This is a genomic window from Aeromonas aquatica, assembly GCF_000764655.1.
In the GTDB taxonomy this organism is placed as follows: domain Bacteria; phylum Pseudomonadota; class Gammaproteobacteria; order Enterobacterales; family Aeromonadaceae; genus Aeromonas; species Aeromonas aquatica.
The window spans coordinates 1-45,584 of sequence record NZ_JRGL01000124.1; the positions used below are offsets into that span (position 1 = coordinate 1).

42 protein-coding genes and 1 pseudogene are annotated in these 45,584 nt (G+C 61.8%); 20 read left to right on the forward strand and 23 right to left on the reverse strand.

Annotation, left to right across the window (positions count from 1 at the left end; genetic code table 11):
• Both LG30_RS0116320 and LG30_RS0116325 read right to left on the reverse strand, forming a co-directional pair.
• On the reverse strand, positions 1-2,395 hold a 2,395-nt coding region (locus LG30_RS0116320), incomplete at its 3' end, for a beta strand repeat-containing protein (protein ID WP_193354281.1).
• A gap of 552 nt (positions 2,396-2,947) precedes the next feature.
• The gene (locus tag LG30_RS0116325) at positions 2,948-3,400 is read right to left on the reverse strand and encodes a YaiI/YqxD family protein (protein WP_033131759.1); all 453 of its coding nucleotides are present in this window, start codon (positions 3,398-3,400) and stop codon (positions 2,948-2,950) included.
• Positions 3,401-3,505: 105 nt separating this feature from the next.
• Here LG30_RS0116325 and zntB point away from each other — a divergent pair, with 105 nt between their 5' ends.
• Complete coding sequence (gene zntB, locus LG30_RS0116330; RefSeq protein ID WP_033131760.1) at positions 3,506-4,498, forward strand: zinc transporter ZntB; 993 nt, start codon at positions 3,506-3,508, stop codon at positions 4,496-4,498.
• 9 nt (positions 4,499-4,507) lie between these two features.
• Positions 4,508-5,026 carry a mechanosensitive ion channel domain-containing protein gene (locus LG30_RS0116335; RefSeq protein WP_033131761.1) on the forward strand — a complete coding sequence of 173 codons (519 nt, stop codon included), beginning with the start codon at positions 4,508-4,510 and terminating at the stop codon, positions 5,024-5,026.
• A 42-nt stretch (positions 5,027-5,068) separates the two neighbouring features.
• On the opposite strand, the gene LG30_RS0116340 is transcribed toward LG30_RS0116335, so the two are convergent.
• From LG30_RS0116340 to LG30_RS0116375, 8 genes are all read right to left on the reverse strand, one after another.
• Positions 5,069-5,317, reverse strand: coding sequence for a hypothetical protein (locus tag LG30_RS0116340; RefSeq protein ID WP_033131762.1), 249 nt, complete (start codon positions 5,315-5,317; stop codon positions 5,069-5,071).
• A gap of 116 nt (positions 5,318-5,433) precedes the next feature.
• Entirely contained in the window at positions 5,434-7,221 is a 1,788-nt protein-coding gene (locus tag LG30_RS0116345; protein WP_033131763.1) for a cation:proton antiporter, read from the reverse strand.
• A 126-nt stretch (positions 7,222-7,347) separates the two neighbouring features.
• Positions 7,348-7,869: an MltR family transcriptional regulator gene (locus LG30_RS0116350; protein WP_033131764.1), complete on the reverse strand. Its 522-nt coding sequence runs from the start codon at positions 7,867-7,869 to the stop codon at positions 7,348-7,350.
• A 102-nt stretch (positions 7,870-7,971) separates the two neighbouring features.
• Entirely contained in the window at positions 7,972-9,114 is a 1,143-nt protein-coding gene (locus LG30_RS0116355; protein WP_033131765.1) for a mannitol-1-phosphate 5-dehydrogenase, read from the reverse strand.
• Positions 9,115-9,148: 34 nt separating this feature from the next.
• The gene (locus LG30_RS0116360) at positions 9,149-11,077 is read right to left on the reverse strand and encodes a PTS mannitol transporter subunit IICBA (protein WP_033131766.1); all 1,929 of its coding nucleotides are present in this window, start codon (positions 11,075-11,077) and stop codon (positions 9,149-9,151) included.
• A 642-nt stretch (positions 11,078-11,719) separates the two neighbouring features.
• Positions 11,720-13,753, reverse strand: a complete 2,034-nt coding sequence (locus LG30_RS0116365; RefSeq protein WP_033131767.1) for an exoribonuclease II — start codon at positions 13,751-13,753, stop codon at positions 11,720-11,722.
• Positions 13,754-13,839: 86 nt separating this feature from the next.
• On the reverse strand, positions 13,840-14,739 hold the full coding sequence (locus LG30_RS0116370; protein ID WP_033131768.1) for a LysR family transcriptional regulator ArgP: 900 nt from the start codon (positions 14,737-14,739) through the stop codon (positions 13,840-13,842).
• 432 nt (positions 14,740-15,171) lie between these two features.
• Positions 15,172-15,798 carry an acyl-homoserine-lactone synthase gene (locus tag LG30_RS0116375; RefSeq protein WP_033131769.1) on the reverse strand — a complete coding sequence of 209 codons (627 nt, stop codon included), beginning with the start codon at positions 15,796-15,798 and terminating at the stop codon, positions 15,172-15,174.
• A 63-nt stretch (positions 15,799-15,861) separates the two neighbouring features.
• Here LG30_RS0116375 and LG30_RS0116380 point away from each other — a divergent pair, with 63 nt between their 5' ends.
• From LG30_RS0116380 to LG30_RS0116390, 3 genes are all read left to right on the forward strand, one after another.
• Entirely contained in the window at positions 15,862-16,644 is a 783-nt protein-coding gene (locus LG30_RS0116380) for a LuxR family transcriptional regulator (protein ID WP_033131770.1), read from the forward strand.
• 337 nt (positions 16,645-16,981) lie between these two features.
• Complete coding sequence (lysE, locus tag LG30_RS0116385) at positions 16,982-17,602, forward strand: L-lysine exporter (RefSeq protein ID WP_033131771.1); 621 nt, start codon at positions 16,982-16,984, stop codon at positions 17,600-17,602.
• Positions 17,603-17,729: 127 nt separating this feature from the next.
• Positions 17,730-19,709, forward strand: a complete 1,980-nt coding sequence (locus tag LG30_RS0116390) for a bifunctional 2',3'-cyclic-nucleotide 2'-phosphodiesterase/3'-nucleotidase (protein ID WP_033131772.1) — start codon at positions 17,730-17,732, stop codon at positions 19,707-19,709.
• Between the two features lie 64 nt (positions 19,710-19,773).
• On the opposite strand, the gene lpxL is transcribed toward LG30_RS0116390, so the two are convergent.
• A complete protein-coding gene (gene lpxL, locus LG30_RS0116395) occupies positions 19,774-20,697 on the reverse strand; it encodes an LpxL/LpxP family Kdo(2)-lipid IV(A) lauroyl/palmitoleoyl acyltransferase (protein WP_033131773.1) in 924 nt (307 codons plus the stop codon).
• 300 nt (positions 20,698-20,997) lie between these two features.
• On the opposite strand from lpxL, the gene hldE reads away from it, so the two are divergent.
• Positions 20,998-22,425 carry a bifunctional D-glycero-beta-D-manno-heptose-7-phosphate kinase/D-glycero-beta-D-manno-heptose 1-phosphate adenylyltransferase HldE gene (gene hldE / locus LG30_RS0116400; protein ID WP_033131774.1) on the forward strand — a complete coding sequence of 476 codons (1,428 nt, stop codon included), beginning with the start codon at positions 20,998-21,000 and terminating at the stop codon, positions 22,423-22,425.
• A 115-nt stretch (positions 22,426-22,540) separates the two neighbouring features.
• On the opposite strand, the gene tolC is transcribed toward hldE, so the two are convergent.
• Positions 22,541-23,866, reverse strand: coding sequence for an outer membrane channel protein TolC (gene tolC / locus LG30_RS0116405; RefSeq protein WP_033131775.1), 1,326 nt, complete (start codon positions 23,864-23,866; stop codon positions 22,541-22,543).
• Positions 23,867-24,174: 308 nt separating this feature from the next.
• Here tolC and nudF point away from each other — a divergent pair, with 308 nt between their 5' ends.
• The 11 genes from nudF to parC all read left to right on the forward strand — a co-directional run bounded on the left by nudF (position 24,175) and on the right by parC (position 35,467).
• Positions 24,175-24,816 carry an ADP-ribose diphosphatase gene (gene nudF, locus LG30_RS0116410; protein ID WP_033131776.1) on the forward strand — a complete coding sequence of 214 codons (642 nt, stop codon included), beginning with the start codon at positions 24,175-24,177 and terminating at the stop codon, positions 24,814-24,816.
• Positions 24,817-24,917: 101 nt separating this feature from the next.
• Complete coding sequence (locus tag LG30_RS0116415; RefSeq protein ID WP_033131777.1) at positions 24,918-25,358, forward strand: DUF1249 domain-containing protein; 441 nt, start codon at positions 24,918-24,920, stop codon at positions 25,356-25,358.
• Positions 25,359-25,384: 26 nt separating this feature from the next.
• Positions 25,385-26,203: a 3',5'-cyclic-AMP phosphodiesterase gene (cpdA, locus tag LG30_RS0116420; RefSeq protein ID WP_033131778.1), complete on the forward strand. Its 819-nt coding sequence runs from the start codon at positions 25,385-25,387 to the stop codon at positions 26,201-26,203.
• Positions 26,204-26,216: 13 nt separating this feature from the next.
• On the forward strand, positions 26,217-26,804 hold the full coding sequence (locus tag LG30_RS0116425) for a YqiA/YcfP family alpha/beta fold hydrolase (RefSeq protein WP_033131779.1): 588 nt from the start codon (positions 26,217-26,219) through the stop codon (positions 26,802-26,804).
• Positions 26,805-26,806: 2 nt separating this feature from the next.
• Positions 26,807-27,430, forward strand: a complete 624-nt coding sequence (locus LG30_RS0116430; protein WP_033131780.1) for an NUDIX hydrolase — start codon at positions 26,807-26,809, stop codon at positions 27,428-27,430.
• Positions 27,431-27,462: 32 nt separating this feature from the next.
• Complete coding sequence (locus LG30_RS0116435; protein ID WP_033131781.1) at positions 27,463-27,864, forward strand: GFA family protein; 402 nt, start codon at positions 27,463-27,465, stop codon at positions 27,862-27,864.
• 118 nt (positions 27,865-27,982) lie between these two features.
• The gene (locus tag LG30_RS0116440; protein ID WP_081966224.1) at positions 27,983-28,204 is read left to right on the forward strand and encodes a DUF1656 domain-containing protein; all 222 of its coding nucleotides are present in this window, start codon (positions 27,983-27,985) and stop codon (positions 28,202-28,204) included.
• Positions 28,197-29,063: an efflux RND transporter periplasmic adaptor subunit gene (locus LG30_RS0116445; RefSeq protein WP_033131782.1), complete on the forward strand. Its 867-nt coding sequence runs from the start codon at positions 28,197-28,199 to the stop codon at positions 29,061-29,063. The genes LG30_RS0116440 and LG30_RS0116445 overlap by 8 nt, the downstream gene beginning before the upstream one ends.
• A 1-nt stretch (position 29,064) precedes the next feature.
• Entirely contained in the window at positions 29,065-31,080 is a 2,016-nt protein-coding gene (locus tag LG30_RS0116450) for an FUSC family protein (RefSeq protein WP_033131783.1), read from the forward strand.
• Between the two features lie 113 nt (positions 31,081-31,193).
• Entirely contained in the window at positions 31,194-33,089 is a 1,896-nt protein-coding gene (parE, locus tag LG30_RS0116455) for a DNA topoisomerase IV subunit B (protein ID WP_033131784.1), read from the forward strand.
• A gap of 83 nt (positions 33,090-33,172) precedes the next feature.
• The gene (parC, locus tag LG30_RS0116460) at positions 33,173-35,467 is read left to right on the forward strand and encodes a DNA topoisomerase IV subunit A (protein WP_033131785.1); all 2,295 of its coding nucleotides are present in this window, start codon (positions 33,173-33,175) and stop codon (positions 35,465-35,467) included.
• Between the two features lie 66 nt (positions 35,468-35,533).
• Here the strand turns inward: parC and LG30_RS22190 are convergent, their stop codons facing one another.
• Positions 35,534-36,163 carry a hypothetical protein gene (locus tag LG30_RS22190; RefSeq protein WP_152599348.1) on the reverse strand — a complete coding sequence of 210 codons (630 nt, stop codon included), beginning with the start codon at positions 36,161-36,163 and terminating at the stop codon, positions 35,534-35,536.
• A 282-nt stretch (positions 36,164-36,445) separates the two neighbouring features.
• Here LG30_RS22190 and LG30_RS0116470 point away from each other — a divergent pair, with 282 nt between their 5' ends.
• Positions 36,446-36,658 carry a hypothetical protein gene (locus LG30_RS0116470; RefSeq protein WP_033131787.1) on the forward strand — a complete coding sequence of 71 codons (213 nt, stop codon included), beginning with the start codon at positions 36,446-36,448 and terminating at the stop codon, positions 36,656-36,658.
• Positions 36,659-36,769: 111 nt separating this feature from the next.
• Here LG30_RS0116470 and LG30_RS0116475 read toward each other — a convergent pair whose 3' ends face one another.
• The 10 genes from LG30_RS0116475 to atcJ form a co-directional block, all read right to left on the reverse strand.
• Complete coding sequence (locus LG30_RS0116475; protein WP_081966225.1) at positions 36,770-37,567, reverse strand: CPBP family intramembrane glutamic endopeptidase; 798 nt, start codon at positions 37,565-37,567, stop codon at positions 36,770-36,772.
• A gap of 230 nt (positions 37,568-37,797) precedes the next feature.
• Entirely contained in the window at positions 37,798-38,172 is a 375-nt protein-coding gene (locus LG30_RS0116480; RefSeq protein WP_033131789.1) for a hypothetical protein, read from the reverse strand.
• A 184-nt stretch (positions 38,173-38,356) separates the two neighbouring features.
• Entirely contained in the window at positions 38,357-38,608 is a 252-nt protein-coding gene (locus LG30_RS0116485; protein WP_033131790.1) for a hypothetical protein, read from the reverse strand.
• Between the two features lie 229 nt (positions 38,609-38,837).
• Positions 38,838-39,218, reverse strand: coding sequence for a VOC family protein (locus tag LG30_RS0116490; protein WP_033131791.1), 381 nt, complete (start codon positions 39,216-39,218; stop codon positions 38,838-38,840).
• Positions 39,219-39,471: 253 nt separating this feature from the next.
• Positions 39,472-40,962 (reverse strand): peptide MFS transporter, encoded by a 1,491-nt coding sequence (locus LG30_RS0116495; RefSeq protein WP_033131792.1) that lies wholly within the window; start codon positions 40,960-40,962, stop codon positions 39,472-39,474.
• 484 nt (positions 40,963-41,446) lie between these two features.
• Positions 41,447-41,662: a glycine zipper 2TM domain-containing protein gene (locus tag LG30_RS0116500; RefSeq protein ID WP_033131793.1), complete on the reverse strand. Its 216-nt coding sequence runs from the start codon at positions 41,660-41,662 to the stop codon at positions 41,447-41,449.
• 470 nt (positions 41,663-42,132) lie between these two features.
• Positions 42,133-43,035 (reverse strand): cold adaptation protein AtcC, encoded by a 903-nt coding sequence (gene atcC, locus LG30_RS0116505; protein WP_033131794.1) that lies wholly within the window; start codon positions 43,033-43,035, stop codon positions 42,133-42,135.
• Positions 43,036-43,046: 11 nt separating this feature from the next.
• Positions 43,047-43,814, reverse strand: a complete 768-nt coding sequence (gene atcB / locus LG30_RS0116510) for a cold adaptation protein AtcB (protein ID WP_033131795.1) — start codon at positions 43,812-43,814, stop codon at positions 43,047-43,049.
• Between the two features lie 12 nt (positions 43,815-43,826).
• Positions 43,827-44,357 carry a cold adaptation protein AtcA gene (gene atcA / locus LG30_RS0116515; RefSeq protein WP_033131796.1) on the reverse strand — a complete coding sequence of 177 codons (531 nt, stop codon included), beginning with the start codon at positions 44,355-44,357 and terminating at the stop codon, positions 43,827-43,829.
• Positions 44,358-44,364: 7 nt separating this feature from the next.
• On the reverse strand, positions 44,365-44,649 hold the full coding sequence (gene atcJ / locus LG30_RS0116520) for a cold adaptation protein ActJcold adaptation protein ActJ (RefSeq protein WP_033131797.1): 285 nt from the start codon (positions 44,647-44,649) through the stop codon (positions 44,365-44,367).
• A gap of 300 nt (positions 44,650-44,949) precedes the next feature.
• Between atcJ and LG30_RS0116525 the strand changes: the two genes are divergently transcribed.
• A complete protein-coding gene (locus tag LG30_RS0116525) occupies positions 44,950-45,360 on the forward strand; it encodes an EF-hand domain-containing protein (RefSeq protein WP_033131798.1) in 411 nt (136 codons plus the stop codon).
• A 103-nt stretch (positions 45,361-45,463) separates the two neighbouring features.
• Positions 45,464-45,584: pseudogene (locus tag LG30_RS22195) on the forward strand (IS1595 family transposase); the annotation flags it as partial.

The window sequence follows — 45,584 nt, forward strand, 5'->3', positions numbered from 1 at the left end:
TGTGAAGGCCAACGGTAGCAACGGCCGGGTTGCTGCTGGTCCAACTCACTGCGGAGGTAATATTCACGCTGCTGCCATCGCTGTAACTACCGGTGGCGGCAAGTTGACCGGTCAGGCCGGCAGCCAGCGTCAACGGTGGTGTGGTGATGGTCAATCCACCCACATTGAGAACGGCATTGCTGACCGTGACTGACAGGGTCGCCGTCTGGCCATCCAGGGTACCGGTGATGGTCGCTATGCCGGGGTTAACGGCGGTGATCAGACCGGCCTGACTGACAGTGGCTACCGCAGGGTTATCGCTGCTCCACTGAACATTGGCGGTGACATTGATGGTCGTACCATCGCTATAGGTACCATTGGCCGCAAGCTGACTGCTTTGGCCGGCAGCCAGGCTCAGTGGAGGCGTGCTGATGGCAAGCCCACCGGCATTGAGGGTCGCGTTGGTGACTGTGACGGACAGGGTCGCGGTCTGACCATCCAGAGTGCCAGTAATGGTGGCGGTACCTGGTGCTACGGCGGTGACCAGACCGGTCAGGCTGACTGTCGCGATGGCTGGATCACTGCTGCTCCACTGGACGCTGGCGGTGACATCCGTACTGGTGCCATCGCTGTAGGTTCCGCTCGCGGTCAGCTGGCTGCTCAGACCGGCGGCCAGTGTCAGTGGGGGCACAGTGATGGTGAGGCCACCGGCATTGAGGGTTGCATTGGTGACGGTGACAGGGATGGTTGCACTCTGCCCATCCAGAGTACCTATGATGGTGGCGCTGCCGGGAGCCACAGCGGTGACCTGGCCCGCAAGGCTGACGGTCGCGATGGCTGGGTTGCTGCTGCTCCAGTGAACATCGGCAGTGACATCCTTGGTGGTGCCATCGCTATAGGTTCCAATGGCAGCCAGCTGGCTGCTCTGGCCTGCTGCCAGTGTCAGCGGTGGCACCGTGATAATCAGCCCCCCTGCAGTAATGGCCGCACTTGTGACTTCCAGCGTGACCGGATTGCTGCTGACATTCTGGAATTGGGCTGAAATGATGCTATTCCCTTCAGTCACGGCGGTGACTTCACCGTTCAGGTCTATGGTGGCGACGTTGATGTTCGAGCTATCCCAATAAACCTGGCTGCTGACATCTTGCGATGAGCTGTCGCTGAAGGTTGCGATGGCCTGGAATTGTTGTGTGGTCCCCTTGGGCAACGAACTGGTTGCTGGGGTGATCTGGATGGAGGTGGCCACGGCATTGGTGACGGTGACAGTCGCGCTGCGGCTGACGGATCCCAGCGTGGCGGTGACGGTCGCCTGACCAATTCCTTGGCCCGTGACCAATCCCGCACTGTTGATATCCACCAGGGTGGTGTCACTGCTGCTCCACTGCACCTGATCCGACACATCCTGAACGGAGCCATTTTGGAAAGTGGCGAGAGCCTGCAGCTGGGTCTTGGTTCCCAGGGCAATGGTGCTTGCCGCGGGAATGACTTGCAAGGCACTGACGCTGGTGTTGTTGACCGTCACGCTGGTACTGGCAGTCACGCCGAGCAGATTGGCGGAGAGTGTGGTCGAGCCTGCGGCCACGCCGGTGATGAGCCCTGTGCTGTCTACGGTGGCGACTGCGCTATTGCTGCTCAACCAAGCCACCTGGGAGGAGACATCCTGCACCGTCTTGTCGGCAAAGGTGGCAATGGCGGTCAGCTTGGTCTTGGTGCCGATGGCCAGTTGCACTGTCGCCGGGGTGATCTGTATCTGGCTGATGGCCAGATTGACCGCAGAGACACTCGTCTGACCGGTGATGCCCTGCAGAGTCGCACTGACGGTGGCATTGCCGAGGTTGACGGCGGTCATTTTACCCTGTGCATTGACGCTCAGTACCGCCGGATTGCTACTCAACCAGCTTGCCTGAGTGGATACATCCCTAGTGCTGTCATCGGAGAAGGTGGCGATGGCCTGCAACTGCAGTGACAAGCCTTTGGCTAATTTCGTGGTGGGCGGGATGACGGTGATCTTGGTGGCAATGGCATCGGTGACGGTCAGCTCGGATTTATTGCTGGTGATCCCTTGATAGCTTGCCGTGATCGCCGTTTGGCTGGTCTTGAGCGTCTTGACCAGTCCCTTGTTATCCACGGTAGCAACATTGCTATTCGAGCTGCTCCAGGTGGCCAGGTCCGTGATGTCGGCCGTACTGCTGTCGCTGTAGGTCGCGATGGCCGAGTACTGGGTGCTGATGCCGAGGGGGGTGCTGGGGTTGGCTTCGGCTCGCGCCTTGGTGCCTGCCGTATCGGCCGATATATCGATCCTGGTCAGCGTCTTGGCCGCAGGATCTGTGGGGGTGGTCGGTTTGCTCCCGCCTCCTCCGCCGCCTCCGCAGCCGAATAAGAAGAGAGTCAGAAACAGTGAGAGAAATATATTCATTGTTCTATTCATGGGTATTCCCCTTAGATATCCGTGCTCATTGAGGATGACTTTCATATGTATTTTGCTGAGGGGCAGGCTGCACAAGAACAACATCTCTCTGCGAAGCCAGATATGGGTTCATCCATAGGGTATTGAATAATTACCGCTTAAATTGCCTTTGATTCTTGTCTGAAAAACCACAGAGCATATGTGTCCTTTTAAAGCGCTGGTCGGTAGGAAAACATCAGGTGATATTTCTATCACTTGCGTTTGTTAATATGTCTAGGCGAGGTTATGAGGTATTTCAATTGCTACTGATATAATTAAAATTATGTTTTTTTGACATTTCAGCCACAAGACGGCCTCCATGAGGTCGGCGAAGGGATGAGAGATGGCATCGCCGGACCGGCAGTTGGTGCCTGGGTGGCGGTGGGGAGGCGAATGAGAAGGCTGGCGATGTCAGGGCGACGGTGCCGAGAAGCAAGCCGGGGATCCTTGGCTTGCCCTGTGGTGGTGTGCTGAAAAAAGTATCTCAATGCGTCAGATTTTTGCTGGGCAGGGTACGTTATGTCAGCTCAGTTTTCCCTTCTGTAACCACTTGTCCAATGCGTTGGCGAAGCGCTGCTTGTCGGCGGCGTTGAAGGGGGCCGGCCCGCCGGTCTGGACCCCGGCCGAACGCAGCTCTTCCATGAAATTACGCATGCCGAGCCGCGCCTGTATGGTCTCGCGGGTGTAGATCTCGCCGCGGGGATTGAGCGCCTCGCCACCGGCGTCGATCACCCAGGAGGCGAGCGGAATGTCCCCCGTTATCACCAGATCCCCCGGTGTGACCTGCTGGGCGATGACATGATCCGCCACATCGAATCCTTTCTCTACCTGCTGGGTCTTGATGAAGGGAGAGGGCGGCACCCGCAGCCCCTGATTGGCCACCAGGGTAGTGACTACCTGGGCACGGTGGGCGGCGCGGTAGAGGATCTCCTTGACCGGGAGCGGGCAGGCATCGGCATCAACCCAGATGGGCATGGCATGGCTTCCTGTGTCTGAAACGAGGGCCGTATCTTAGCACGGCTGACGCAGGGGCGCGGCCATGAGGCTGAGTCGGGCCCGGCTTTCGTGTAAGCTGGCTCGATGAACCGAAGCGAGAAGGATGAATGGATGGATCGGGTGCCCAGTGACGTGATTTATGGCCTGACCCTGGATGGCAAGGGGGGCATGCAGCCGCTGGCGGCGGGGAGCGAGATCCCGGGGCCGCAACCCAGCTGGTTGCACCTGGACTACGGCAATCCGGAGGCGGCTCGCTGGCTGCTGCAGACACCGCTGATCAACGAGGCGGTACGCGAGTCCCTGCTCGGCAAGAGCAACAGGCCCAAGCTGGTGCGGATGGGGGAAACCGTGCTGCTGATCCTGCGCGGCATCAATCATAACAAGGATCACAAACCCGAAGAGATGGTGGCGCTGCGCATCTATATCACGCCGGACCTCATCATCAGCAGCCGCCGCCGTCCGCTGTTGTCAGAGACGGACGTCTTCGAGCAGCTGAAATTGGGTGGGGGTGCCGACTCTCCCGCCGACTGGCTGGTGGAGATCTGTGACGCCCTGACCGACAGGGCGGGGGAATTTGTCGAGGTGCTGCACGACCAGATCCTGGAGCTGGAGGAGATGGTGTTGCTGCGGGATCTGCCCGCCAATGGCCGGCTGGCGCTGATCCGCAAGCAACTCATCATGATCCGCCGCTACCTCTCTCCCCAGCGGGATCTGGTCGCTCGCCTCGCCAACGAGAAGATCAGCTGGCTGGATGAGGATGACAGGCGCCGCCTGCTGGACATCGCCGATCGCTTGCGGCGCTGGCTGGACGATCTGGATGCCGGGGTCGCCCGCACCGCCGTGCTGGCCGACGAGATCAACAACCTGATGGCGGAGGCGACCAATAGACGCGCCTACCAGATGTCGGTGATGGCGCTGCTGTTCCTGCCTGCCAGCTTCCTGACCGGGCTCTTTGGCATCAACCTGGGAGGCATACCGGGGGCCGAGAGCCCGACCGCCTTCTGGGTCTTCTGCGGCTCCCTGCTGACATTGGCGACCGGGCTGGCCATCTGGCTAAAATATCGGCGCTGGTGGTAAGGAACACGCATGACAACATGGGAATCTTTTGGCTGGACCCTGCTGCTGTTGCTGGGCCACACCCTGATCCGCAGTCTCATTCACAAGAGTCTGTTGGCACTGGCCCAGTCCAGGCAGGTGAGCGAGAACCGGGTGCTCTACGTGGAGCACGTGTTCCACTTCCTGCTCGGCTGCGCGACCCTGCTTATCCTGGCCGGGGTCTGGGGGCTCGACTTCTCCCGGCTGGTGGTGCTCGCCTCCTCCTTCTTCGCCGTGCTCGGCGTCGCCATGGTGGCGCAGTGGTCGATCCTCTCCAACATCACCGCCAGCATCACCATCTTCTTCGCCTTCCCCTACAAGATTGGCGACAGGATCCGGATCCTCGACAAGGATGATTCGGTCACCGGTGTCATCACCGAGATAGGCCTGTTCTATGTTCGGGTGCGAGATGACAACGGCGATCTGGTCACTTATCCGGCCAACCTGATCCTGCAAAAACCGGTCAGACGGCTGGAAGGCAAGGGAGTGGAGCCGACGCAACCTGAATAAAAAAGGCTCCTAACGGAGCCTTTTTTATGACTTGATAGCATCTCAGCGCTCGTAGAAGCGGTAGAGATGCTCGACCTGAATAGGGCAGTCGGCCACCCGGTGGATATGCTCGCGTGCATCCTCTTCCGAGGCGAATCTCACCGGACAACCCAGGGTGTCCGTCATCTCGTACAGGCGACCATCCTGGCCACGAAACTCCACGAGCCAGCCCGGGAAGGCGATGTCGTGCAGGATCTCGGCCTCCTTGAAGCGGCCTTGCTGATTTAGAGTGCGCAATTCGCTGACCGTCATGACATCCTCCTATGACCCATGGCGCACCCTCAAGTCTAGTCGTCGCCAGCTAGGACGGCACGCCCCCGAGGAGCTGAGTGCCGAGCCTCTCGTCGCTCAGGCGGCGGCAGAGAGTATCAGGGCGCCGGCGGCTCCCGTGGTGGCTGCAGGGCGATCAGCAACTCGCCCGCTTGCGGCTGGATGGGGCCGGTGACGACATGAGGTTTCGCCCTGGCATCCAGCACGAACAAGGGGATAGCTCCCGGATTTGCCTCCTGGTACTGGGCCCAGTCAAAGGCCTCCCGCAGTCGGGTTGCCTTGATCTGGCCGCCCCGGCTCAGCAGGCCGCTCAGACGGGCAAAGTTCATATCGGGCCCGAACAGGTTCTGGCGGGCGCGGAAGGTGGCGCTCTCCCGGTTCGCCTTGCCGTGCTGTTCACTGGAGCGCAGGGAGTGGACCCTCTCCTCCCCATAGAGGTGGGCGAAGTGCAGCACGCCGAGGGCGTTGTTGTGCCGGTTGGGGGAGAGGGCCAGCACAGTGCTGATGCTGGTGAGAGGCAGATGGCGCTCGGCGTGTTCCGACTGCGGGTTGCCGAAGTAACAGGGCAGGTTGCTCATGCGCGCCAGCTTGCAGTGTTCCCAGGCCGGGTCGGACAGATAGACGGGGACGCCCTGATCCGACAGCGCCTTGCCGATGGCGAGTGCCACCGAGTTGGCGCCGATCAGCAGCCAGGTATTGGGACTGGGCTGGCGCATGCCGAGCAGGCGGGCCAGCGGGACCGAGGTCAGGCTCTGCAGCACCACGGTGGAGATGATGACGGCAAACACCAGGGGCACCAGCTTGTCGGCATCCGGGATGCCCGCCTTGTGCAGGCTGATGGCAAAGGAGGCACTCACCGCCGCGGCGACTATGCCACGCGGCGCTATCCAGCTGAGCAGGGCGCGGGCCCGCCAGGGGAGACCCGAGCCCAGGGTCGAGACCAGGATGCAGAGCGGACGTGCCACGAATTGCACCACCCCCAGCAGCACCAGCACCATGGGGCCGAGCTGCCAGAGCTGGGCCAGATCGAGGCGCGCTGCCAGCAGGATGAACAGGGAGGAGATGAGAATGACGGCGAGATCCTCCTTGAACTCCAGCACCTCCTCCAGATCCAGCCCCTCCTGATTGGCGAGCCAGATGCCGAACACCGTCACCGCCAACAGGCCGGACTCGTGGCTGAGCCAGTCCGACAGGGTGAAGCTGACCAGCACCAGGGCCAGCACTCCGAACTTGTGCAGGCTGACCGGCAGCCAATCCTTGCGGATCAGCAGGGTGGTGAGCCAGCCCGCCGCGACGCCGATCAGGGTGCCGACCCCCACCGTCTTGGCCAGCGCCAGCAGAGTATGGTCGATCAGGTCCCCCTGGCTGCCGAGCCGCACCGCCTCGAACACCAGCACCGCAAACAGGGCGCCGATGGGATCGATGACTATCCCCTCCCAGCGCAGGATCTTGTCCACCTCCCGCACCGGTCGGATCACGTTGAGCATGGGGGCGACCACGGTCGGCCCTGTCACCACCAGCACGGCACCGAGCACCATGGCGACGCGCCAGTCCAGCCCCAGCAGCCAATAGCTGGCGGCGCCGATGATCGCGAAGCTGGTCAGCATGCCCACGGAGCAGAGGTTGCGCACCACCTTGCCGATCCCCTTGAGCTCGGCCAGGTGCAGGGTCAGTGCCCCTTCGAACAAGATGATGGCGACCGACAGGGATACCAGCGGGAACAGCAGCTCACCCAGCAACTGATCCGGATCGAGCAGACCCGTCATCGGGCCGAGCAGCAGGCCGCTCAGCAGCAGAAACAGGATGGCGGGCACCCGCAGGAACCAGGCCAGCCATTGTGCCAACAGGGAGATCAGGGCGATCCCCGCCAGGGAGAGTGCGATCATGCCAACCTCGGGCAGGTGAGGGGGTTGGGAGTAGTGTAGCGGGGAAGGGGGGGAAATTGACACCCGCTCGCGGTGGCGGGGCGGCGCCCCCTGATATGCCGGAGGGGCCTTGCCGGGTGAGCTCGCCTAGATGGGGCTCTCTTTGTGAAGCTCGGCGACGCAGTCGGCCACCGCCAGCACCAGGGCCGAGCGCACCACCTGATCGAGCCGGTTGAGCTGCATCTGGTAGAAGGGCCAGTCCTCCTCGTTGGCGGGAGGATCTTGCGGCATCATGCCGCCCTGGTTGAGGCCGTGCAGGCGAGCCAGCAGATCGCGGATCGGCTTGTCGCTGAAGCGGTAATCCTTGGGGTCGCGCACCAGAAAATCGCGGATCTTCAGGTAGGCTTCCAGATCCTGATAACGCTCGAGGGAGATGAGGCCGAGGGCGAAGATGAGCTTGAGGCGCACCTCCAGCTGGCCGAGGGGGCCGCTCTGGTTGAGCAGGGGTTCGATGGCGTATTTGACGGCATACTCCTCCTGGCGAAAGGCTCGCCGCATCAGGGAGTCGACCGCTTCTTCCAGGATGGTCACGACCTCGAGGAAGAAGCCACGGGGGCCATCCTGCTCGTTCAGTCGTTCCAGTACTTCATCTTCCTGGTGTGTGGTCATAGGTGTTTTGGGTCCGGCTGACAGGGAGAGAGCCAGGCTCTCTCCCGGTTTTTAACTAAGGGGCACACCGGCCTTGCGGGTCGATGTGCCACCTGCAGGTCATTACAGAGTCTGGTAGCGGGCGACGATGGCGGCAACGATATCGCTGTCTGCCGCCAGGCTGGTCACCCGGGCCAGCGCGGCGGCCGGGCCCAGTTCGGCCAGCAGGGCCTGCAGCTCCACCGCCTGGGGATCGTCGGCATTGTGGTAGTGCAGCGCCGCCGCTATGCCTTCCTGCAGATGGTCGCTGGGCAGGCCGTACTCCAGGGTCCCGAGCAGGGGTTTCACCAACCTGTCTCCCGCCGCCAGCTTGCGCAGCGGTTGGCGGCCGACCCGATCTATCTCGTCCACCAGATAGGGATTGGCGAAGCGAGACAGGATCTTCTCGATGTAGGCGGCGTGCAGCCGCGGATCGAAGCCGTAGCGCTGCACCAGCACGGCACCGCTCTCCTCCATGGCGCGGCGCACCTTGCTGCGGATCAGCGGATCCTCGATCGCCTCGCGCACCGTCTGGTAGCCCCGCAACTTGCCGAGGTAGGCGGTGACTATGTGGCCGGTGTTGAGGGTGAACAGCTTGCGCTCGACGAAGGCCATCAGGTTGTCGGTGGTCTCCATACCCGCCACCCGGGGCAGCTCCCCCTTGAACTGGGTCTGGTCGACGATCCACTCGCTGAAGCTCTCCACCGTCACCTCCAGCGGATCGTCGTTGGCCGCGGCGGGTGGCACTATGCGATCCACCGCGGAATCGACGAAGCCGACGCAGGATTCGAGCGTGACATGATACGCGACCGGTAGGTACTTGAGTACCTCCTGCTTGAGGTGGCTGGTGCCGCGCACCATGTTCTCGCAGGCGATGACGTTGAGCGGGCTCAGGTTGCCGGCATCGAAGCGGGCCTGCAGCCCCTTGGCCAGGGTGCTGGCGATCTTGTCCAGTATGTTGGGACCCACCGCCGTGGTCACCAGATCGGCGGTAATGATGCGGGCGATCACCTCGTGGCCGGCGGAGCTGACCGCCGCCACGTTGCGCACCACGTCCAGCTTCTGATCCGTCCCCACCAAGTGCACCTTGTACTCCTGGCGATGGTTGAGCTGATCGATCAGGGTCTCGTTGACGTCGGCGAAGGTGACCTGGTGGCTGGCGTCCGCCAGCAGTTTTCCGATGAAGCCACGTCCGATATTACCGGCACCAAAATGCAATGTTTTCATGATATTAACCTCTATAACCAAAGATGATGAAGAGTTACGCGGCCTGTTCGGCACCCAGCAGATCCAGGAACTCCTGGGGATCCGTGGTGCTGGCCAACCGGTCGATGAGACCGGGTTCATCCAGTGCATTGGTCAGTCGGGTTATTACCTGCATGTGTTCGTCGTTGCGGGCGGCGATGCCGATCACCAGCCGCGCCACCTCGTCGGCGGCTTCGCCAAAGGCGACCCCGGCCGGGTACTGGCAGATGACGATGCCGGTCCGCTTCACGTGTTGCTTGGCGGCTATGGTGCCGTGGGGCACGGCGATGGATTCGCCGAGGTAGGTGGAGACCAACTGCTCGCGTTCCAGCATGGCGTTGACGTAGTCGGGCGCCACGTAGCCCCGCTCGGCCAGCAGCGCGCCGGCGGCCAGGATGGCGGCCTCCTTGTTGTCGGCCTTGAGCCCCAGATGCACGTCCTGCAGGCTGAGGCTGAACACCTCGGCGGCCTGCGGCTCGTAGCTGTCATCGTTGGCCGCCACCAGCAGCTGCGGGTTGGCCAGATCGTCGTTGGCGGCGCTGGCCAGGCTCAGGTTTTGCACCAGCTCCTGATAGAGGGCGTTGTCGAGGAAGTTGGTCAGGGAGATGTGGTGGGCGTGCGGCGCATGACGACGAGCCCGCTCGGTCAAGTCCCGGTGGGTGATGACCCAGTCCACCTGATCGTCGAGCTGATCGATGGCGCGGTTGGTCACGCTGATGTCGAGCCCGGCGGCCTGCACCCGCTTGCGCAGCATGCCGGCCCCCATGGCGCTGGAGCCCATGCCCGCATCGCAGGCGACCACTATGTTGCGCACCGCCATCAGTTCGCCGCTCGGCTTCTTGGCCGCCGCGGTTTCGGGCTTGCCGCCCTTCATGGCCTTCATCTTGCGGGTGGCTTCACCCAGGGCGTCGGCTTCGTCCGCTTCCGGCTGCTGGGCACGGACGAACACGGCGGCGACCAGGAAGGAGACCAGGGTAGAGCTGATGATGGAGAGCATGACCCCGATCAGGGAGGCCTTGGGCGTCATCAGCAGCACGGCGAAGATGGAGCCCGGTGAGGCGGGGGAGACCAGACCCGCGTTGAACAGGGTCAGGGTGAAGACCCCGGTCATGCCACCGGCGATCACCGCCAGTATGAGGCGCGGGTTCATCAGCACGTAGGGGAAGTAGATCTCGTGGATGCCACCGAAGAAGTGAATGATGGAGGCACCGGCGGCGGACTGCTTGGCCGCGCCGCGACCGAACACCATGTAGGCCAGCAGCACCCCCAGACCCGGACCCGGATTCGCTTCGATCAGGAAAAAGATGGAGCGGCCCTGCTCGGTGGCCTGCTGGATCCCCAGCGGCGAGAAGATGCCGTGGTTGATGGCGTTGTTGAGGAACAGGATCTTGGCCGGCTCGACGAAGATCGAGGTGAGCGGCAGCATGTGGTTGTCCACCAGGAAGCCGACACCACCGGACAGCACGCCGGACAGCACCTTGACGAAGGGGCCGATCACGAAGAAGGCGAGGATGGCCAGCAACATGCCGATGATGCCGGCGGAGAAGTTGTTGACCAGCATCTCGAAGCCGCTCTTGACCCGGCCTTCCATCGCCTTGTCGAAGCGCTTGATGGCCCAGCCGCCGAGGGGGCCGACCATCATGGCACCCATGAACATCGGGATGTCGGTACCGACGATCACACCCATGGTGGTGATGGCGCCGACCACGCCGCCGCGTTCACCCCCGATCAGCTTGCCGCCGGTGTAGCCAATCAGCAGCGGCAGCAGATAGGTGATCATGGGGCCGACCAGCTTGGCCAGCGTCTCGCTTGGCAGCCAGCCGGTGGGGATGAAGAGGGCGGTGATGAAGCCCCAGGCGATGAATGCGCCTATGTTGGGCATGACCATATTGGACAGGAAGCGTCCAAAATTCTGTATCTTGACCTTGGTATCCGGTGATAACATGTCGGGACCCCGTTTTAAGCCTGTTGATTAAGAGTGGTAGTGGGAATGACGGGTTTTGCCGAACCCCCATCCCAGTCGTCTAAGCAACTTCAATCTACCAGCTCGCGATCGAATAAGGCTGAAAACGGGGCATCTTGTGATCTGTCTCTCAATTACCCCGACCTCCCCCCTCCCTTTCCAGTGATCAAGATCACAGTCATGGGCTGTATTCTGGTTACATCTCGATCATTGCCGTCGGATTGGCCTTGTTTGTGTGACAGATGTCACCATTTGTTGTTTGCGCAAACAGAGTGTCAATGTGATTCTCGTCACAATCTTGTTATTTGTACTCAAACGGGGCAGTTCGTAGGTGGTGGATCCCGGGGGAGATGACGATGGATCGATCCTGGTTTGCCTCTGTTGACTAATGAATGATTAAGTTTTGTAACCCACTTTCAGTTTTCAACCCCCACATCACGGCCATGACAATCTCTATGCCTGCCTGCCTGCCTGCCTGCCTGCCTGCCTGCCTGCCGTCCGCCACGCCCAGATCCCGCTCGCCAAGCGGGTGCTATTCACCGATAGGGTGCCGTCGGTGTCGTGAGCCGGGCGTAAAAAAGCCCGCCGGGTGGCGGGCTTTTGCATCGAGCGAGTGTCTGCGACTTACTCTGCCTTGGGTTCAGCCTCAGCTGGTGTCTCAACCGGTGCCTCGGCGCCGTCGGTGACCGGAGCTTCCGGCGCCGGGCCCGGCACCAGTGCCACCGCCGGCTTGGCGATGAGGGAGCGGGTCTCTTCCACCGCCTCGCTTAGCTTGACCTCGATGATCTGGCCCAGCTCATAGACCACCTTGGTCTTGTCCAGATAGACGCGGCCGTTGTCCCAGTTGCACTCCAGCCTGTCCTTGTTGTCCAGGATGTGGCGAGCGGGCATGAACACCACGGCGCCGTTCTCCTGCAGACGGAGCTTGAGGCCGGCACGCATCACGTCGATGATCTCGGCGTTGAATACCTTGTCGGTGCCCGCATCGGCCATCAGGTAGCGGACATAGAGCCAGTCGCCGATGTCGCGCTCGACCCTGCGGTGCAGGCGGCGGCACTCGGTCAGGTGCTCGGTCAGTTCCTGGTTCGGGCGCTCGCCCGGGGTCTTGCCGGCGATGACGGCCTTGAGCAGGCGATGGTTGACCATGTCGCCGTATTTGCGGATAGGGGAAGTCCAGGTCGCATAGGCATCCAGCCCCAGACCGTAGTGGGCACCCGGCTCGGCGGACATCAGCGCATAGCTCTGGAAGCGGCGGATCTTGCCGTCCAGCCAACGGGTATCCTGGCTGTCGATCCAGCGGCGCAGGGCGCAGAAGCCTGAGAGACTCGCGATCTCTTCCTTCTCGAACGGGGCCTCGGCACTCTTGAGCAGCTCGATGGCGCCGTCGAGGGACTCCTCGTCGAAGCCGGTGTGGACGTTGAAGATGCCGTAGCCGACCTGCTTGCCGAGCACGCGGCCGGCGCAGATGTTGGCGGCGATCATCGACTCCTCGATCATCCGGTTGGCGATGCGGCGCGGCTCCACGTGGATGGCCAGCACGGCGCCGTTCTCACCCAGCTCGAAGTCGTAATCGGGGCGGTCCGGGAACACCAGGGCATGCTTGGTGCGCCACTTGATGCGCGCCTCCGTCATGGCTTTCATCAGTGGCAGCTGGGTCAGGACGCCAGCATCTATGTCCAGCGCCTTGCCGTGCTCGGCCCAGTCGGAGACCTCGTCATAGTTGAGGCGGGCATGGGAGAGGATGCGGGCGGCGAAGAACTCGGTCTCCTCCAGCAGCAGGCCGTCTTCGGCGACAGCCAAGCGAGCGCACAGGGTGTTGCGTTCCTCGCCTTCTTTCAGAGAGCAGAGCTCGTCTGAGAGAGTGCGCGGGATCATCGGCACGTTGCGGCCCGGCATGTAGACGGTGAAGGCGCGCTGGGCGGCTTCCTTGTCCAGCTCGCTGCCTTCGGCCACGTAGGCGGTCGGATCGGCGATGGCGACCAGCAGCTCCCAGCCGTTGTCCAGCTTGCGGATGGACAGGGCATCATCCATGTCCTTGGTCTTGGCGCCGTCGATGGTGAAGAAAGGCACCTGGGTCAGATCGCGACGGGGCAGCTCTTCCTCTTCGATGACGTTCCACTCGGGCAGGTCCGCCGGCTCGATCTGGGCCAGGTTGTGGCGTGCCAGCACCACCCACCAGGGCACGTTGTGGTCGTCCTTGTCGGCAATGAGCTGGGTGATCTCGGCGGAGAAGTTGCCGTCCACCAGGGCGTGACGCTTGAGGGTCGCCACCACCCAGTCCCCTTCCTTGAAAGACTTCTCGTCCAGACCCTTCTTGGCGCGGGCCTTGATGGCGTCCTTGATGAGGGGGTGATCCGGCACCACGTTGAGGCGGTCGCGGAACATCTTCACGCGGCCGACGAAGCGGACCACGGCCTGCTCCAGCAGGGCATCCGGCTCGGCCACTTCCTTCTCTTTCTCGGTACGGATCAGGGCGCTCACCCGGTCACCGTGCATCACCTTCTTCATGTAGGGAGGCGGCACGAAATAGCTGGTCTTCTCATCGACCTCCAGGAAGCCGAAGCCCCGATCGGAGGCGCGGATCACACCCTCTTTCTTGGGGATGTTCTCGCGGATTTGTTGCTTGAGCTGGGCCAGCAGGGGATTGTCTTGGAACATAAGTGAGGAACCTGAGTGGAGACCTGATGAAGAATCGCCCAGCACTATACGTTTTTACCCCTCCAAAGCCAAGGTGAATGGCCCCCTCAGCGGGGTTGCAATGCCCGGCGCCCTTGCTGGATCAGGCGCGAGGAGATCTGCTTGTGCAGCCCCCGCTCCAGCACCCAGCGGTGCCAGTAGAGGCGCTCGACCAGGTGATTGTCCGGGCAGAGATCGAGCAGTAGCCCCTGGGCCAGCTGCTGGCGGATCTGCAGCTCGGGGATGAGGCAATAGGCCAGCCCCTGCTCGGCCATGGCGACGAAGGCCTCGGACGAGCGCACCGTGTGGCAGGGATAGCCACCGGGGGCCAGCCCGAAGTGGCGGGCCATGAAGCTGACGTGCATGTCGTCCCGCTGATCGAAGGCCACCGCCGGCGCCTTGGCCAGCGCCGCCGCATTGAGCCCCTGGGGAAAGTGGCGGGTGACGAAGGCGGGGCTGGCGGTGAGCAGGTAGTGCATCTCGCCGAGCTCGTCGACGCAGCAGCCGGCCAGCGGCTGGGGCTGGAGGCTGATGGCGCCGAACGCCTGCCCCTCGCGCACCTTGTCGAGGGTGCGGCTCTCGTCATCTACCAGCAGGTTCAGCTCGATGGGGTGCTGTTCCAGCAGGGGGGCCAGGGCGGGCAGGAACCAGGTCGCCAGGCTGTCGGCGTTGATGGCGATGCTGACCCGCACCGGCAGCTGTGGCGCCTCGGGGGAGAGTTCGCCGGCCAATTCCAGCTCGAGCTGGCGCACCTGGCGATAGTGGGCCAGTAGCTTCTGGCCGAGCTCGGTGGCCCGTAGCGGCTGGCTGCGAATGATCAGCGGCTCGGCAAATTGCTGCTCCAGCTGCTTGATGCGCTGGGAGATGGCGGACTGGGTGAGGTGCAGACGCTGGGCGGCCCGCTCGAAGTTTTGCTCCTGCATAACCGCATCCAGCGCGAGCAGCAGCTTGTAGTCCAGGGCTTTCATCAGTATTCCTTATCAATCTGGTGATTCAAGAAAATATGCTACTGAATCCAGGGGCTGGCAACAAGGCCGGGCAGGGCACAGGGGCGGTGCTGGCTGCCGGGGTGAGGGGGTCGGTCACTGTGATAAGTGACAGTAGCCATGAAATGAGATTCATTGGATACTCATTCGGTCCGTTTTTGCATGGGGTGGAAACGGGCCATAGCGAGAGTTTTGGTCCCGGGCAGCGTCCCGGGATTTTTTTATGGGGGTGAAGCCGGAGAGTATCGCTCGCCCGCCGGCCGATGTATGGGGTGAGTGCCAGAGGTCAGCGCTCACTTTGCCAGCTGGTGTATGGGGTGAGTGCCAGAGATCAGCGCTCACTTTGCTGGCTGATGTATGGGGTGAGTGCCAGAGAGCGGCGCTCACTTTGCCAGCCGGTGTATGGGGCCAGAGTTAGAGAGTGGCGAGCGTCTCGCCGGCAGGCGCATAGCACTCGCGCAGGGGCCGGTTGATGGCGCGCTCGAAGCGCTCGTCCAGCAGGAAGCGGATGCCGACCCCGCGCACGGCCCCCAGATCCACCGCCTGGCGGTGGCCGAGCCGCTCGATGGGCAGGCCAAGGCGGCGGAAGATGCGCTCCACCGGCAGGCTGACCACGGCGACCAGCTCCCGGATCCCCTGCTCCCTGGCGAAGGCATAGACCTCGCGGAAGATGACGCAGGTCAACTCGCTGATGCCGTTGTCGAGCCTGGGGGCCCGGTCGGCGTCGATGGCGAGGCGGGTCAGCTCCCAGACGTCGGCGCTGCGCGGCGCCAGTTCGCCCGCGAGGGCGCTGGGGAAGATGCTGGGCAGCATGTAGTCCTGAGCGCAACTGAGCAGCCGGATACAGCCGCACAGGCCCTGCTCATCCTCAACCAATACCCAGTGGGTATCCGGCTTGTCGAAGCTGTCCCGCTCCAGACCCCGATGAGATTCCACATCCCAGCCGAGCCGATCGGAGAAGACGCGCTTGCGAAAACGATAAAGCTCGTTTTCGACTTCCCATTTGGGGTGTTCTTTCAATTTTCCTTTGAAAACAAGCATTCATGTCTCTCCATTTCATGGTTCGGCGCTATAATCCAAGGCCTTGGCCAGGGGGGCTAGCCTATGACACGCGACCAACTGCTTGAGTATCTGGAACATTTCACGCTGGTGACCGATGGGGACCGGCTGGCCGAGTTGATCGGCCGTTTCACTCTGGGGATGGGCTACGACTACTACCGTTTTGCGCTCATCCTGCCCATGTCGATGCAAAGGCCCAAGGTGGTGTTGTTCAATCAGTGCCCGGATTCCTGGGTGCAGGCCTACACGGTGAACAACATGCTGGCCTGCGATCCCATCATCCAGCTCGCCCGCCGGCAGACCCTGCCCATCTACTGGAATCAACTGGACGAAAAGGCGCGCTTCCTGCAAGAGGGCAGCATGGACGTGATGGGGCTGGCGGCGGAGTTCGGGCTGCGCAACGGCATCTCCTTCCCGCTGCACGGGGCGGCGGGGGAGAACGGCATACTGTCGTTTATCACCGCCGAGCGGGCTTCGAGCGATCTGCTGCTGGCGTCCTCGCCCATCCTCTCCTGGATGTCCAACTACATCTTCGAGGCGGCGATCCGGATCGTGCGGCTCAGCCTGCGGGAAGACGATCCGCAAGAGGCCCTGACCGATCGGGAGACCGAGTGCCTGTTCTGGGCCAGCGAGGGGAAGACCTCGAGCGAGATCGCCTGCATCCTCGGGATCACGGAACGCACCGTGAACTACCACCTCAATCAGGTGACCCGCAAGACGGGCTCCATGAACCGCTATCAGGCCGTCGCCAAGGGGGTGAGCAGCGGCATTCTGATCCCGAATCTGGAGCAGGTGGTGGTCACCAATTTCCCCAAGCTGTGGCAATGATCCTCGCCGGCTGAGCGACGACCCGCGGTGACCAGCCGTGGTCAGCTTCCACCTTTCCATGCCGCCGCCGCGTTCTCTGGGTGGCCGCGTCATGGTCGCTCAGTCGGCTGGCTCATCCTCGGGCCACTCCTGCCCGCGTTGACGTAATCACTCTACCGATTCTCGGGGCGGGAGGAGGGCCTCACAATTGTCAGATCCTGCAATTGACAGCCCGCCATAAAGAGCGTCAGGGCTCTCATCATCAGATTTTTGAATGCATCAGAAAATTAATGAATTTCTCTGATTGCTTTGCCTCCCTTATAGTGCCGTCCATCATCGACACAGGGACGTTTTTTCCATGCTCGCGACCACACTGCAAGGCTTTACCCTCGGCCTCGCCATGATCATCCCCATCGGCGCCCAGAATGCTTTCGTGCTGAGTCGGGGCATCCATCGCAACCACCACCTGCTGGCGGCCACGCTCTGCTGCCTGTGCGACCTCGTGCTGATCGGCATTGGGGTATTCGGCGGGGCCAATCTGCTGGCGGCCAGCCCCGTCGGACTGGCGTTGCTGACCTGGGGGGGCGTGCTGTTTCTCGGTTGGTTTGGCATTCGTTCCCTGCGCAGCGCCTGGCGCGGGCAGGGGGCCAAGCTGGCGGATTCCCCCCAGCTGATGGGGGTCAAGAGCGTGCTGGCCATGACCCTCGGGGTGACCCTGCTCAACCCCCATGTCTACCTGGATACCCTGATGCTGCTGGGCTCCTTCGGCAGCCAGTTTGCCGAGTCGCTGCGGCCGGCCTTCGCGGCGGGGGCCATGCTGGCGTCCGTGGTGTGGTTCTACAGTCTGGCGTTCGGGGCGGCGGCGTTGTCTCCCTGGCTTGCCCGGGGCAGGGTGCAGCAAGCCATTGATATGGTTGTCGGTATTGTCATGCTGGGGTTGGCGTTGCAGCTGGCGAGGGGGGCGCTCATGGTCTCATAAGACTATTTATGTGCCGCGCTTCATAAAAATTAATGTCGGTGCCATCTGCTGACATATTCGTCTGTTAAATTCCCGTCGCTGGTAAAGCGTTACTCATAATAATAGGGAAAAGACAGTGAATAAAACTATGAAGCTAGGTGCTATTGCAACCATCGTGCTGTTGTCTGCCTGCAGCAGTGACAACGACAGCAAGGCGCAGCCGGGGACCGTCTCCCTGCGCCTGATCCAGACCTCTGATATCCACTCCAACGTGCTGGGCTATGACTACTACCAGAACAAGGAGGACCGCAAGTTTGGCCTCTCCCGCACCGCCCTGCTGATCCGGGCGGCCCGCGCCGAAAACCCCAACAACCTGCTGCTCGACAACGGCGACCTGATCCAGGGCACGCCGCTGGCGGACTACATCTTCGAGCAGTCCGGTGCCGGCTACCTCGAGAAACAGGCTCACCCCGTGTTCAAGGCCATGAACGAGCTCGGCTATGACGCCGGCAACCTCGGCAACCACGAGTTCAACTACGGCCTGGATTACCTCGGCAAGGTGCTGGCGGGGGCCAAGTTCCCCTATGTGAACGCCAACGTGTTCGAGGCCGGCGCCTTCAAGCGTGATGCGAAGGGGCAAGTAGACTGGAGCGGCAACAAGTTCACCCCCTACCTGCTGCTGGATCGTCAGGTGACGGATGACAAGGGCCAGTCCCAGACCGTCAAGGTCGGCATCCTGGGGCTGACGCCGCCCCAGGTGCTGCAGTGGGACAAACGCCACCTGGAAGGCAAAGTGGTGGTGGCTGACATGGTCGAGACCGCCAATCACTACGTGCCCGAGCTGCGCGCCAAGGGCGCCGATCTGGTGATAGTGGTCGCCCACACCGGCATCAATGCCAACAGCTACGAGGCCATGATGGAGAACTCCGCCTGGCATCTGGCCAAGGTGAAGGGAGTCGACGCCCTGATGCTGGGACATGCCCACAAGAACTTCCCCGGCGACTTCCCGGATCTGCCGGAGGTGGACAACCAGGCCGGCACCCTGAGCGGTATTCCGACCGTGATGCCCGGCTACTGGGGCAACCACCTCGGCATCATCGATCTCAAGCTGGAGCAGGTGGATGGCAAGTGGCAGGTGAAGCAGAGCCAGGCCAGCCTGCGCAAGATCGACTCAAGCGAAGGCAGCGCCGTGGATCAGCAGGTCGTGGATCTGGTGCAGGCGGATCACGACGCCACCAACCAATGGCTGGATGAGCCGCTTGGCAAGATCACTTCCCCCATCCACAGCTTCTTCGCCCTGGTGCAGGACGATCCCTCCGTCCAGCTGGTGAGCGATGCCCAGCGCAAGCACGCCGAGCAGTTGCAACAAGACGGTCTGCTCAAGGAGTCCTACCCCATTTTGTCGGTGGCGGCCCCCTTCCGCGGTGGTCGCAACGGCATCAATGACTTCACCTATGTGGCCCAGGGCGACATCTCCCTGCGCAACGTCTCCGACCTCTACATCTACCCGAACACCCTGCAGGTGGTCGAGGTGAACGGTGCCACCGTCAAGGAGTGGCTGGAGATGAGCGCGGGCCAGTTCAACCGGATCGACGCGAGTCAGACCGGGGTACAGTGGCTGGTGAACGAGAACTTCCCGACCTATAACTTCGACGTGATCGACGGGGTGAGCTACGAGGTGGACATCACCCAGCCGGCCCGTTACAGCAAGGAAGGCGCCAAGGTGAGCGACGGCCAGCGCATCAGCGGCCTGACCTTCAACGGCCAGCCGGTGGATCCGGCCCAGAAGTTCTACGTGGTGACCAACAACTACCGCGCCAGCGGCGGCGGTCACTTCCCGGGCATAGATGGCAGCAACATAGTCCACGAAGATCCCTTCGAGACGCGGGAGATCATCGCCCAGTACCTGAAGTCCCAGTCCGCCGACAATCCGGGCGGCTTCAGCCCGGCGGCCAACAACAACTGGCATATGAAGGCGCTGCCCGCCGGCGTGGACGTGCGGCTCTACTCCTCACCGAGTGCCGAGGCCAAGGCCTTGGCGGGGGCGGATCTGGCCTACCAGTCCACCCTGCCGATGGATGACGCCAAGCACCCCGGCTACGCCATCTACCGCCTGATCCGCCAATAATGGTGGCGAACCGCAGATAGCAAAAGCCCTCGCAGTGCGAGGGCTTTTTCGTTGGGGAGGGGCCTTAGTAGAAACCCGCGTCGTCCGGGTTGGGGCGGGTCTTGAAGCGTCGGTGCAGCCACATGTACTGCTCGGGGGCACGGCGCACCGCGGACTCGATCTCCCGGTTGGCACGGCTGGCATCGGCCATATCATCGCCGCTCGGGTAGCCGTCCAGCGGCGCCCCTATGTGCAGGGTATAACCCTCCTGGGTGCGGATGTTGTAGCAGGGCAGGGTGACGGTGTTCTTGACCCGGGCCAGGGTGGCGGTGCCGGTGATGGTGGCCGCCTGCTCCACCGCGAAGTAGGGCACGAACACGCTGGCGTGGGAACCGTAGTCGTGATCCGGCGCGTACCAGAGCGCGTCGCCGTTGCGCAGCGCCTTGATCATCCCCTTCACATCCATGCGGTCCACCAGGTATTTGTTGGAGGCGCAGCGACCATGGTACTGGGCATACTCCAGCACCGGATTGGTGTTGGGGCGGTAGACGCCGACCCCGGGCCGCACCAGCCCGAAGCAGCGTGCATTGAGTTCCAGCGTGAGGAAGTGGCAGGAGAGCAGCAGCATGCCCTGACCCTGTTCGGCGGCCGCGATGACATGCTCTTCCCCTTCCACCTTCATCAGGCGACGCACCCGCCAGTCCGGCCAGAACCAGGCCATGCCCACCTCGAAGATGGCGCAGCCCACGCTCTCGAAGTTCTGTACCAGCAGGGTCTCACGCTGGTCGCGACTGAGCTCGGGCAGGGCCAGCTCCAGGTTGCGACGGGCAATCTTGACGCGGGATTTCAACAGCTTGCGGGCCAGGGTGCCGAGCTGGCGCCCCAGCCACATCTGGCTGCGCCAGGGCAGCAGCACCAGCAGCCAGAGCAGGCACAGACCGAACCAGCTGCCCCAGTAACGGGGATGGAACAGACGGGGTTCGAGGCGGGGAGCATGTTCTTGGGCCATGAAGAGTCTCTTGTTCTCAATCGCAAATCAGCAGGGTGCCAAGCCGAACGGGGAAAGACACAGGCAGACGGATGTCCCGTTCGGATAACTTGACGCGCAATTTGAGGATTCTATCCGAAAAGGGGGGGCGGGTGCGAATTGCCTCATCTGGTCAGAGGGGTCGCCGGCGTCTGATTGGCATGGCAGGAACTGTCACTATGGGTTTCCCACTGGAAACGACAGATTTGCTTTTTCTACACCCTATAAAAGAGTGTGATAAAATCCGGGACTGAATTTTTCAGGTTTTGAGAGCCGATACAGATGAAGATCACCCTGCCCGAATTTGAAAAAGCCCGCGTTCTGGTCGTTGGCGATGTCATGTTGGATCGCTATTGGCATGGCCCCACCGGCCGGATCTCCCCCGAGGCCCCGGTGCCCGTGGTCAAGGTTGAACACATCGAGGAGCGCCCGGGTGGCGCCGCCAACGTGGCCCTCAACTCCGCCGCACTCGGCGCCCACGCCGTGCTGCTGGGGCTGACCGGTCAGGATGAAGCCGCCGATGCGCTGGCCGGCCAGATGGCGGGGGTCAAGGTTGCCTGTGATTTCGTGCGCCTGACCGACTACCCGACCATCACCAAGCTGCGGGTGCTGTCGCGCAACCAGCAACTGCTGCGCCTCGACTTCGAAGAGGCCTTCCACGACGTCGACGCCAGCCTGCTGATGGGCAAGGTCGAGCAGGCCCTGCCCCAGGCCGACGTGATGATCCTTTCCGACTATGGCAAGGGTGCCCTCAACGACGTACCGGGCATGATCAAGCGCGCCCGCGCCGCCGGCATTCCCGTGCTGGTGGATCCCAAGGGGACCGAGTTCGAGAAGTATCGTGGTGCCACCCTGCTGACCCCCAACATGTCCGAGTTCGAGGCCGTGGTGGGCAAGGTGAAGAGCGAGGACGAGCTGGTCGCCAAGGGACTGGAACTGGTCGAGCGCTTCGAGCTGGACGCCCTGCTGGTGACCCGCTCCGAGAATGGCATGACCCTGATCCGCCGGGGCCAGCCCGAGCTGCACCTGCCGGCCCAGGCCCACGAGGTCTATGACGTGACAGGTGCCGGTGACACCGTCATCTCCACCCTGGCCACCTCCCTGGCCGCCGGCATGAGTCTGGACGAGGCCTGCGCCCTGGCCAACACCGCCGCCGGCATAGTCGTCGGCAAGCTGGGGACTTCCACCGTCAGCCCGGTGGAACTCGCCAACGCGCTCTACACCGAGCAGGAGACCGGCTTTGGCGTCATGTCCGAGGCCCAGCTCAAGGTCGCCGTGCGGGCGGCTCGCCTGCGGGGCGAGAAGGTGGTGATGACCAACGGCTGCTTCGACATCCTGCACGCCGGTCATGTCTCCTATCTGGCCAACGCCGGCAAGCTGGGGGATCGCCTGATCGTGGCGGTCAACACCGATGATTCCGTGCGTCGCCTGAAGGGACCGGGTCGTCCGGTCAACCCGACCGAGCGCCGCATGACGGTGCTGGCGGCGCTGGGCGCCGTGGACTGGGTGGTGCCGTTCGCCGAGGATACTCCCCAACGGCTGATCGCCGAGATCCTGCCGGACCTGCTGGTCAAGGGCGGCGATTACAAGCCCGAAGAGATCGCCGGTTACGCCGAGGTGACCGCCAACGGCGGTGAGGTGCGGGTGCTGAACTTCGAGGATGGCTGCTCCACCAGCGACATCATCAAGACCATCCGCGAGCGCGGTTAAGCTCCGGTAGCGAAAACCCGGCCAAGGCCGGGCTGTGCACGGCGGTTATCGCCGCGCACCCGCGGACAACAAAAAGGCGACCCTTGGGTCGCCTTTTGCATGTCGTGAGTCAGGCTCAGGACTTGGTCGTTACCTGGGCGGCGGGCACCAGCCCCTGGTTCACGTCTTCCAGATCCTTCTGCTCCAGCGTGCCTGCGGCCTGCTTGAGGGCGAGGATGCTGAGGATGTAGTTGTAGCGCGCTTCGGAGAGCTTCTGCTTGGCTTCGTACAGCTTGCGGGTCGAGTCCAGCACGTCGACTATGGTACGGGTGCCGACCTCGTAACCGGCCTCGGTCGCCTTCAGGGCGCTGTCGGCAGAGATGACGGACTGGCTGTAAGCGCGTACCGAGCCGATGCTGGCATTGACGTTGTTGTAGGAAGAACGCACCGTGCTCTGCACCGAGCGGAAGCTGCGCTCCAGCTGCTCGCTGGCGGCCACGTAGTTGAACTGTGCCTGCTTGACCTGGGAGGTGGTGGCGCCACCGGTGTAGATAGGCAGGTTGAAGTTCAGCCCTATGTTGCCCTGATTGCTGTTGCTGTCCGGGTTGCGGATCTCGTCCTTGTAGTCGTTGTAGCCGGCGGTGAGGCCGGCGCCGAGATCCAGGGTCGGTTCATGGCCGGTCTTGGCGAGATCGATCTGCTCCTTGGCGATGTCCTTGCCGATACGGGCGCTGTGCAGCTCCAGGTTCTTGTCCAGGGCCAGCTCCAGCCACTTGTCGGAGTTGAACGGCGTCTTCTGCGGGGCGAAGCGGGCGGTGTTGAGCACGTCCAGCTGGCGGTGATCGATACCGGTCAACTCACGCAGGCTCTCGTAGCTGTTGTCCAGGGTGTTCTCGGCATTGATCTCGTCTGCCAGCGCCTGATCACGCTCGGCCTCGGCTTCATGCACGTCGGTGATGGCGGTCAGGCCCACTTCGAACCGCTGCTGGGTCTGTTCCAGCTGACGCTCGACGGCGACCTTGTTGGCCCGCACGAACTCCAGGGTATCCATCGCCTTGAGCACGTCGAAATAGGCCTGGGCGGTGCGCAGCATCAGGTTCTGGATCTCGAGGTTGTAGCCAACGTCAGACTGGGTGGCGCTCTTCTCGGTCAGGTCCAGGTTGACCCAGTTGCTGCGGCGGTAGACGGACTGATCCAGGGTGACGGAGCCGGTGGCACCGCTGTTGGTCATTGTGTCGTTTTTGTTCTGCAGATAGTTCAGGCCGGCACCCAGGTTGATCTGTGGCAGCAGGGCGGCGCGTGATTCGTTGATCTTCTCGAAGGCTTGATCCCGTCTCGCCTTGGACTCCAGCAGCTGGGTGTCCTTGATCTGGGCCTGTTGGTAAATCTCGAGCAGGTTTTCGGCATGAGCACCGGAGCTCACACCCAGCATCACCATGACTGACAAGAGTGTTCTTTTCATATGATTGTTTTAACCTTATTTATCAACCCAAAGCTGTCCGCTGGCTGAAGAGGGGGGATTGTCACCGACCGAGCTTGATTTCAGCTTAACCACTCTACTATAAGCAGAATTTAATGCGAACTGTCTCTTTTCCAGTAACGGGAACGTCAAGGAACAGGGGCGTTTTTCTCGGCAACGCGCCTAGCCAAATGTCCTGTGGCTGCTAAAATCCATCCCTCATCGTCGGCGAGAACGAGTGAATGAATGTTCATTCATGTTCCCGAATATTATGGTCAAACCTAGCCAAGTCAAGCCGGCAGGAGCGTCGTATGTCACAGCAAGCCTTGCCTCAAACCAGCCACTATTCCGGTGACGATGTGAAAATCATCGCTAAATCATCTGGATACAACGGTTTTTTCAAGATCAATGTTTACCGTCTGCAGCACAGGTTATTTGCCGGTGGCTGGAATGAGCCCATCGTCCGCGAGCTGTTCGAACGGGGTCACGCCGGTGCCTTGCTGCCCTATGATCCGGTGCGCGATCAGATAGTGCTGGTGGAGCAGTTCAGGATCGGCGCCATGGAGACCAGCCCCACCCCCTGGCTGCTGGAGCTGGTGGCCGGCATCATAGACGAGGGGGAGACCGCCGAAGCCGTGGTGCGCCGCGAAGCGGTGGAAGAGGCCGGCCTCGAGGTGGGTCGTTGCGAGCATGCCATCAGCTATATGGTGAGCCCGGGCGGCAGCACCGAGCGGATCGAAGTCTTTGTCGGCGAGGTCGATGCCAGCAAGGCCGGGGGGATCCACGGCCTGGCGGAGGAGGGGGAAGACATCCGGGTACACGTGGTGAGCCGCGAGCAGGCCTATGCCTGGCTGAAAGAGGGGCGGATCGACAATGCCGCCTCCGTGATCGCGCTGCAGTGGCTGGCCCTCAACCACGGCGAGCTGCAGGCCCGCTGGCTGGCGGATCGTTAACATGTCCGTATCATCCGCCAAGCGCCATGTCCCGGATTTGAAGTCCCTGCAGCGGACCTGCGAGGTCAGTTGGCATGATCGTTGGCTGATGGAGGTCTGACATGTCCGTATTATCCGCCAAGCGCCATGTTCCGGACTTGAAGTCCCTGCAGCGGACCTGCGAGGTCAACTATATGGCCTTGATGAAGCTGCTGCCACCGGGGGGCACAGTGGGGGCCGAGCGCCGCTATCAGGTCGGTAACGGCCTGCAGTTTGGGCTCAGCGTCAGCGAGGAGAGCCGCTTCACCAGTCAGGTGATCCTGGCCCAGCACAATCCCGAGTTGCCGAGCTACTTGCAGGCTCGAATCGAGATTCGTTTGTATCACGATGTGCGGATGGCGGAAGTGTGTGCCGCGCAACAGATTTCGATGTTGCAACCACGTTATGATTATCCCAATAAAAAAATGCACCACAGGGATGAAAAAGAGCAGGTAAATCTGTTTCTGGCCGACTGGCTAAAATTTTGTCTCAAACACGGCACCAGCCCGATTAACATCCTCTAGTCGAACTCATAAAAAGAAGCGTGATTTTGGAAACAGAGCTACCCCAGGCGCAGGACGGCAGTGTGCGCCTGTTACAGATTACCGACACCCATCTCTTCGCCAGTGCCGAGGGACGGCTGCTGGCCGTGCGCACCGCCGAGAGTCTGGCCGCCGTGCTGGAGCAGGTGCAGGCGAACGAGCACCCGTTCGACCTGATCCTGGCGACCGGGGATCTCTCCCAGGATCACAGCCCGGAATCCTATCAGCGTTTCGCCTCCATGATGGCGACCCTGGCGCGCCCCATCTACTGGCTGCCCGGCAACCACGATGACGCCCCGCTGATGACCGAATACTTGCATGCGGCCGGGATCAGCGAAGCCAAGCAACTGGTGGGAGATCACTGGCAGGTGATCCTGCTGGATACCCAGGTGCGCGGCAAACCCCACGGCCTGCTCGGCGATCACCAGCTGGCGGCACTGGACAGTGCCCTGCGCCAGCATCCCGAACGGCACGCCCTGATCGCCCTGCACCATCAGGCGGTGCCGGTGGGCTGCGCTTGGCTGGATCAGCACAACCTCAAGAATGCCGACGACCTCTTTGCCGTGTTGGCCCGTCACCCGCAGCAGAAGACCATCTTGTTCGGCCATGTGCACCAGGAGTTTGACGAGGTGCACCAGGGGGTGAGGCTCATCGCCAGCCCCTCTACCTGCATCCAGTTCAAGCCGCTGTCCGACGGTTTCGCGCTGGACGAGTCCGGCCCGGGTTGGCGCTATCTCACCCTGCATCCGGATGGCCGCATTGCCAGCCAGGTGTGGCGGTTGCCGGTGGGGCAGTTCGTGCCCGACCCCAACGCCACCGGGTATTGAGGAGTCCGCCACCATGACCCCGGTTCTGCTGTATCTGCACGGTTTCAACTCATCGCCCGGCTCGGCCAAGGCGCAGCAGATGGCTGCCTGGGTGGCCGAGCACAGGCCCGACATCGAAGTGCTTATCCCGGCCCAGCCCAATACCCCGGGGGCGGCCTGGGCCGCCATAGCGCAGGCTATCGAAGCGGCCATTGCCCGTCATGGTAACGGGCTGCGACTCGGCGCCGTGGGCAGTTCCCTCGGTGGTTTTATGGCGACGAGGGTCAGCGAGTTGTACGGCTGCCGCGCGGCCCTGATCAACCCGGCGGTGCGCCCTCACGAGCTGTTGCGTGATTACCTCGGTCCCCAGTGCAATCCCTATACCGACGAGCGCTACGAGCTGCTGCCAGCGCACATGGACGAGCTGAAGGCGCTGGCGGTGCCGGTGACGGCGCCGGAGCGGCTCTGGATCTTGCAACAGCAGGAGGACGAGGTGCTGGATTATCGCAAGGCGCTGGACGAATACCATTTCGCCCGCCTGTCCCTGGAGTGCGGTGGCAACCACGCCTTCGAGGGCTTCGAGCGCTATCCCGCCCAGATAGTTCGCTTCCTCGGGATCTAGCCATGCAACCGCCGTTGGCTGCCTTTCTGGAACAGGTGCTGGCCACGGCCCAGGCCGGGCTCACCTATTCCAAAGACCCCTTCGATATCGGCCGCTTTCAAGCCCTGCGGGAGGCGACGGTGACCCTCATCGCCAGCCAGAGCGAGCTGGATCCCAAGGCCATCGCCGACTGGATAGCGCTCGATAGCGGTTACCCCACCCCCAAGCTGGATGTGCGGGCGCTGATCCTCAATGACGCGGGTCAGCTGCTGTTGGTGCAGGAGTGCAGCGACGGCTGCTGGACCCTGCCGGGAGGCTGGTGCGACATCGGCGATTCGCCGGCCGCTGCCGCGGTGCGCGAAGTGGTCGAGGAGACCGGCCTCGAGTGCCGCGCCGTCCGGCTGCTGGCCCTGTTCGACAAGCACAAGCATCCCCATCCGCCCCAGCTGCCCCACGCCCACAAGGCGTTCTTCCTGTGCGAGGTGACGGGGGGCCAACTGCTCGGCGAGACCAACGAGACCCAGGGCGCCGGCTACTTCTCCCTCGATGCGCTGCCCGCGCTCTCCCTGCACAGAGTGGTGGATTCCCAGCTGCGCACCCTGCATGCCCATGTGCAGCAGGGGCGGCGCGAGACCCTGTTCGACTGATCCGGGAGTCCATCCCGTGGCAAGGAGGCCATATGATCAAGCGCATCGGCAACACCCTCATCCAGCAGCAACACAGGGCCAGCTGTCATTGTGGCGCTGTGGTGCTGGAGCTCAGCCTGCCGGACGGGGTGGTGGATCCCCGTCGCTGCGACTGCTCCCTGTGCCGGCGCCGTGGCGCCATCGTCGCCTCGGTGCCGCTCGCGGGCATCCGCATCCTGCAGGGAGAGGAAGTGCTGCGCTGCTACCAGTTCAACACCCGTACCGCCAAGCATTACTTCTGCGGTGTCTGCGGCATCTACACCCATCACCAACGCCGCTCCAACCCGGCCGAGTATGGCTACAACATGGCCTGCCTCGAGGGGGTCAACCCGTTCGAACTCGGCGAGGTGCCGCTGCGGGACGGGATAAACCACCCGGCGGACCGGTCGTCCTGAGCGAACGGGTGCCATCTGCTTCTGTGGCACGCCCAATGGCTGTGTTAATCTTGGCAGGCCTGCTCCCTGGCAGGTTATCGCCGATCCTTTGTCTTCCTCTACCATAGGGAGCACGCCATTGCCGACCCCCTCAGTGCTGCCCGATCTGATCCTGGGCGCCTCGCTCTACTTCCCGCCGCTGTTCAAGGCCGTGCTGCTCGGTCTGCTGGGCTGGCTGCCGGTGCACCATTTGCTGCGTGACTGGCTCTACGGCGGGGAGGTGTGGCACCCCCTGTTGATGGATCTCTCCCTGTTCGTCCTCGCCGTCAGTGGCGCCTTATGGATATTGCTACATGGCTAAATCACCCCTCGCGACCCTCAAATACTTCTCCACCCTGCTGGTGTGTGCCCTGGCGCTGGCGGCGGCCTGGTGGCTGTGGAACTACTACATGCAGGGGCCCTGGACCCGGGATGGCAAGGTGCGGGCCGAGTTGATCAGCATCACCCCCGAGGTCTCGGGCAAGATAGTGGCCATTCCGGTGCGGGACAACCAGCTGGTGAAGACGGGGGAGGTGTTGTTCAACCTGGATCCCGAGCCCTACCGGATCGCCCTGGACAACGCCACCGCCACTTTGGCCAAGGCCAGGTCGGATCTGGACAAGGCCGAGCACGAGGCGAACCGGCGTCAGAGTCTCTCCCGCACCGTCATCTCCGCCGAGGCCGTCGACGAGGCGCGCCTCAACGCCCAGGCCATGAAGGCGGCCTATCAGGTGGCCGAGGCCAACCTGGAGCAGGCCAAGTGGTCGCTCACCAAGACGACGATCAAGGCGGCAGGCGATGGCTACATCACCAACCTGCAGGCCAGGGTCGGCAACTATGCCAGCGCCGGGGTGCCGCTGGTGGCCCTGGTGGATATCCACTCCTTCTATGTGCAGGGTTATTTCGAGGAGACCAAGCTCAGGCATATCCAGGTGGGGAGACCGGCTGAGGTGATGCTCTACAGCACGGATCAGGTGCTCAAGGGGGAGGTGGAGAGCCTGGGGCGCGCCATTCACGATCAGAGCCTGGAGGGTAGCGACAGCCTGTTGCTGGACGTCAAACCGAACGTGCCCTGGGTGCGGCTGGCCCAGCGCGTGCCGGTGCGGATCCGCCTGTTGGAGGTGCCGCCCGAGCTCGCCCTGATCGCGGGCACGACTTGCACCATCACTCTGGGGGAGTGAGATGAGGGTGTCGCTCTGGCGCCGCACCCCCTGGGGGCAGGCCAGCACAGGCCAGTGGCGCTACGCCTTGCGCAACGCGCTGGCCATGTGCCTGTCCCTCTGGCTGGCCTTCGTGCTACAACTGGACTCCCCCTATTGGGCCATGACCTCCGCCGCCGTGGTGAGCTTTCCCACCGTTGGCGGCGTCATCAGCAAGAGCCTGGGGCGGGTGCTGGGCAGCCTCACCGGCGCCCTGGCTGCGGTGGTGATAGCGGGGCTGGGGCTCAGCGATCCCTGGCTGTTCAGCGTCCTCATCGCGCTCTGGCTCGGGTTTTGTACCTACGCCTCCAACCACTACCAGAACAACGTCTCCTACGCCTTCGCCCTGGCGGGCTACACGGCGGCCATCATCGCCTTCGGCTGCGTCAACGTGGACGATCCCCAGCACATCTTCGACATCGCCCAGGCCCGGGTCAGCGAGGTGATCACCGGCATTCTCTGCGGCGCCTTCATGATGATGCTGCTGCCGAGCGCGGGGGACGGGGAGACCCTGCTCGGCTCGTTGCGCACGACCCAGAGCCGCCTGCTGGAGCACGCCCAGCTGCTCTGGCAGCAGCAGGCCGGCGTCGAGGTCCGCCACGCCCACCAGGGTCTCATCAGCCAGATCCTCACCATGAACGTGTTGCGCATCCAGGCGATGTGGAGCCACCACAGGTTCAGGCGCCACAACCGGCTGTTCAACTACCTGCTCCATCGCCAGCTGCGCATGATCGGTCTCATCTCCGGGGTACGCCGCCTGCTGCACAACTGGGAGTCTCCCCCGCCGGAACTGGACGAGCTGCTCGCGGCGCTGCCCAAGGCCCTCGCCGACCCCGGCTGCGACAAGCTGCGCATCGCCCGCCTGCTGGCACCGCTGGCCCGCTCGGGGGATTACCGCGCCCGCACCTTCTGGCAGCGGCTGCGCCAGTTCTGCTGGTGCTATCTGGAGGCCCAGCGCTGGCTGGATCGGTTGGCGGGGGCGCAACAGGAGGGTCTCCCGATGCGCTGGCCGGCCCCCCCCAGGCTGAGATCGCTCGCCATGCACACCGACAGCTATGAGGCGGCCTACAATGGCGGGCGCACCGCGCTGTGCGTGCTGCTTGGCTGCATCTTCTGGTTCCAGACCCAGTGGGGCTCGGGCAGCTCGGCGCTGACTCTGCTCTCCATCAGCTGCGTGCTCTACTCGGCGGTGCCGGCGCCGCTCAAGAGCGTGACCACCATGTTGCAGGCCATAGTGTTGCTCAGCCTCGGCTGCTTCCTGGTCAAGTTCGGCCTGATGATCCGCCTGGAGGCGCTCTGGCCTTTTCTCATCCTGCTGTTGCCGACCCTGCTGACCATGCAGTTGCTCAAGCAGCAGCGACCGGCATCGGCGGCCCTGTGGGGGCAGCTCATCGTGCTGCTCGGCTCCTTCCTCGCCATCACCAACCCGCCGAGCTACGACTACCAGGACTACATCAACGGCAGCCTCGGCCAGATGCTGGGGGTGATGGTGGCCGGGCTGGGATTCCAGATCCTCAGGCCCAGCTCGGACAGGCGCAAGAGCCGCCGCCTGATCCGCCGCCTGCGGCGGGACTTCATGGATCAGCTGATGCCCTCCCCACGCCAGAGCGAGCACGAATTCGAGTCCAGGGTCTACCACGCGGTCAGCCAGCTCAGTCAGGGCAAGGATCAGCTGGCCCGGCTCTGGGTGTTGCGCTGGGGCGTGGTGCTGCTCAACTGCAGCCACATCGCCTGGCAGCTGCGCCAGTGGCGAGGCAAGGATCCGGCGCTCTATCTGGTGCGGGACGGCTGTCTCCGCTGCCTGAAGGGGATCCTCACCGAGGGGGGCGTGCAACACGACTCCCTCGGCCTCACCCTGGCCGAACTCAGGCGCATCGAGCAGGGGCTGGCCCTGCACCGGGAGCCGGCCGCGCGGGAGCTGGCGGGCCAGGTATGGCGACTCGAAAGCGCCCTCTCCCAGCTGTTGCAGGCCCTGCCGGAGACATCCGACGCCCCCTGAACCCGGAGCGCGCCCTGCCATCCCCTCTGGATCACCCTTTGTGGCCGCCGTATTTGTCGCAATCCCTCCCAAGGGTTAAGATTCCCCCCAAACGTCAATTCGCAAGGCCCTCCATGTCCACTCAATACAATGCGGATGCCATTGAGGTCCTCAATGGCCTCGAACCGGTGCGTCGCCGCCCCGGCATGTACACAGACACCACCAGGCCCAATCACCTCGGCCAGGAGGTCATCGACAACAGCGTCGACGAGGCGCTGGCGGGCCATGCCCGCACCCTGGAGGTGACGCTGTATGAAGACCAGTCCCTCGAGGTTGTCGATGACGGCCGTGGCATGCCGGTCGACATTCACCCGGAGGAGGGGGTCTCGGGGGTCGAACTGATCCTCTGCAAGCTGCACGCGGGTGGCAAGTTCTCCAACAAGAACTACCAGTTCTCCGGCGGTCTGCACGGGGTGGGCATCTCTGTGGTGAACGCCCTTTCCGACCGGGTCGAGGTGACGGTGCGCCGGGACGGTCAGGTCTATGACATCGCCTTCGAACGCGGCGACAAGGTGCAGGAGCTGACCATCACCGGCACCTGCGGCCGTCGCAACACCGGCACCCGGGTGCGCTTCTGGCCAGAGGCGCGCTACTTCGATTCGCCCCGCTTCTCGGTCAGCAAGCTGGAGCACCTGCTCAAGGCCAAGGCCGTGCTCTGTCCCGGCCTCACCATCAAGTTCCTCGACAAGAACACCGGCATCAAGCTGGAGTGGTGCTACGAGGATGGCCTCAAGGATTACCTGATCGATGCGGTCAAGCAGTTCACCTGCCTGCCGGAGCAGCCCTTCATCGGCGCCTTCAGCACCGAGCAGTCCGCGGTGGACTGGGCGCTGTGCTGGCTGCCGGAGGGGGGCGAGTGCCTGGCCGAATCCTATGTGAACCTGATCCCCACTGCGCTCGGTGGCACCCACGTCAATGGCCTGCGCCAGGGCTTACTCGACGCCATGCGCGAGTTCTGCGAGTTCCGCAACTTGCTGCCGCGCGGGGTCAAGCTGACCCCGGAAGACATCTGGGATCGCTGCGCCTACATCCTCTCGGTCAAGATGCAGGATCCCCAGTTCGCCGGTCAGACCAAGGAGCGGCTGTCGTCCCGCCAGAGCTCGGCCTTCGTGTCCGGGGTGGTGAAGGATGCCTTCAGCCTGTTCCTCAACAGCAACACCGAGCTGGCGGAGCAGATCGCCGAGATCTGCATCAGCAGCGCCCAGCGCCGGCTGCGCGCCGCCAAGACTGTGGTGCGCAAGAAGATAACGCAAGGCCCGGCCCTGCCCGGCAAGCTCACCGACTGCAACTGCGCTGACCCCATGCAGGGGGAGCTGTTCCTGGTGGAGGGTGACTCCGCGGGCGGCAGCGCCAAGCAGGCGCGGGATCGCGAGTTCCAGGCCATCATGCCCCTTCGCGGCAAGATCCTGAACACCTGGGAGGTGGAGGCCGGCCAGGTACTCGCCTCCCAGGAAGTGCACGACATCTCTGTGGCCATAGGCCTGGATCCGGACTCCGAGGATCTCTCCGGCCTGCGCTACGGCAAGGTGTGCATACTGGCGGATGCGGACTCGGACGGTCTGCACATCGCCACCCTGCTGTGCGCTCTCTTTGTTAAGCATTTCAGAACCCTGGTCAACAAGGGCCACGTCTATGTGGCCATGCCGCCGCTCTACCGGATCGACATCGGCAAGGAGGTGTTCTATGCCCTCGACGAGGACGAGAAGAACGGCGTGCTGCAGCGGGTCGAGGCCGAGAAGAAGAAGGGCAAGGTGATGGTGACCCGATTCAAGGGTCTGGGCGAGATGAACCCGAAACAGCTGCGGGAAACCACCATGGATCCCAACACCCGCCGCCTGGTGCAGCTCACCATGGGCGAGCTGGAGGAGGGGGACGAGACCCTGCAACTGATGGACATGCTGCTGGCCAAGAAGCGCGCCCCGGATCGCCGGGAGTGGTTAGAGGAGAAGGGGAACCTTGCCATCATCTAAGCCGTCGGCTGGTCCTGTACGGGCCAGCAAGCATTTAGCCGGAGTCGCCCTGTGGCGGCTCCCGAACCGAAAGAGAAAATCACATGAGTGATGCTATCGAGCTCAGTCTGGATGGGGTAGAGCGCCAGCCTATGCGCGCCTTCACCGAACAGGCTTACTTGAACTACTCCATGTACGTCATCATGGACCGGGCCCTGCCCCATATAGGCGATGGCCTCAAGCCCGTGCAGCGGCGCATCATCTACGCCATGAGCGAGCTGGGGCTCTCCGCGCTCTCCAAGCACAAGAAGTCCGCCCGTACCGTGGGTGACGTGCTGGGTAAGTACCACCCCCACGGCGACAGCGCCTGTTATGAAGCCATGGTGCTGATGGCCCAGCCCTTCTCCTACCGCTACCCGCTGGTGGACGGTCAGGGCAACTGGGGTGCGCCGGACGATCCCAAATCCTTCGCCGCCATGCGTTACACCGAGGCGCGGCTGTCGCGCTTCTCCGAGCTGCTGCTCTCCGAGCTCGGCCAGGGCACTGTGGAGTGGACGCCGAACTTCGACGGCACCATGAAAGAGCCGGTGGTGCTGCCGGCTCGCCTGCCCCACATACTGCTCAACGGCATCACCGGCATCGCCGTGGGCATGGCGACGGATATCCCGCCCCACAACGCGCGGGAAGTGGCTTATGCTTGCGCCGAGCTGCTGGACAATCCAAACGCCGGTCTGGATGCGTTGATGCAGCATATTCAAGGGCCGGACTACCCGACCAGCGCCGAGATCATCACCCCCCGGGACGACATCCGCAAAATCTACGAGACCGGCAAGGGCTCCATCAAGCAGCGGGCGGTGTGGAGCGAGGAGGATGGCGACATCGTCATCACGGCGCTGCCCCATCAGGCCTCGGGCGCCAAGATCATGGAGCAGATCGCCGCCCAGATGGTGGCGAAGAAATTGCCCATGGTCACCGACCTGCGGGATGAATCGGACCACGAGAACCCGACCCGTCTGGTGATCATCCCCCGCTCCAACCGGGTGGATGTGGAGGGGCTGATGGCCCACCTGTTCGCCACCACTGACTTGGAGAAGAACTACAGGGTCAACCTCAACATACTGGGGTTGGACAACCGACCCCAGGTGAAGACCCTCAAGATGATCCTCGCCGAGTGGATCATTTTCCGCCGCGAGACGGTGCGTCGCCGTCTGCAATATCGTCTCGACAAGGTGCTGGCTCGCCTGCACATCCTCGAAGGCTTGCTGGTCGCCTACCTCAACATCGACGAGGTGATCGAGATCATCCGCACCGAGGATGAGCCGGGCAAGGTGATGGTGGAGCGTTTCAACATCAGCGAGACCCAGGCCGAGGCGATCCTCGAGCTCAAACTGCGCCATCTGGCCAAGCTGGAAGAGTTCAAGCTGCGCGCCGAGCAAGAAGAGCTGGCCGAGGAGCGCGACAAACTCGAACTCATTCTGGGTTCGGAGCGTCGCCTCAACACTCTGCTCAAGAAAGAGCTGCTGGCGGATGCCGAGAAGTACGGCGACGATCGCCGCACCCCGCTGGTGGAGCGTGCCACCGCAGTGGCGCTGACCGAGAAAGAGCTGACCCCGAGCGAGCCGGTGACCGTCATCCTGTCCGACAAGGGCTGGGTGCGGGCCGCCAAGGGCCATGACGTGGACGTGGAAGGCCTCTCCTACAAGGCGGGGGATGGCTATCTGGCCCACGCCTGCGGCCGCAGCAACCAGCAGGCGGTCTTCCTCTCCAGCCTGGGGCGCACCTATTCCCTGGAGGCGCACACCCTGCCTTCCGCTCGCAGTCAGGGGGAGCCGCTCACCGGTCGCTTCGCCCTGGGGGCGGGGGAAGAGGTGCGCCATCTGGTGATGGGAAATGAGGGCGAGCCTTACCTCATCGCCAGTGACGCCGGTTACGGCTTCGTCTGCAAATATGACGACCTGATTGGCAAGAACAAGAACGGCAAGGCGCTGCTGACGGTGCCGGAAGGGGGCCTGGTGATGGCACCCCAGAAGATTGGTTCGCCAGAGACCGATCTCTGCATGGCCATCTCCAACGAGGGGCGCATGTTGCTGTTCCCGCTCAGCACACTGCCGGTGCTCGGCAAGGGCAAGGGCAACAAGCTCATCAGCATTCCGTCGGCGCGGGTCAAGGCGCGGGAAGAGTTTATGGTGATGGCCGCCATTATCCCGCAGGGGCAATATGTCACCCTGTTTGCCGGCAAGCGAAAGCTGACCCTCAAGCCCTCGGATCTCGACTACTACCGTGGCGAGCGCGGCCGCCGCGGCGCCAAGCTGCCAAGAGGCTTGCAGCGGGTCGATCGTATCGAGATTGAACCCGCCGCCGGTGCCGAGCCAGCAGCGGGGGAAAATCTGGAAGGGTAATAAATATAAGGGAGCGAATTATTCGCTCCCTTATATTTTAATTGATGAGATTTTTTTTAAATTATTTCAATTTTCTCTCATGTGTTTTTCTAGTTCAGAAAAATACATTCTTCTAGACTCCATATGTCTTTTAAATTGAGTTGCTTTATCATCGGAGCTGTTAGTGTCGAGAGTGAACCACAAAGATGGCTCAGGATGGATTGACATGTACTGCTCAATTTTGACTTCAACCTCATGCAATATCTTATCAATGGACGATGTGATTTTTCTGTAGTCTCGTTCCAATGGGATAATCACTTTAAATAAAGCAATATAGAAAGGGATTAACAAAGCGAGCACTATTGCGATAAAACAATTCAGGCTAAGCATCCAGCCTGTGTTCATGGATGACAATATTAGCCCAACAAAGCATACCGTAGAAAAAAGCAAGCAAACCTTTCTAAGAAAATTAACCTTTCCCATTGGATGAGAAATTGAAAAAGGATACCAAGCATCTTCCTCATAACCAGAGAATAGGTCACTCAAATCTTTAGAATATCCCTTTTTAACTTTAAGTCGATATCTGAATTTGTTGGAGTGCCTTCTCCTATAGTATTCTATAATTCTTTCTACGCTAACCCATTCTGCAATGAAGTAAATTGCCGTGAATAATTGAAACAAGCTTTGCAAATTGTTTATCAGTATATCATTCTGCATGAGGCTTCCTAGTTGGCTCTTGGGATTGAATTAGCGAGTGGAGACAGTTTAAATGAGCTTACGCATTTATAAAGGTGATTTCTAAAAAATGTAGGGCCGTTGATTTGATTAGCGAAACGTAATCCGTTATTCGTGAGTACCTGTTATCACCAGCCCCACTGGCAGCCCTTTCTCTCCCTTTTTACCTTTCGCCACAGTGCCAACGGCGCTGACATTCAGGCCCCGCCAGTCACCCCCACTCGCTAAGCTTAAAGGAAGCAGCACAGTGCCAGGAGGTCAAATATGGAAACGGAGAAAGCCATAGGGCTTATCGAGGCTCACGGGGCCTTTCACGGGGATCACTACAGCTTCAACAGCGACGAGTTCGTGCAGTGGTGTCGGGAGGATGCCCACCAGACCCTCAGCCTGGAGCAGGCCAATCATGAACTTGCCCCTTTCTGCATCCGGGTCGGCTATGCAGAGCCGAGCAGGTCGTGGCGTTACTATCTCACCTGATCCCCATCTGACGCAGGCAAAGGCGAGGCAAGGGTCTCGCCTTTTCTGTGGACGGGGTAATGGAAAAAGGAGCCGTCAGGGCTCCTTTCTTGTGATCATGCCCCGCTGCTCTTATATGCCAGCCTGGCCACCATGCAGCAGCACCATGATGGTAAACAGCAGCCAGTCATTGATGATGTGCGCGCCGGTCGATACCCAGATATTTTTGGTGATGATGTAGCCACTGAGCAGCACTATGCGGGCCGTGCCGATCACCAGAAAACATTGCAGAAAATTCCAGTCATAAGTGGGCAGGTGCATGGCCCCGAAGATAAGGGCGGTGCAGAGCCAGGCGGTGATGATGGCGGACTTGCGGCTCAGGCTGAGCTTGGTGTGACAAAACCAGAGGATGGCCAGAAAAGGCAGTATGGAGACCACCTCCTCGCCGAAGAGCTGGGGCGCCGTTTTTACATAAAAGAGGATGCGCGCCGTATTGGAGGCTTCTGCCAGCATGGCGTTGACCGGGTTTTCACTCATCTTGAACAGGTGCTGCAGTACCAAGGCAACGGCGACCGAGACCAGGATGTTGACGCCGGAAATCGCCAGCATCAAGAGGACATCCCGCCCCGTCGGCGTTCGAAACAGCGATCGCCATGCCTTCCCCGCCACCATGGCGAGCACGGCCAGGGGGATGAGAGGAAACAGGATGGCGGGGACAAAGCCGCCCGCCGTGGTTTTATAAAACCCTATGTGCGCCGTCAGCACGGCAAAACCCAGCACCACCCCCAGCAGGATCAGCACCCAGCTGCGGCCAGACAAGGCATTTGGGGATTGGCGATAAAAGGGGAAGTCTCCGGCACTTCTACGCTCGACGCCATAGTAATCACCGTCGTTCAATTCCGGCATTGCTGCTGATTGCTGCTCACCCATGCTGACCCCCGATAGTTCATTCAGTTGGCATGGAGACAACCCTACACCAAGTGGGGCACCTGAGTGGCCACGTCGGCCTCTTTATTTAACGGCCAATCATCAAGCTGTTATTGCGGAGCACCTGCCTTCCAGGCCGTCATTTCATTCGGCCGCTGCACCATGACTGGCGCCCCATCGATTTCACCTATGTTGCCGGTGCAATACGCTGCGCTTATTGCACCGCCGAAGCCTTAATTATTGAAATTCCACTTGATGGGCAGCTCGATATCGAAAATCAGCTGATCCCCTTCCAGGCTAAAGGGCAGGCTGGTCTGGTGCTGCTCATATTCGTTGACGATCAGGCAGCACTCGAAGAAGTTGGATTCGTAGCTGAGGTGGGCCAGGCCCTGGGTGCCGTCTTGAGCGAGTTCGATGCGCAGCACCTGCGGCGGGTGCTCCTGACTGAGGTTGACCGCGGGATTGCCCTCATCCACCAGCCGCTCCAGCAGGGGGAAGAAGTCTTGTTTGTGGGCCGCGATGGCCTGAGCGATCGCCTGTTCCAGCTCGGCCTGGGTGGCAAAGGGGCCGGCGAGCCGATACTGGGTCTGGATCCTTTCCTGAGTCATGACGTTTCCTCCTGAACTGAGATGTGGGAATGGCCTGATCCGTTTGAGGGGCCCTTAATCCTGGACCGGAGACCCGTCTATTTTATTGCAAATTATCGGCTCTGCCTTACCCAATCCGGGTATTCCTCGCCCTGGTAGATGAAACGATCTGTGAAATCACAACAGGGCAGATGTTTATAAAATTTCAGGCGGGGATCCGGCCATTCTTCACCAGCGCCCGGCGGATGTTCTTGCACATCTTGCCGAAACGATAGAGCTCGTCGAAGCTGGGCGGGATGCCGCGATTGATCTGATATTGCCAGTAGCAGAGATCCGTATCCACCAGCTCCATCAGCTTCTTGGGGCAGCCGATGCAGGTGTTGTTCGGCCCGCATTTGAAGGTATCCGGTTGATAGAGCGGGAATTCTTGCTTCACGGCATCGATGATCTGCTGCATCGCGGTGATACGGTCGGGTTTTCTGCTCACGCCTGGCCCCTGCTGCCTGTAGGAAGAATTCATTATATTCCTGACAGTCTGTAGGCCAATTATACCAAGGGGTTAGCTCATTGTGGGTGGATCTGCCGGCAGGGGTCCTGGCGGGGCGGATGCCGCACGAGGGAGGCGGCGCTCAGTCCTCTATGGGCGAAGAGGGCAATGAAACAGGAGGATGCAGTCTGTGGCTCCTCTATATGGGCTTGCCGGAGGCATGGCTGGAGAAGATGGTGATGAGCCGGCCGGCGGGCTCGCGCAGGGTGAAGAGCTCGTGCGCGATGGCGGGGCGTGCCTCTATGGGGGAGGGCGCCAGCCCCAGGGCGCTCAGGCGCCGGTGGCTGTCGTGCAGATCGTCGACCATCAGATCGAAGGGGGCCTCTCCCGCAACGACCTTATCGCTGTGCATCAGTAGCAGGTGGGTGCCGCCGCGCATCTCCAGAACGGAGATCTCGGGCCCGTCGAAGAGGAGCCTCATGCCGAGGGCCCGCATAAAGTGGACCGACTCCGCCATGCGATCCGTCTGCAGCACCACGTGAGCCACGCCCACCAGGGGTTTCTTGTCGTCCAGCTCCATCTATGCGCCTCCCGAAAAACTGTGTCGCCGTCCAAGCCCGCCTTTTCCCATGCCAGGCGATATGGCGGGATAGCAATACGCCCGGTCAGACCGGGCGTTATAAGGATGGATGGGATGGGCCGCGCTTGCAGTGACAGCTTCTGCCGGGGCACATTTGCTACCCGCCATGGGGGCAAGCCACTCCTGTACTGTCATCAAGCATGGGCGCATTGCCCTCTGCGTGATTGGCTGCAATGACCGAGCCAAAGTGCGATCAGGCGGTGACGGGCGTCGCCGACGGGGTAAATCTGGCGGCGATCAGCTGGCGCAGACGGGGCACCAGCAGCAACAGGATCAGGCCACCTGCGAGGGAACCCCAGCCCAGCATATTGAACACCGAGCCGTAGCCCGGATTGGTGGCGATCGGGGTGCTGCCACTGTTTTGCGGCATGGCGGCGGAGACATAGCCCGCCAGCACAGAGGCGACGCCGGTCACCATCATCCAGCAGCCCATCATCAGCCCCTGCAATCTGGCGGGGGCCAATTTGCCGATCATGGCGTAGCCGATGGGGGAGATGAGCAGCTCCCCCAGGCTCTGCAGCACATAGCTGATGGCGATCCACTTGAAGGCGACCAGGCCGTCCGCCCCCGCCAGATGGATGCCCACCGGCAGCACCAGCATCCCCAGCCCCATGCAGAACAGGGAGGCGGCAAACTGGGAGGGGATGTCGATGCGCCAGCCCTGCTCGCGCAGGCGCTTGAACAGCAGGGCCATCAGGGGGCCGCCGATGACGATGACCAGGGTGTTGATGTTCTGGATCCACTGGGGGGCGACTTGCCAGCCGAACACATTGAGGTTGATGTTGTGCTCGGAGAACAGCATCAGCCCCATGGGCGCCAGCTGGTAGAGGGACCAGAAGATGAGGGAGCCGAGGGCCAGAATGAGGTAGGCCACCATGCGGCTGCGCTCGGCCGGATCCCGATGGCGCGCCGTTATCACGCAGAGCAGCACCAGTACCATGGCCCCCAGCAGCAGCACGAAGCTGCCGCTGAAGCTGGCGTGGGTCAGCAGCAGGCGCAGGGCCGGCACCAGCAGGGCCAGGATGGCGAGGCCGCCGAGCATGCGCAGGTAGAAGCCGCGTCCCTTGATGTGGCGCAGCGGGGTGTTGATATCCGCCAGAATGGGCCAGAAGCAGAGGGTGGCGATGATGGCCAGCACGTTGCCCAGGGTGGCGAACAGGAACAGGGTGCGGTAATCCTCGGTCAGCTGGAAGTAGCCCGCCACCGAGAAGCCGATGAAGAAGCCCAGGTTCATGCCGGCGTAGTTCCACAGGAAGGCGCTCTCGCGGCGGTGATCGTCGGGGGCGAAGCGCTGGGTCAGCATCATGTTGAGGCAGGTGACGTTGAGGCCGCTGCCGGTGAGGAACATGGCGAGCCCCCAATAGAGGCCGCTGATCCCCCTCTCGGCGATCAGGTAACAGCCGATCACCTGCAACACCATGCCCATGACGAACAGGTTGCGGTTGCTGAGGTAGCGCCCGCCGAGGTAGCCGCCAAACAGGTGCAGGCCGTAGTTGAAAGCGCCGAAGATCCCCATCATGGCGTTGGCCTGGGATTCGCTGAAGCCGAGGCGCTTGGTGGCGTAGAGCACCAGGGTGGAGTAGAGCACGGCAAAACCCAGGGTGGCGAAGGTCTGGATGAAGAACAGGGCACCCGAGCCCGGGGGGACGCTGGCGTGATGAGAAGCTGGGGTCGAAGCGCTCACGGTTTGTCTCCTGTGAGAGGGAAAATCACAACTCATCCTGAGAGCGTACCGGTCTGCTGCCGGTTAGCCTGTCGTGCGTCCTGCGGGTTTCAAGGCTGGATCGACATTTAGCGACCAGCCTAGGCAAATTGCCAGACCTTAAATTTAATCCCGAACGATTAATTGTTGTTTATCAATTTATTCTGACTTTTTATTCTTTTGCTGTGGCGGCTTGGTCACGCCTTGGTTGGCGAGAACGGCGCCATCCTCGGCATCTTGATGGCTTTTTGGCACCAAGTTGGTCAGGGTAGCGAGATCCCTGTCACTTTTGTGACGTCATTCCCGCCATGGCCGAGGTGCAAAAGGGAGGGGGCCATCCATGCAACCACGCTCTGGAAATGCATAAATATCTGCATAATGGGGCAGTTGCCGCCATGGCCGGCTTGCTGCGTATAGCACAACGCCCGGCGAACCGGGCGTTGGATTATGACGGAGAGGGGGAGGCCTATTTCTTGATTTCATGGCCAATTACGCCACCGACGACGGCCCCACCCACGGTACCAACCGCACTGCCTCCGGTCAGAACCGAGCCACCGACGGCGCCGATACCGGCTCCGATGGCGGTACTCTTGTCTTGTTGCGACATGCCGGAGCAAGCTGCCAAGCCAAACAGCATGACCATTGCGACGGCGCCTCGTGCTAAACCATGGATCTTCTTCATGGGGTTACCTCTTGATACTGATCAATACGTCAGGGTGTATTCAGCCATCAACCATGAGGCTGTGACTGATCCCGACCCGGTCCCCAACGCGTAAGCCCGGATAGTGGTTGCTCGGCGGCAGAGCTGGCGGCATATCGAACGGCTGCTCCACATACCAGACGGGCGGTTTGCTAGCCGCTTGTCTGTGATGGCGACCATCTTCCCCCGGCTCCGCGCGCCTGTCTGTACGCTAACGCTTATAGGGGGGCCTTTCTGATACCACTGCCGTTGCTCCTCGCCTCGCGGCCGGGTGCCGCAGTCATGGGCAGCGCTTGTTACCCCCTGCGGTCATTCCCGGCCCCTTATGTGTGCCAGATGGCGGGGGAGGCGGTGCTGTGCGGGTGTGTTCTCTTTTCCTCCGGGAGGGGGATATGACAACGCCCGGCGAACCGGGCGTTGAATAACGACGGATTGGGCGGCTAAAGCGCGCCTCAGAAGTCGTGGTAGAGCGGCCAGCCTAGCAGGGGGTGCCTGAGGCCGGCGCGCATCTCCATGTTGTCGAGCTTCTCCGGCGAGGCGTTCTCCCGCTGCAACTGTTGGTACTGGCGGACGAAGCTCAAGCTGTGCAGCAGGTTGGGCACGAAGCCGGGGCTCAGCTCCTGACGCAGGGCGGCGGCCATGTCGAGGGGCAGCTCGGCGAGCAGGCGTTCGAGTTGAGCGGCGATATAATCTTTGCCATACCACTCATCTTTTAGCGCGATATCCCGTGAAAGCCGGCGTTTGAGATCCTGTTTCACCTTTATCTTCGCCGCCCCGTCACCTTCACCGCAGAGCAGGCGATAGAGCAGGGCCTCCGCCAGCTTGTCCTCCATGGTGGGGTGGTCATTGTCATAGGCGAAGAAGTGGCTGTCCAGCAGCCCCATCAGCCGGGTCTTGTTGTGCTCGGCCAGCGCTTTTTCATACTCCTGCCAGCCTTGCCACTCCTCCACGTCCGGTGGGCTCGAGATCTTGTCCAGGAGCCGTGCATCCACGTCCCCATAGAGGCTGTTGCCGGTCTGCTTGGGGCTGACGGAGATGAGCATGGACCAGCCCTTCTGGAACGGCTTGATGGGGCCTTCCGGCGCCTGCAACAGCGCCAGCGCCTTGGCGGTATCCCGCTGGGAGAGCTCCTGCAGCCCCAGGCTCACCACCCCGATCACGTCGTGGGCGGCCTGTTCCAGCAGGTGCATCTTGTACTTGTTGTAGTACTTGTCGGCAAACTTCAGGCTCATCAGCACCGCCTTGCCCTTGATGGCGGCAAGTTGCTGGGGGCTCAGGCGCTCGTTGTCACGACCGAAGCGCAGCACCTGGCTGAGGAAGGGACCCTCGTTGGCCTCGCGGATGACTAGTTGCATGGTTATCTACCTCAATCCAGGAAGCTGAACATGTCGTCGACGTCGCCGTACTCGTCTTCCTCGACCTTGTTCTTCTCCTTGGCCTGCATCACCAGTTCGGCGGCGAACTTGTTGATGATGCCATCCCAGGAGGAGGTTTCGCTCCGCAACAGGGACTTGATGGCTTTCTCCACCTCGGGGGCCTGCTCGCGGATCAGCATCAGCAGGCTTCTGGGGTCATCCAGGGAGTAGTCGTGGGTGCCCTCGGCCTGCTGGCGCTCGCTGTAGCGCAGGGACTCCTCGAGATCTTCCTCCTCGGCGTGCAGCACGTCGCCATAGCCTTCGTCGTCCTCGTAGCGATCGCCGCGATAGAACTCGATAAAGGGGATGGCGAGGTAGAAGAGGCCGGCCGGATCTTCGGCGATGCATTCCAGGATCTCGCGCTGCTTGGCTTCGTTGTCCTGGGTGCGGATCAGGTAGTTGAGGAAGTCGAAGGTGTGCTGCTGCAACTCATCGGCGTTGTTCTTGATGGCCTCTTCCCAGTAGAGGGGCTGCTGGCAGACGATGTCGCGGATCCGTTCCGGGGTCATCAGCTCGGAGATGATGGACGGGAAGGAGATGTCGTGCTGGCCATTGATCTGGGTCAGGGTGACGATATCAATGTTTTCAATGACTTCGGCCAACTGCTCGTCGGACATGGTCTTGGCGATCAGTTCGAACTTCTCGCTCGCCTGCTTCGGCTCGATCACGGCCAGCTCTTTGATCTCGATGGCGGTAATTTCTATCAGACTGTTGTTCATGCATTGCCCCAATTAGAAACGTACTTCGTCGTACATGTCCTGATCGTCTTCCTCACCGTCTCCACCGTGATAGTCGGCGTCGGCATCTTCCCCGTCTTCGTCATCCTCGTCGCGCAGTTCGTAGTCGTCATCGGCGTGACGGCCGCCGCGGGGCAGGGGGTTGTCCAGCAGATAGACCACGGCGCAGGCTTCGATGAGCTGCTCCTCGCTCTGGGCCCGCACCGCCTTGACCAGGGGCAGGTCTGCGTTGTTGAACGCCACCGACACCTTGAACTCGTCCCAGTCGGGCTGCACGTTGCTGCCGAGCCACTTGGCCCAGGCCAGCTTGGCCTTGGGGGGGAATTGCACCCGGCCATAGAGCGCCAGCGGCAGGTATTCGGGCATGAATTCCAGCATGCTGATATCCGCCAGCAGCAGGGCCTTCATCTTGCCGGTGAACTGCTCCAGCGCCTTGGGCTGGTCCTGATCCCGGTAGGATTCGATGTTCTCGCCAGCATCACTCTGTAGCGCCTTGAGCCGCGCCTGATCCCATTTTTTTTGCATAGCACCCTCAGGGGTAGAATTGGTCCCACATCTCCTGCATGGCAGCAGCGGGATCGGTCACGATGACATTGTTGAAATCTTTGATAAAAGCGGCGCGTGCCTTGGGATCGGAGAGGACCTCGTAGGCCTTCTTCACCTGATGCAGCAAGGCAGCGGCCTGCTCTTTCTCTTCTTCGCTCGCCCCGTGCAGCTTGTCGGGGTGGTACTGGTTCGAGAGCCGTCGATAGGCTTTCTTGATGTCGTTTTCGCTGGCGTTGGACTTGACGCCCAGCACCCGAAAGTAGTTGTTCATGACAGATCCTGCATCATCAGAGTCACAATGCTGGCGCCTGATGGGGCTTGGGGAACCAGGCACGGTAAAAACCCGTCATTTTAACGGAAACAAGGCGCCACCGCCATGAATAGGAAGCGATATGGCCAGGATCGGGGTGGGGTTGGCTCCCGGCCGGGGGGCTACAATGGCAGTAGGGGCGAGGTGGCGGCCTGTTCTCCACCCACTCCCCGGCGGCAGGGGCGGGTGCTGGCTCAGGTACCAGGCTCACGCCAGATCACCAGGGCCGGCAAGGCCGGGTCAGCATAAGGAATCATCGCCATGTTCAAACCTTGTCTTCTCTCCCTCGCGCTCTTCAGCGGTTTCACCTTCGCGGTCGATTCGTTGCCCGCCACGCCCATGATGGGGGACATCACCAAGACGCAGTTCATGACGCGCGCCGAGCAGCGCTTCGCCCTGCAGGATCACAATGGGGACGGCGTGCTCTCGGTTGCCGAGAAAGAGGCCGCCCTGACCAAGATGGAAGCCTTGATGAAGCAGGCGGGCAAGCCCGTGCCGGAGCGGATGAAGGGCCTGAAGCCGAAAGGTAACACCACCAAGGCGCAGTTCATGGAGCGCCAGGAGATCATCTTCTCTCGCCTGGACAAGAACGGGGACGGGGTGATCGGCGAGACGGAGCGGGCCGACATCAAAGCCCATCTCGACAAGCGGGTGATGGAATCGACTCAATAGGTTGCGCCTGAGCTGTGCGTGCCATGCCATAAAAAAGGCTCTGTCCCAATTACGTGTTGAAAGGCTAACCTTGAAATAGGTCATCACCCTGAGGGCCACCATCATGGATACCCAAGCCTTTCAACACCTGCTGTCTCTCTTCCCACTGCTCACCTTGCGCCAGCGTCGTCTCGCACAACATGAACTCACAACTCCCCATCCCATCACCTCGCTGGTCACCCAGT

Coding starts and splice junctions, on each gene's coding strand:
- LG30_RS0116325 (WP_033131759.1), bottom strand. CDS start 3,400: ATGCCCATCTGGGTTGATGCCGATGCCTGCCCGCTCCCGGTCAAGGAG.
- zntB (WP_033131760.1), top strand. CDS start 3,506: ATGAACCGAAGCGAGAAGGATGAATGGATGGATCGGGTGCCCAGTGAC.
- LG30_RS0116335 (WP_033131761.1), top strand. CDS start 4,508: ATGACAACATGGGAATCTTTTGGCTGGACCCTGCTGCTGTTGCTGGGC.
- LG30_RS0116340 (WP_033131762.1), bottom strand. CDS start 5,317: ATGACGGTCAGCGAATTGCGCACTCTAAATCAGCAAGGCCGCTTCAAG.
- LG30_RS0116345 (WP_033131763.1), bottom strand. CDS start 7,221: ATGATCGCACTCTCCCTGGCGGGGATCGCCCTGATCTCCCTGTTGGCA.
- LG30_RS0116350 (WP_033131764.1), bottom strand. CDS start 7,869: ATGACCACACACCAGGAAGATGAAGTACTGGAACGACTGAACGAGCAG.
- LG30_RS0116355 (WP_033131765.1), bottom strand. CDS start 9,114: ATGAAAACATTGCATTTTGGTGCCGGTAATATCGGACGTGGCTTCATC.
- LG30_RS0116360 (WP_033131766.1), bottom strand. CDS start 11,077: ATGTTATCACCGGATACCAAGGTCAAGATACAGAATTTTGGACGCTTC.
- LG30_RS0116365 (WP_033131767.1), bottom strand. CDS start 13,753: ATGTTCCAAGACAATCCCCTGCTGGCCCAGCTCAAGCAACAAATCCGC.
- LG30_RS0116370 (WP_033131768.1), bottom strand. CDS start 14,739: ATGAAAGCCCTGGACTACAAGCTGCTGCTCGCGCTGGATGCGGTTATG.
- LG30_RS0116375 (WP_033131769.1), bottom strand. CDS start 15,798: ATGCTTGTTTTCAAAGGAAAATTGAAAGAACACCCCAAATGGGAAGTC.
- LG30_RS0116380 (WP_033131770.1), top strand. CDS start 15,862: ATGACACGCGACCAACTGCTTGAGTATCTGGAACATTTCACGCTGGTG.
- lysE (WP_033131771.1), top strand. CDS start 16,982: ATGCTCGCGACCACACTGCAAGGCTTTACCCTCGGCCTCGCCATGATC.
- LG30_RS0116390 (WP_033131772.1), top strand. CDS start 17,730: ATGAAGCTAGGTGCTATTGCAACCATCGTGCTGTTGTCTGCCTGCAGC.
- lpxL (WP_033131773.1), bottom strand. CDS start 20,697: ATGGCCCAAGAACATGCTCCCCGCCTCGAACCCCGTCTGTTCCATCCC.
- hldE (WP_033131774.1), top strand. CDS start 20,998: ATGAAGATCACCCTGCCCGAATTTGAAAAAGCCCGCGTTCTGGTCGTT.
- tolC (WP_033131775.1), bottom strand. CDS start 23,866: ATGAAAAGAACACTCTTGTCAGTCATGGTGATGCTGGGTGTGAGCTCC.
- nudF (WP_033131776.1), top strand. CDS start 24,175: ATGTCACAGCAAGCCTTGCCTCAAACCAGCCACTATTCCGGTGACGAT.
- LG30_RS0116415 (WP_033131777.1), top strand. CDS start 24,918: ATGTCCGTATTATCCGCCAAGCGCCATGTTCCGGACTTGAAGTCCCTG.
- LG30_RS0116425 (WP_033131779.1), top strand. CDS start 26,217: ATGACCCCGGTTCTGCTGTATCTGCACGGTTTCAACTCATCGCCCGGC.
- LG30_RS0116430 (WP_033131780.1), top strand. CDS start 26,807: ATGCAACCGCCGTTGGCTGCCTTTCTGGAACAGGTGCTGGCCACGGCC.
- LG30_RS0116435 (WP_033131781.1), top strand. CDS start 27,463: ATGATCAAGCGCATCGGCAACACCCTCATCCAGCAGCAACACAGGGCC.
- LG30_RS0116445 (WP_033131782.1), top strand. CDS start 28,197: ATGGCTAAATCACCCCTCGCGACCCTCAAATACTTCTCCACCCTGCTG.
- LG30_RS0116450 (WP_033131783.1), top strand. CDS start 29,065: ATGAGGGTGTCGCTCTGGCGCCGCACCCCCTGGGGGCAGGCCAGCACA.
- parE (WP_033131784.1), top strand. CDS start 31,194: ATGTCCACTCAATACAATGCGGATGCCATTGAGGTCCTCAATGGCCTC.
- parC (WP_033131785.1), top strand. CDS start 33,173: ATGAGTGATGCTATCGAGCTCAGTCTGGATGGGGTAGAGCGCCAGCCT.
- LG30_RS22190 (WP_152599348.1), bottom strand. CDS start 36,163: ATGCAGAATGATATACTGATAAACAATTTGCAAAGCTTGTTTCAATTA.
- LG30_RS0116470 (WP_033131787.1), top strand. CDS start 36,446: ATGGAAACGGAGAAAGCCATAGGGCTTATCGAGGCTCACGGGGCCTTT.
- LG30_RS0116475 (WP_081966225.1), bottom strand. CDS start 37,567: ATGGGTGAGCAGCAATCAGCAGCAATGCCGGAATTGAACGACGGTGAT.
- LG30_RS0116480 (WP_033131789.1), bottom strand. CDS start 38,172: ATGACTCAGGAAAGGATCCAGACCCAGTATCGGCTCGCCGGCCCCTTT.
- LG30_RS0116485 (WP_033131790.1), bottom strand. CDS start 38,608: ATGCAGCAGATCATCGATGCCGTGAAGCAAGAATTCCCGCTCTATCAA.
- LG30_RS0116490 (WP_033131791.1), bottom strand. CDS start 39,218: ATGGAGCTGGACGACAAGAAACCCCTGGTGGGCGTGGCTCACGTGGTG.
- LG30_RS0116500 (WP_033131793.1), bottom strand. CDS start 41,662: ATGAAGAAGATCCATGGTTTAGCACGAGGCGCCGTCGCAATGGTCATG.
- atcC (WP_033131794.1), bottom strand. CDS start 43,035: ATGCAACTAGTCATCCGCGAGGCCAACGAGGGTCCCTTCCTCAGCCAG.
- atcB (WP_033131795.1), bottom strand. CDS start 43,814: ATGAACAACAGTCTGATAGAAATTACCGCCATCGAGATCAAAGAGCTG.
- atcA (WP_033131796.1), bottom strand. CDS start 44,357: ATGCAAAAAAAATGGGATCAGGCGCGGCTCAAGGCGCTACAGAGTGAT.
- atcJ (WP_033131797.1), bottom strand. CDS start 44,649: ATGAACAACTACTTTCGGGTGCTGGGCGTCAAGTCCAACGCCAGCGAA.
- LG30_RS0116525 (WP_033131798.1), top strand. CDS start 44,950: ATGTTCAAACCTTGTCTTCTCTCCCTCGCGCTCTTCAGCGGTTTCACC.